At 52.5% G+C, this 44,580-nt stretch carries 32 protein-coding genes, 13 tRNA genes and 2 riboswitches; of the genes, 37 read left to right on the forward strand and 8 right to left on the reverse strand.

The window, feature by feature from the left end; genetic code table 11:
- Nucleotides 1-983: IS21 family transposase (gene istA / locus BLU70_RS12315; RefSeq protein WP_244885206.1), on the reverse strand; the 983-nt coding region annotated here is incomplete at its 3' end.
- Nucleotides 984-1,443: 460 nt separating this feature from the next.
- Nucleotides 1,444-1,553: riboswitch (guanidine-I (ykkC/yxkD leader) on the forward strand.
- A gap of 110 nt (nt 1,554-1,663) precedes the next feature.
- On the opposite strand from istA, the gene BLU70_RS12320 reads away from it, so the two are divergent.
- The 5 genes from BLU70_RS12320 to atzF all read left to right on the forward strand — a co-directional run bounded on the left by BLU70_RS12320 (nt 1,664) and on the right by atzF (nt 9,916).
- A complete protein-coding gene (locus BLU70_RS12320) occupies nt 1,664-3,070 on the forward strand; it encodes an amino acid permease (protein WP_074693654.1) in 1,407 nt (468 codons plus the stop codon).
- Between the two features lie 23 nt (nt 3,071-3,093).
- On the forward strand, nt 3,094-3,813 hold the full coding sequence (locus tag BLU70_RS12325; RefSeq protein WP_074693655.1) for an urea amidolyase associated protein UAAP1: 720 nt from the start codon (nt 3,094-3,096) through the stop codon (nt 3,811-3,813).
- Nucleotides 3,814-3,832: 19 nt separating this feature from the next.
- Nucleotides 3,833-4,480, forward strand: coding sequence for a DUF1989 domain-containing protein (locus tag BLU70_RS12330; protein WP_040290950.1), 648 nt, complete (start codon nt 3,833-3,835; stop codon nt 4,478-4,480).
- A gap of 67 nt (nt 4,481-4,547) precedes the next feature.
- Entirely contained in the window at nt 4,548-8,171 is a 3,624-nt protein-coding gene (gene uca / locus BLU70_RS12335; RefSeq protein WP_074693656.1) for an urea carboxylase, read from the forward strand.
- Nucleotides 8,168-9,916: an allophanate hydrolase gene (gene atzF / locus BLU70_RS12340; protein WP_074693657.1), complete on the forward strand. Its 1,749-nt coding sequence runs from the start codon at nt 8,168-8,170 to the stop codon at nt 9,914-9,916. Before uca ends, atzF begins: the two co-directional genes overlap by 4 nt.
- Nucleotides 9,917-10,056: 140 nt before the next feature.
- Here the strand turns inward: atzF and BLU70_RS12345 are convergent.
- Together BLU70_RS12345 and BLU70_RS12350 are read right to left on the reverse strand one after the other, a co-directional pair.
- A tRNA-Ser gene (locus BLU70_RS12345) sits at nt 10,057-10,146 on the reverse strand.
- A gap of 44 nt (nt 10,147-10,190) precedes the next feature.
- Nucleotides 10,191-10,265: transfer RNA gene (locus BLU70_RS12350), tRNA-Gly, on the reverse strand.
- Nucleotides 10,266-10,626: 361 nt separating this feature from the next.
- Between BLU70_RS12350 and BLU70_RS12355 the strand changes: the two genes are divergently transcribed.
- The 14 genes from BLU70_RS12355 (at nt 10,627) to BLU70_RS12425 (ending at nt 18,330) form a co-directional block, all read left to right on the forward strand.
- A complete protein-coding gene (locus tag BLU70_RS12355; protein ID WP_074693658.1) occupies nt 10,627-11,763 on the forward strand; it encodes a zinc-dependent alcohol dehydrogenase in 1,137 nt (378 codons plus the stop codon).
- 141 nt (nt 11,764-11,904) lie between these two features.
- Nucleotides 11,905-11,981: transfer RNA gene (locus BLU70_RS12360), tRNA-Arg, on the forward strand.
- 6 nt (nt 11,982-11,987) lie between these two features.
- A tRNA-Leu gene (locus BLU70_RS12365) sits at nt 11,988-12,070 on the forward strand.
- Between the two features lie 33 nt (nt 12,071-12,103).
- Nucleotides 12,104-12,179, forward strand: a tRNA-Ala gene (locus tag BLU70_RS12370).
- A 3-nt stretch (nt 12,180-12,182) separates the two neighbouring features.
- A tRNA-Asn gene (locus BLU70_RS12375) sits at nt 12,183-12,257 on the forward strand.
- A gap of 7 nt (nt 12,258-12,264) precedes the next feature.
- A tRNA-Glu gene (locus BLU70_RS12380) sits at nt 12,265-12,339 on the forward strand.
- A tRNA-Val gene (locus BLU70_RS12385) sits at nt 12,340-12,414 on the forward strand.
- 15 nt (nt 12,415-12,429) lie between these two features.
- A tRNA-Ile gene (locus BLU70_RS12390) sits at nt 12,430-12,506 on the forward strand.
- A 382-nt stretch (nt 12,507-12,888) separates the two neighbouring features.
- Nucleotides 12,889-13,290 (forward strand): beta-galactosidase small subunit-related protein, encoded by a 402-nt coding sequence (locus BLU70_RS15000; protein WP_083341295.1) that lies wholly within the window; start codon nt 12,889-12,891, stop codon nt 13,288-13,290.
- Between the two features lie 214 nt (nt 13,291-13,504).
- A complete protein-coding gene (locus tag BLU70_RS12405; RefSeq protein ID WP_040290955.1) occupies nt 13,505-14,071 on the forward strand; it encodes an anthranilate synthase component II in 567 nt (188 codons plus the stop codon).
- Between the two features lie 38 nt (nt 14,072-14,109).
- Nucleotides 14,110-15,660: an anthranilate synthase component I family protein gene (locus BLU70_RS12410; RefSeq protein WP_074693660.1), complete on the forward strand. Its 1,551-nt coding sequence runs from the start codon at nt 14,110-14,112 to the stop codon at nt 15,658-15,660.
- 47 nt (nt 15,661-15,707) lie between these two features.
- Nucleotides 15,708-15,783: transfer RNA gene (locus BLU70_RS12415), tRNA-Arg, on the forward strand.
- 167 nt (nt 15,784-15,950) lie between these two features.
- Nucleotides 15,951-16,526 carry a thioredoxin family protein gene (locus BLU70_RS12420; protein ID WP_074693661.1) on the forward strand — a complete coding sequence of 192 codons (576 nt, stop codon included), beginning with the start codon at nt 15,951-15,953 and terminating at the stop codon, nt 16,524-16,526.
- A 364-nt stretch (nt 16,527-16,890) separates the two neighbouring features.
- Nucleotides 16,891-18,330 (forward strand): NADP-dependent isocitrate dehydrogenase, encoded by a 1,440-nt coding sequence (locus BLU70_RS12425; protein WP_006448307.1) that lies wholly within the window; start codon nt 16,891-16,893, stop codon nt 18,328-18,330.
- A 78-nt stretch (nt 18,331-18,408) separates the two neighbouring features.
- Here BLU70_RS12425 and BLU70_RS12430 read toward each other — a convergent pair whose 3' ends face one another.
- Together BLU70_RS12430 and BLU70_RS12435 are read right to left on the reverse strand one after the other, a co-directional pair.
- Nucleotides 18,409-19,656, reverse strand: coding sequence for a YeeE/YedE family protein (locus BLU70_RS12430; protein WP_244885209.1), 1,248 nt, complete (start codon nt 19,654-19,656; stop codon nt 18,409-18,411).
- A gap of 289 nt (nt 19,657-19,945) precedes the next feature.
- Nucleotides 19,946-20,176 (reverse strand): hypothetical protein, encoded by a 231-nt coding sequence (locus tag BLU70_RS12435; protein ID WP_006448309.1) that lies wholly within the window; start codon nt 20,174-20,176, stop codon nt 19,946-19,948.
- Nucleotides 20,177-20,350: 174 nt separating this feature from the next.
- Here BLU70_RS12435 and argC point away from each other — a divergent pair, with 174 nt between their 5' ends.
- Genes argC through BLU70_RS12450 form a run of 3 tightly spaced genes read left to right on the forward strand, consistent with a single transcriptional unit; the run spans nt 20,351 to nt 23,372 of the window.
- Nucleotides 20,351-21,391, forward strand: a complete 1,041-nt coding sequence (gene argC, locus BLU70_RS12440; RefSeq protein ID WP_074693662.1) for an N-acetyl-gamma-glutamyl-phosphate reductase — start codon at nt 20,351-20,353, stop codon at nt 21,389-21,391.
- Nucleotides 21,392-21,400: 9 nt separating this feature from the next.
- On the forward strand, nt 21,401-22,192 hold the full coding sequence (gene argB / locus BLU70_RS12445; protein WP_074693663.1) for an acetylglutamate kinase: 792 nt from the start codon (nt 21,401-21,403) through the stop codon (nt 22,190-22,192).
- 4 nt (nt 22,193-22,196) lie between these two features.
- Nucleotides 22,197-23,372 (forward strand): aspartate aminotransferase family protein, encoded by a 1,176-nt coding sequence (locus tag BLU70_RS12450; RefSeq protein ID WP_083341297.1) that lies wholly within the window; start codon nt 22,197-22,199, stop codon nt 23,370-23,372.
- Between the two features lie 130 nt (nt 23,373-23,502).
- On the opposite strand, the gene BLU70_RS12455 is transcribed toward BLU70_RS12450, so the two are convergent.
- Nucleotides 23,503-23,991: an N-acetyltransferase gene (locus tag BLU70_RS12455; RefSeq protein WP_006448313.1), complete on the reverse strand. Its 489-nt coding sequence runs from the start codon at nt 23,989-23,991 to the stop codon at nt 23,503-23,505.
- Between the two features lie 186 nt (nt 23,992-24,177).
- On the opposite strand from BLU70_RS12455, the gene BLU70_RS12460 reads away from it, so the two are divergent.
- The 15 genes from BLU70_RS12460 (at nt 24,178) to BLU70_RS12530 (ending at nt 43,093) form a co-directional block, all read left to right on the forward strand.
- Nucleotides 24,178-28,659, forward strand: a complete 4,482-nt coding sequence (locus tag BLU70_RS12460) for a glutamate synthase-related protein (RefSeq protein WP_237716525.1) — start codon at nt 24,178-24,180, stop codon at nt 28,657-28,659.
- 187 nt (nt 28,660-28,846) lie between these two features.
- A complete protein-coding gene (gene argF / locus BLU70_RS12465; protein WP_040290959.1) occupies nt 28,847-29,914 on the forward strand; it encodes an ornithine carbamoyltransferase in 1,068 nt (355 codons plus the stop codon).
- The gene (locus BLU70_RS12470; protein WP_006448317.1) at nt 29,914-31,179 is read left to right on the forward strand and encodes an argininosuccinate synthase; all 1,266 of its coding nucleotides are present in this window, start codon (nt 29,914-29,916) and stop codon (nt 31,177-31,179) included. Before argF ends, BLU70_RS12470 begins: the two co-directional genes overlap by 1 nt.
- Nucleotides 31,176-32,552, forward strand: a complete 1,377-nt coding sequence (gene argH / locus BLU70_RS12475; RefSeq protein WP_074693664.1) for an argininosuccinate lyase — start codon at nt 31,176-31,178, stop codon at nt 32,550-32,552. Before BLU70_RS12470 ends, argH begins: the two co-directional genes overlap by 4 nt.
- A gap of 126 nt (nt 32,553-32,678) precedes the next feature.
- Complete coding sequence (locus BLU70_RS12480; RefSeq protein ID WP_006448319.1) at nt 32,679-33,917, forward strand: aspartate kinase; 1,239 nt, start codon at nt 32,679-32,681, stop codon at nt 33,915-33,917.
- A gap of 383 nt (nt 33,918-34,300) precedes the next feature.
- Nucleotides 34,301-35,536 (forward strand): endo-1,4-beta-xylanase, encoded by a 1,236-nt coding sequence (locus BLU70_RS12485; protein WP_074693665.1) that lies wholly within the window; start codon nt 34,301-34,303, stop codon nt 35,534-35,536.
- A gap of 264 nt (nt 35,537-35,800) precedes the next feature.
- Nucleotides 35,801-37,471, forward strand: coding sequence for an ABC transporter substrate-binding protein (locus tag BLU70_RS12490; protein WP_074693666.1), 1,671 nt, complete (start codon nt 35,801-35,803; stop codon nt 37,469-37,471).
- Between the two features lie 154 nt (nt 37,472-37,625).
- Nucleotides 37,626-37,708: riboswitch (ZMP/ZTP riboswitch) on the forward strand.
- Nucleotides 37,709-37,773: 65 nt separating this feature from the next.
- Nucleotides 37,774-39,363 (forward strand): phosphoglycerate dehydrogenase, encoded by a 1,590-nt coding sequence (gene serA / locus BLU70_RS12495; protein WP_006446799.1) that lies wholly within the window; start codon nt 37,774-37,776, stop codon nt 39,361-39,363.
- A 66-nt stretch (nt 39,364-39,429) separates the two neighbouring features.
- Entirely contained in the window at nt 39,430-40,509 is a 1,080-nt protein-coding gene (gene serC / locus BLU70_RS12500) for a 3-phosphoserine/phosphohydroxythreonine transaminase (protein ID WP_074693667.1), read from the forward strand.
- A gap of 12 nt (nt 40,510-40,521) precedes the next feature.
- Nucleotides 40,522-41,628 (forward strand): HAD family hydrolase, encoded by a 1,107-nt coding sequence (locus BLU70_RS12505; RefSeq protein ID WP_074693668.1) that lies wholly within the window; start codon nt 40,522-40,524, stop codon nt 41,626-41,628.
- A 65-nt stretch (nt 41,629-41,693) separates the two neighbouring features.
- Nucleotides 41,694-41,786, forward strand: a tRNA-Ser gene (locus BLU70_RS12510).
- Nucleotides 41,787-41,840: 54 nt separating this feature from the next.
- Nucleotides 41,841-41,917: transfer RNA gene (locus BLU70_RS12515), tRNA-Met, on the forward strand.
- Between the two features lie 16 nt (nt 41,918-41,933).
- A tRNA-Thr gene (locus BLU70_RS12520) sits at nt 41,934-42,008 on the forward strand.
- Between the two features lie 278 nt (nt 42,009-42,286).
- Entirely contained in the window at nt 42,287-42,724 is a 438-nt protein-coding gene (locus BLU70_RS12525; RefSeq protein ID WP_074693669.1) for an OsmC family protein, read from the forward strand.
- Nucleotides 42,725-42,847: 123 nt separating this feature from the next.
- Nucleotides 42,848-43,093, forward strand: a complete 246-nt coding sequence (locus BLU70_RS12530; protein ID WP_074693670.1) for a hypothetical protein — start codon at nt 42,848-42,850, stop codon at nt 43,091-43,093.
- A gap of 329 nt (nt 43,094-43,422) precedes the next feature.
- Here the strand turns inward: BLU70_RS12530 and BLU70_RS12535 are convergent, their stop codons facing one another.
- Both BLU70_RS12535 and BLU70_RS12545 read right to left on the reverse strand, forming a co-directional pair.
- Nucleotides 43,423-43,710, reverse strand: coding sequence for a HesB/YadR/YfhF family protein (locus BLU70_RS12535; protein WP_074693671.1), 288 nt, complete (start codon nt 43,708-43,710; stop codon nt 43,423-43,425).
- A 604-nt stretch (nt 43,711-44,314) separates the two neighbouring features.
- Nucleotides 44,315-44,580: ATP-binding protein (locus BLU70_RS12545; RefSeq protein WP_176780906.1), on the reverse strand; the 266-nt coding region annotated here is incomplete at its 5' end.

Genomic DNA, 44,580 nt, shown 5'->3' on the forward strand with positions numbered 1-44,580 from the left:
TGCTTGCCGTCAACCTGGAACTTGCCATATCCATCGGTCTTAAGACGGGCATATCGACACACTGGGAACGATGCTGTGGGCAGGTACAGCAGCGCCCGACGGTCGTCGGAAAATAGACGCTCAATCGAGGTCCCCTTTTTGTAGTGCTCCCGCTGCCAGTCTTTCTCACAACGCTCCAGCAGCTGCTCATTAAACACGCGTACGTCTACTACCGTCTGAATGGGAACGAAAAGGTTGCGCCGGAAGTAGCCGACCTTGTTCTCCACGTTCCCTTTCTCGTGGCCTGCGGCCGGATTGCAAAATGTCACCTGGAACCCGTAATGCGCCTTGAAGCGCAAGAAGAATTCCGCCATTCTGACGTGTTCGCTGACGCGTCGTCCTACTCCGCTGGCGTTATCAAACACAATTCGCCGTGGAACCCCACCAATCCGGTGGAATATGTCCTTAAGCCCCTGGGCCACACATTCGGCTGTCTCACCGCCAAACAACTGCGTGTACCCGGCGTTGCTGTATGGGAAGGTGACGCACAGGTACTTGTACGACCGCTTCTCGCCGTTGACATCGTAGAAGTCCGCCTCTCCGAAATCCGCCTGGGCCTCTCCTGGATGCCAGACCAGTTCCTGAGTCCCTTCCTCGTACTGATCTTCGCGCAACGACTTCACGTATCGCTGCACCAGGGGGTAAGATGCGTCATAGCCCGGGCATTCCTCCATGAGACGCGTATGAATGCGCTTGGCAGTGTGACGCTGTTTATACCGATTCTTGCGGTCCTCCTCAAGCCATTCCCGAATGAGCGGCTTGAACGGATCCAACTTGGATGGCTTGTCCACGCTGTGCGATGGCCTCCTCTCCCCGAATGTTTCCATAGCCATGTACTTACTGACGGTCTTACGGTCAATCCCCAATCGTTCCGCAATCGCCACCGGGCCGAGCCCCCTGGTTTGCAGATCCTTGATCATCTCAACTCGCTCCATCTTCAACATCTCCCCGGCCCCCTCTCGTCCCAAGTAACAGGGTAGAGAGAGGTTCTCCACAAATCCATCCCCCGACGATAATCATGGGGAATTTCACACGATTTTTCCGGGGAAGTGACGTTGACGATTCGGGGTATTTATCAGGAGGCAATGCAAAGCCACAGCAAAAACTCCTCATAAATTGCTGGCCATGCACCAGTTAGACAGTCAAGGATTAGTTGAAAAATCATCGAGTCTCCCCCGTTCTCTTGTTCCGCAATTGCCTTGACTGAGTGTGTGGAAAGCGTCAATGGTTCATACCCCAACGAAGCCCAATGTATACCGCTCAGTTGAGCCGCCACAGCACTGTTTATCTAAATAACAAAAGATAACTTAAACACTAATTTTTATATGTAATATTTATTAACGAATTTGTCGAGAGTTTCTGAAAATGGATTGCAATCCTGTATTAATCGTGGTATGAATAATGACATAAGGTCTCTAGGGTTCCGCCAGTACAAAACAGTGACTGGGACTGGTCCAAGAGAGGCCACACCTCCGTATATGGGGGTGACACGGAGGGATAAAAGCCCGGGAGATCCATGGGTCTTAGGGTTTTTGTCCCTTTTGTTGTATCGCTCGGTTGTTGAGTGTGTTAAGAAACATAACGTATTGGGAGGAGGGGAATTGTGAATCGATCAATCTCTTCTATGGAGGATGCGCGTCTTGACCATTTGGGATACCGACAAGAACTGAGTCGCAAGTTGCGAACCCGGGATGTTCTCGGACTGGCGATTGCCAATGTGTCGCCGACCATGGCTGTACTGTTGCTGACTTCTGGGGTTTTCTCCATTGGTGGTACATTCGCCATTGGTGCCGATGCCATACTGGCGATTGTCGTCGTATTGATCTCAATGTGTCTTGGTGAACTAGGATCTCTATTTCCTGTTGCAGGGGGGATGTACTCGCTCATTCGCTTTGTTCTTCCTGAACCACTGGCGTTTATTGCCCTCTTCAACTATCTCATTCAGGGTGTCATTTTACCCGCCAGCATTGCTCTAGGCATTGGACAATTTGTTGAAAATCTCTTCCCGAGGATTCAAGTATCAGATGCATATATCGCCATAATTGCCGTGGCGATTGCTGTTGCGATCGCGTTAGTCCGTGTCGAAATGGGCGCCTTCGTGACCATGGCCATGGTCGCGGTGGAATTGCTGGTTCTTGGTACAGTGACCATCGCTGCCTTACTGCACCCACATCAGGCTTTGTTCCAAGTAACTTTCCATCCGATTGCTTTAGTCGGGCAGCATTTGGTTCCCGTGACGATAGGCATGATGGCTGCCAGCTTGGCTCCGGCATTCAATATCATCAACGGCTACGATGCCACACTTGGATTTTCGGAAGAGTTGATGGGTGGTCCGCGCACACTTGCCAGAACGGTCAGAATTGCGGCAATGACTGCTGCCATCGCTATTGTTGTTCCGCTCACGTCGGCGGTGATTTCAACGCCCGATCTCGTGGTATTCTTTCGTTCGCCTAGCCCCGTAATTGAATCGGTGCAGGCTTCTCTCGGTTCGAATTTCCGGATTGTTCTGGACATTGGTGTGTGCATAGCACTCTTTAATTCCATGCTTGTGTATTTCATGTACTTTGGGCGCGTGTTTTACACAACCGGAAGAGACCAACTCTGGTGGGCAAGCGCCAATCGTGTTGTTAGTCACATTAACCGCTTTCGTTCTCCTGGCTGGTGCGTGGTGTTTCTCGCACTGCCAACTGCTGCGCTTTTATTCCTCAGTCAGTTAAATTGGCTGATCATTTTCTCAGGTACTGTCACGACCGTCGTGTATTTCTTCATCGGTCTTGCTGCCATTTGGAGTCGCCGTAAGTTTGCCAACGAAGCACCTCCTTATCGAATGCCCATGTGGCCTCTGGCCCCTGGAATTGTGGTGTTGTTCACAGCGTTCGCAATCGCTACGCAAGAGATCCAGTATCTAGTAGGTGAACTTGTACTTGCCGGTATGGCGATCGTGTTCTTTACAGCTTCTAGGTGGTGGTGGCGAAAAGAACCTCGGGAGCTCGCGCAATCTTCCGTAGAGAAACAACGACTTGAAGGCTAATCACGAAAGGAGACTGGACTCGCATGATATGTGACCTGCCTTTATCCACAACTTTAACGAAAGGTGGAAAATGGTCGGCGAGGGTTTCGAAGGGGAAAGTTTTGCGATTAACGGCGTTGGAACCTGGTGCAAATGTTGCCCTTTGGTTGTATCGGGCTGATCACCCAGCCGAGCGACTCAACATACCGGATACGTTGAAAGCACAGCACACGGCGCGCTTGACGCGACACCACGTACTAATGAGCGACGAGGGACGCGCGTTGGCGACGATTACGGAAGACTCGCTGGGTTGGCATGATCCTCTCGGAGGCATTACAACGAGAGAACAAATTGATATGCAGTATGGCACAACTTGTTTTCAAGTACATCGAAACGAATGGTTCAAGTCGGGATACGAGAATGCTCTGATTGAATTCATGCGCAATGGTCTTGACGCGAGAGACTTGGTTCCACCCGTGAATGTTTTTAGCAAGGTGTGGTGTGACGACGCTGGTGGAATGCACTTTGATGTCGAGCACTGTGTGCAAGGCGCACAGTTCGCGATTCGCACAGAAATGGACGTCATCGTTATCCTTTCCAACACGCCGCATCCACTCGATCCGCGCACGAAATATCCGTCGGTGCCTGTACGGCTTGATGTCGAAGCAAGTGCCTCGCTCGGTATGTTTGACTCTAGCATCGTGTGTCCAGAGTCTATGCGAGCGCTCGAAAATACGTTGTCACTTGCAGCTTTATATCGATAAATGGAGAGGGGTTCCAGTGATGTCATTGATGTTGGTTGAGAGTGGACGTGATTTGTCCAGTGCAGAATACCGCCACATCCTACCATCCGGGGAAGGGCTCATGCTTACGCTTGAAGCTGGTGCTGTTCTTCGCATTGTCGACCTCGAGGGCAATCAAGCTGTAGATACGCTGTTTTATGATGCGCATTGTCCGTTTGATCATTACAGTGTAACGCAGACTGTTATACGCCAAAGAAACATCTATCTGACAACCGGATCGGTTCTCTATACGGAGTCAGGCAGACCTCTTGCACGGATCGTTGCCGACACCTGTGGACGTCACGATACGTTGGGTGGAGCCTGCTCCGCACAAAGCAATACCGTTCGTTATGGCCATGACAAGGTGCATATGCACAATTGCCGTGACACATTCATGCTTCAGATTGCCCAGTTCGATGCTCGGTTATCTAAAAGGGACTTGGCTCCGAATGTGAACTTCTTTATGAACGTTCCAGTAACCCCCCAGGGAGGTTTGGAGTTCGCGGACGGTATCTCTGCAGCGCAGCGCTACGTCGAGATTGAAGGCATTCGGCGCATGCTTGTGCTTCTAAGTAATTGTCCTCAGTTGAATAACCCGTGTAATGCGTATCATCCCACACCTGTGGAAATTGCAGTTTGGCAAACCTGAAGTTGTAATACGCGAGTCTGAACATGTCACCATTTTGTTGTTAGCATACAGAAAGGAGCGATCAATTTTGTTTCAGAAAGTTCTGATAGCTAATCGCGGCGCTATTGCTGTTCGCATTGCTCGAACCCTGCGGCGCATGGGGATTCAGTCGGTCGCTGTTTATACGACGGCCGACGAGAGCAGCTTGCACGTTGATTTCGCTGATGAAGCCGTTTGGATTGGCGAGGGCGCAGTACAAGAATCGTATGTTGATATGGAAAAAATCATTGCTGCGGCGCGTCAAACCGGAGCTGATGCCATACATCCGGGATATGGATTTTTAAGTGAGAATGCTTGCTTCGCGCGCGCGTGTGAGCAGGCGGGTATTCGCTTTATCGGTCCAGACCCAGAGCAGATTGAACGGTTTGGCTACAAACATGTCGCGCGAAACATTGCGCTTCAAGCAGGCGTGCCTCTGTTGCCCGGTACGGATCTCATTGCAAGTGCGGAGGAAGCTGTTGATGCGGCACAAGCCATCGGCTTCCCGGTGATGTTGAAAAGTACGGCGGGGGGAGGTGGAATCGGTATGCGGGTCTGTGCCAACGAGACTGAATTGCGCGAGGCGTTTTCCGCGGTGCAACGCTTGTCCGCGCAGCACTTTCGCTACGAGGGTGTCTTTATGGAGAAATACATCCCTCAAGCCCGTCACATTGAGGTACAGTTGTTTGGAAATCGGTCAGGAGAGATCGTAACCATCGGTGAACGCGACTGCACATTGCAGCGGCGCAATCAAAAAGTGCTTGAAGAATGCCCTGCAGCTTGTCTTCGTCCGGAGGTTCGCGAAGCCCTGCACCAAGCTGCGAAGAATCTGGCTTCCATGGTTGGGTATAGAAGTGCTGGGACGGTCGAGTTCCTCTATGATCCCGAGTCGGAATCATTCTATTTCCTCGAAGTGAACACGCGTCTTCAGGTCGAACACGGAGTTACGGAAGAAGTCTATGGTATTGATTTGGTGGAATGGATGGTGCGCGAAGCTTGTGATGAACTATTTGGTCTCGCTGAACAGATATCGGCGCCGTCTGGGCACAGTATTCAGGTCCGTCTGTATGCGGAAGATCCAGGAGACGGATTTCGCCCGAGTGCCGGTCGAATCGATCATGTGGTTTGGCCGGAAGCAACACGCATCGAAACATGGGTGGAAGCAGGTACCATCGTAAGTTCGTTTTACGATCCGCTACTTGCAAAACTGATTGTACATTCTGAAAACCGTGAGATGGCGTGCGATCGATTGATAGCGGCAGTGAAGCACACACGTATTTATGGAATTTCGCACAATCTGCGCTATCTCGAGTCACTTGTTACGTCTCAGTCATTTCAAAGTAACCATGTGTATACCAAGTGGCTTGCTGAATTTCAGCCACCGGAAAGCACACTATTTGTGATTGATGGAGGACTTCATACGACGCTTCAGGATTGGCCGGGGCGCCTGGGACATTGGGATGTTGGTGTTCCACCGAGTGGCCCCATGGATGAATTGTCGTTTCGAATTGGCAATCTGCTTCTTGGGAATGACGAAGGCGCGTGCGGACTTGAATTCACCATGCGTGGAGGGGTGTATCAATTTCGCGACGATACCTGGTTTTGTCTCACCGGAGCCGATATGAGTGCCGAATTGAATGGTCAACTGGTGGAGCGATATCGGCCTTTGTTGGCGAGGGCTGGTCAAGTTTTGCGGCTTTCTGATGCCAGAACCGGCATGCGTGCCTACCTGCTTGTGGGTGGAGGATTCGATGTTCCGAAAACCCTTGGGAGCGGATCGACATTTGCCCTTGGCGGGTTCGGGGGTCATGGCGGAAGAGCACTATTAAGTGGCGATGTCCTCGCGATCAACAGGGGCAATGGGTCGGCTATGGACAATATTTCGGATGCCTTCACAAAAGCACCGGAATTTACCCATGACTGGGTAATAGGCGTCATTCCGGGACCGCACGCGACTTCAGAGTTTTTACCAGCATCTTATTTGGAGCAGTTAACGCACACATCGTGGCAGGTGCATTTTAACAGTTCGCGTACAGGGGTACGACTGATGGGGCCTGCCCCGAAATGGGTTCGCGACGATGGCGGTGAAGCAGGTTTGCATCCTTCCAATATTCACGATAACCCGTATGCCATCGGTGCGCTCAATTTGACCGGAGATCTGCCCATCTTGTTGGGGCAAGATGGCCCTAGTCTGGGCGGTTTCGTGTGCCCAGTCACCACGGCAGCTTGTGAACGCTGGAAGATCGGCCAACTTCGTCCTGGCGATACCGTGAGGTTTAAAATCATCAGTTTAGAACAGGCACGAGCTTTGGATGTCAAACAGCGTGCGCTGCTCAATGATCGCCAGACAATGCATGCAAGCTATATCATGCCTTTGCCGGAGATGCCGTTTGCAAACTATGAGGAAGCAGCAACGTCGTCAATTCTCAAACACGAGCATATCGATCACGCTTTTCCTATCACAGTACGCACTGCCGGTGACGAATATATTTTGGTCGAGATTGGTGCTCTCGAACTGGATTTGCGCTACCGCTTTCAGGTCCATTTGTTAATGGATGCTATCCGTTCATCCGGGCGCATTCCGTACATCGATCTGACGCCCGGTGTGCGGTCACTTCAAATCCATCTCGATAGATCACAAATGACTGTCGAAGAGGCTTGTCGCATCGTTCTAGAAATTGACCGTCAACTCCCTGACTTATCCACTGTTCGTGTACCTTCACGCATTGTGCGCATGCCATTATCGTTTGACGATCCGTCCGTGCAACAGGCTGTGGACCGCTATCAGCAAAACGTGCGCGAGGATGCTCCATGGTGCCCGAGTAATATCGAATTTATTCGACGCATTAATGGATTGGAGTCTATCAAGAACGTGTGGGATATCGTGTTCTCGGCCAAATACCTTGTATTAGGGCTTGGCGACGTATATCTGGGTGCGCCGGCAGCGACGCCTATTGATCCCCGGCATCGACTCGTGACGACCAAATATAATCCGGCACGTACGTGGACGCCTGAAAACGCGGTTGGCATTGGCGGATCCTATATGTGTATCTACGGTATGGAGAGTCCGGGAGGCTATCAGCTCTTCGGACGCACCGTGCAAATTTGGAATACATTTCGCACCACGCGGAGCTTTGCACCAGGAAAACCATGGTTGTTGCGCTTTTTTGACCAAGTGGAGTTTTATCCTGTATCTGCTCAGGAGTTGGCAAACATGCGCAAGGAATTCTTGCGCGGTAAGTTCGAACTGGAAATCGTGGAAACGACATTTGATTTGGGCGCATATCTTGCCTTTCTGGACGAGATTCACGAAGATGCGACCGTCTTTAAACAGCGCCAGCAAGTTGCGTTTAATGCAGAGCGTGAGCGTTGGCGCCAACTCGGTTTGGCAGAATACGTTTCAGAGTCACATGTGGAAGTTACGGATGGATTGGGCGAGGACGATGGGGTGACAGTGGTTCGATCGAACTTGCCCGGAAGTGTGTGGAAAGTGCATGTGCGACCAGGGCAGCAGGTACAGCCTGGGGATACCTTGGTGGTCATTGAAAGTATGAAGATGGAATTCCCCATTACAGCCACCTGCCAGGGAATTATCAAGACCGTGCATGTTCGACCTGGACAGGAATTGCCAGCTGGCGGTGCAATTGTTGGTGTTGAGGAGGTGCCGGCATGAATGCTTGGACAATTCCAAATTTGCTACGGATGTACCGCAGCGGGAGACTCAGCCCACGCGAGGTGTGTAAGGAAATTGTTGAAGAAAGTCAGCGCCTACGCGATTGGAACATTTGGATCCAGCTTCCGAGTATGACGACGATTGAACCGTATCTTGAGCAATTAAATCGAGATGAGATGAATTCGAAACCTTTATGGGGTGTGCCGTTTGCGGTTAAGGACAATATTGATATTGCAGACATGCCAACGACTGCTGCCTGTCCCAACTTTGCCTATACGGCGGAACAGCATGCACGGGTGGTTGCACTTCTCGTGGAAAATGGAGCTATACCTATTGGGAAGACAAATCTTGACCAATTTGCAACCGGATTGGTTGGCATAAGAAGTCCGTATGGTGAAACTCATAATGCGTGGCAGTCGGCTCTTATCAGCGGCGGATCGTCCAGCGGCTCGGCTGTAGCGGTCGGGATGGGACTCGTGCCCTTTGCGCTGGGAACCGATACAGCAGGGTCAGGCCGGGTGCCTGCAGCACTGAACGGCGTCGTCGGTTACAAGCCACCTATTGGAGCTTGGTCCACGTCAGGGGTGGTTCCAGCATGCAAATCTTTGGACTGTGTCAGTGTGTTCACACGATCGCTATATGACGCTCAGTTGATTGACCGTTTACTGTGTGAACAACCTTTGGGTTTCACGCAGGTTCGACCCACAGTAGTTTTGGTGCCTCGTGAACCTTTGGATTGGTTTGGCCCGTACGCTTCCGCCTTTCAACAAGCCTGGGAACGAACCGTTGACGCGGTTGCTGCACAGGGTTTCGTCGTTCGCGAGATCGATCTCGCCCCGTTTGATGAGGCCACGAATATGCCGTATGACGGACCTTGGATAGCCGAACGTTGGGCGAGCATTGGTAATTTTGTCACACGTCATCCCGATGGCATCTGGCCGGTGACAAAGGAGATTCTAAGCTCCGGTCAGAAAGCACTGGCGAGTGAGGTGTTTCGTGCCATTCATCGTCTGGAAGAATTGCGTCGTTGGGTTCGTGACGTCGTAAACGAGAGCGCCATCTTGATGATGCCTACGGTTGGAGGAACGTATTCTCGCGATGTGGTGCGGGAAGATCCCATCGCAAAAAATCGCGAATTGGGTCGGTATACGCATCATTGCAACTTGCTCGATCTCGCTGCCATTGCGGTACCAGCCGGTCAGGTAGAAGATGGGATTCCTTTTGGCGTGACGCTGTTTGTTCCTGGTGAACGCGCCGAAGTATTGGTCCAAACAGCATCATCCATGTTGTCCATCAATATGAACGACGATTGTTGCTACGGCCGTGAGGATAAGGTTGCCGTGGCTGTGTGTGGTCAACACATGCGTGGTTTGGCACTGAACTATCAATTGGAGGATTTACAAGCCAAATATTGCGGAAGCGTATATACTGCTCCCCGCTATCGGTTGTATGCGCTAAATACGGAACCTGTACGCCCTGGATTAGTCAGGCAGGAAACGGATGGAGTACCTATCGAGATGGAACTTTGGGAAATGAGTGTCGCAGGTCTAGGTGCGTTAACGGCCAGCGTTCGATATCCACTTGCTATGGGAAGTATTGAACTGGCTGATGGACGCTTGGTGACAGGGTTCACTTGCGTTTCAGGCCAGATACCGGATGCCATCGACATCAGTTATTGCGGAGGTTTTCGCCGTTGGTTGGAGTTAAAAGGGAATACGTCCGCGAAGGACAATATCGAGGTCTAAGAGACCCATGATGTTGGCATGTTTTCTTTGATCTCGGGCGTAGCAAGCTGGCGGTAGAAGAATGATAGTAGTATTTGCCGATGGACAGAAAATCGGGTTACGAGGGAAGTCCTCGGAACCCGCTTCACACTTAGAATTTTTGGCGGAGAGGGTGGGATTCGAACCCACGGTGCCCTTGCAGACACGGCGGTTTTCAAGACCGCTGCCTTAAACCACTCGACCACCTCTCCAGGTGAAACAAGATGGGGTTGCAGACAACCCCATCCCAACTCTCTGGAGCGGAAGACGGGATTCGAACCCGCGACCCTCGCCTTGGCAAGGCGATGCTCTACCCCTGAGCCACTTCCGCATGTCATGAACAACAAACTGCACTAATTAAATTACAAGGTCCTTCGACGTTTGTCAAGAAATTTTTTTGCGAACGTGTTTATAGAAAAATGTAACCCATGTGTATAAAGGCACGAGCAACGGTCCATCATATAAGCACAGGAGGTTGATGTACCGCAGTAACGATCCAAGTGTTCGTTCCGTGTGGTCGTGTCAACAGCCTGACTACAGGAGGTTGATGTACCGCAGTAACGAATCTTAAGTGTTCGTTGATGTGGTGGTGTCAACAGCCTTAGCAAAAGGACGGCGTTACCGCCGTCCTTTTGTCTTATGTAGCATCATTCTATGGGTAAGCTACGTCTGCGACGAATGGAGGGATACGCGTGAAAGCGGTGACGTACCAAGGCATGCGAAATGTAGAAGTAAAGGACGTTCCGGAACCTGAAATCGAACATCCCGAGGATATTATTGTAAAAATCACTTCGACGGCTATTTGTGGTTCTGATCTCCACCTCATACACAACATGATGGCCAATATGCAACCGGATTTCATCATCGGACACGAACCCATGGGTATTGTGGAGGAAGTGGGGCAACACGTAACCAAGGTAAAAAGGGGAGACCGGGTTGTAATCCCTTTTAATATCGCATGCGGACGTTGCTACTATTGTCAGCATGGACTGGAAAGTCAGTGTGACGAATCAAATCAGAATGGCGAAGCAGGGGCCTACTTCGGGTATTCAGGAACGTTTGGTGGCTATCCTGGCGCACAGGCTGAGTATTTACGCGTGCCATTCGCAAACTTTACACCTTTTGTGGTCCCGGAATCGTGCGATCTCGAGGATGAGCAGTTGCTTTTCCTTTCCGATATTTTACCGACTGCCTATTGGGGAGTTGATAACGCCGGCGTGAAAAACGGTGACACCGTGGTTGTGCTCGGGTGTGGACCCGTCGGATTGTTAGCCCAGAAGTTTGCCTGGATGAAAGGAGCAAACCGCGTGATCGCAGTCGATTATATTGGTTACAGGCTCGAACACGCGAAGCGAACCAATCATGTTGAGACGCTTGATTTTACACAGGAGCAGAATTTTGGCGAATATATTCGCGAAATCAGCGGCGGTGGGGCGGACGTCGTGATCGACTGTGTCGGCATGGACGGCAAGAAGACCATTGTGGAACAGGTTGAGAGTCTCTTGAAACTGCAAGGGGGTACACTGGGCCCCATCCAAGAAGCTGCACAGGCCGTTCGTAAAGGTGGTACCGTGCAGTTGGTTGGTGTGTATGCCACGCGCTACAACCAGTTTCCGTTAGGGGACTTTTTCGCGCGAAACATTACCTTGAAAATGGGGCAGGCTCCGGTTATACACTACATGCCTGCGCTATTCGAGATGATCGTCGATGGGCGAGTTGATCCGACGGACATCATTACGCACCGCCTCCCGCTTGCGCAGGCAAAGCGCGGATACGAAGTGTTTGATACTAAGGAGGATAACTGTATCAAAGTCGTTTTAAAACCCTGAGTTTGCGCCAGACGAAGCTTTGGGACGGCACTTATGTCCGCCCATTGAATACGATCCGCCGCCATTTTCAAGTTTTTCGCGAGAAGGGCTTGCACTCTTTCGCAAATCATGATAAGTTATTCAACGTCGATTTTGTTCTGCGTGCCCGTAGCTCAGCCGGATAGAGCGTTTGACTACGAATCAAAAGGTCGGGAGTTCGAATCTCTCCGGGCACGCCATAAAATCCCGGAGTGGCGGAATTGGCAGACGCACACGACTCAAAATCGTGCGGGAAACCGTGCCGGTTCGAGTCCGGCCTCCGGGACCATCGATGTTACATAATCATGGTGTCACGATTTGCGGGGCTATAGCTCAGTTGGGAGAGCGCTAGAATCGCACTCTAGAGGCCAGCGGTTCGAATCCGCTTAGCTCCACCATGATCCTCGATAGCTCAGCGGTAGAGCATCCGGCTGTTAACCGGAGGGTCGTAGGTTCGAATCCTACTCGGGGAGCCAAGGCACCGGCCCCATGGTCAAGTGGTTAAGACACCGCCCTTTCACGGCGGTAACGCGGGTTCGAATCCCGCTGGGGTCACCAGGGCGGTTAGCTCAGGGGGAGAGCACTCGCTTCACACGCGAGGGGTCGGCAGTTCGATCCTGCCACCGCCCACCAGATGTCTAGATCTATGGGCTCATAGCTCAGTCGGCTAGAGCGCACGACTGATAATCGTGAGGTCGGTGGTTCGAGTCCACCTGGGCCCACCATATGGTGAAAAACCGCAATCGATATGGGTTGCGGCTTTTTTATGCATATGATTATAATTGCCAAAACGATTATTGCCATGGATGTTATATAGATGTGGAGGGGTCGTATGGCGACGCGAGTTGAAACGCTGTGGGCAGTTTGCCTGTATCATCTCATCGCTGAGCAACCCGTTCTATCATGAAATGCTTATGGGAATTGAGGAGGAGACCGTACACGTGGCTATACATTTTCTTTATACAATATGACTCGAGAGAAAGAGGGATACATGCGGCTCATTTTAGTGGGCTTTTATGAAATCCGATCCGCTGACCTACCACCTCGAGCGTTTCGCCACTAAGGGATGAAAGGGTCATATGTTAACCGGCCGAGCATCACTCAGACATTGGTGACGTATATCCACAGGAAAATGGCAATCGTTCTGATGTGGTTTGGGTATCTTTGACGGATATGCGTGGTGAAGGGTTGTTCGTAGGCTCGTCTTCAGTATTTAATTTCAACGCTCAAGTATATTCTGTGGAGCAACTTGAACAGGCGCGGCATACTTACGAACTTGAACCAGAGCCTTGCATCACTTTGCACGTCGACCTTGAGCATTATGGACTTGGAACTGCGAACTGCGGTCCAGGTGCATTACCCCAACATCAACTTAGGACTAAAGAATTTAGATTTGCGATAACAATGCTGCCGTTTGCCAAGGACATGTTTACACCAAGTTCTTTGGCACACACTGTTCTATCGCTTCCTACAACGGACTCAATGCAGGCCAGCACGACAGGTGTTTAAAGTAATCTTCGGCGATCGCTGGATAACCAGCGATCGCGCGTGTCCCGCACGCACAAGACCCGCCTTTACGAAGCGGGTTTTTTGTTGTTACCATCCCATATCCCAAACAATTACCCGCTTGACGGAATGAACGCCTCGGGGTACGGTAACGTTATCGGGATGAGCCGAGTTGAGTGGGCAGACGTTGTCTGCTCGGATGAGAGGAGTCGAGTACATGCTGTTGATGATCGACAACTTCGATTCATTCACTTACAATTTAGTGCAATATTGCACTGAATTAGGTGCTGATGTAGTTGTTCGCCGCAATGATGTGCCTTTGGACGAGTTGAAAGCCCTTCAGCCCTCTGCCGTCATTGTATCCCCCGGTCCATGCTCACCAAACGAAGCCGGTGTCTCCGTGCAGGCCATACAGCACTTTGCTGGGCGTATTCCACTACTGGGTGTCTGCCTGGGCCATCAGTCACTCGCGGTTGCTTTTGGCGGAAAAGTTGTACGCGCCAGTGCGCCGATGCATGGGAAAACCTCAATGATTGCCCATTCCGGAACGGATCCATTGTTCTTCGACGTTCCTTCTCCATTTCGTGCAACGCGTTACCATTCGCTAGTCGTCGATCGCGCTACCTTGCCTTCCAGCTTTTCTGTCACGGCTGAAGTTGATGATGTGATCATGGCTATGCGCCATATACCCACGGGTGCTGTCGGTGTGCAGTTTCACCCCGAGAGCATTTTGACAGACGAGGGAAGGCTGATGATTGCAAATTTCTTGCGGGAAGTTGCATGAGATGAATCATTGCGAGATCGAGCAAAGGAGCGATTGGTGTGAAGTACGTGGAGTATTCGCCATCTGAGGCGGTGGATCCGTTTTACCTATACATGCGATTCCGTGAGCAATTGGGCAGTGGCCAGGCTTTTTTGCTGGAAGCCGGACGCGAAGATATGGAACGAGCTTATCAGATGAGTCTTGTCGGCGTTTGTCCAATCGTCGAAGCTCAGGTGAGGGATCACGTCGTTTCGGTGTTTGCCGTACCGGAATTGGCAGCGGATTTGTTTTCGAATATCAGGTGCCACGGGGAAGTGGTTCCGCAAGCTCCTGTCTCGTGGGCGAGCGAGATCGTGGGCGATGTTTTGCATATCAAAGTAGCGGATCCGTTCGCTGTATTGGAACAGATGCGTCAGCTATTGCGCAACTTGTGCACAGCCGGCGGGGAACAACCGTTTAGTGCGGGCTTTTTGGGATACGTGGGGTATGATGCCATTCGTTATCTTGAGCGACTGCCACAGACGACCGAGGATGACCGTGAATTGCCGGAAATCCGCCTGCAATGGCATGCTGGGATCGTTCAGTTTGTCGATGGTAGTTTGCGTTTTTATCGGCAGGATGATGCAGAGCGGTTACGGAATCACAGTGGCATCAAGCGGGCTCTTGACCGTGTGCAAGCCGAGTTGGAAGACGTTGTATCGCGTCGTCTTGGTGCCCCGAAGAGTCTTACCGAGTTGGCATTGCAGTCGAAGCACGTGTCGAAAGTTACCTACGATATCCCGGAGGAATGGTTCTGTAAGAACGTGCGAACGGCGAAGGACTATATTCGGGCTGGCGACATCTTTCAGGTCGTACTTTCCACACGGATTCGTATCGAGGGTGGGTTGCATCCATTTGTCGCCTATAATCGTTTGCGACGGCTCAATCCCTCACCGTACATGTTTGTGGCGGAATATGCTGGCATGATGCTTTATGGCGCAAGTCCGGAAGTGCAATTCCGGTGTATTGGGGGCTTGGCCGAGATGAAGCCCATCGCGGGTACAACCCGGGGGCGCGGCCAATCCGCTGATGAGGATGCGCGCTTGGTTGCCGAGCTGAAAGCTGATGCAAAAGAGAGTGCTGAACATGTTATGTTGGTTGACCTTTGTCGAAACGATTTGGGGCGGATCGCGAAGAGTGGGACGGTTCGTGTACCCGACTTCATGGTGGTCGAGCGTTACTCGCACCTTTATCACCTGGTGTCGCGCGTGGAGGCCGAACTACGCGATGATATAAGTGTATTTCACGCCCTGTTAACCACGTATCCCAACGGCACGTTGTCTGGCGCACCAAAGATTCGCGCTATGGAGATTATTGACGAACTTGAACCTGTGCGCCGAGGGCCGTACGGCGGCTTTGTCGGTATGGTTGATGCATGGGCTAATGCCAACACGGCCATCGTTATCCGTTCTGTGGTCGTAGTCGGGGAAGTGCAGTACGTGCAGGCTGGGGCAGGGATTGTCCTCGACTCAGTGCCGGAGCGCGAGTGGCAGGAATGTCACCACAAAGCTGGCGCCATCCTCGACGTACTCACGGGAGATTACGAGCCGGAGACGCTGATTGCGAAATGATACTTGCACCTTTGGACGGCCTTATGATAATATATAGGTCGTCGCTTGCGTCCGTAGCTTAGTGGATAGAGCGCTGGCCTCCGGAGCCAGAGGTCGGGGGTTCGAATCCCTCCGGACGCGCCATACTTGATTCAGGAAAACCCTGACTGAGCAGAGGGCTTCTCGGCATTGTCGAGAGGCTCTTTGTTTTATCACATGGTTCCAAATAACACACGAGATTGGAACACATATCACAGATGTTGGTGCTCGGCTGCGCGATTCTGTACAATTTGCTTGGGAGGTCGGGATGCATGAGTGTCAATATGGCCGGCTACATTGGGAAGGGTCTGTCGCCGCAAGATTTCATTACCGGTATGACCCGCAACCAGGATGCATTTACGAGTTGGTATCATCAGTTTACGTGGCCATCGGTGGAAAGTAGACAGTTTTTTGGCGGTTTGTCTGAGACAGCGACCGGTTTACATTGCATCATCATAGGCGCGGATTGGTGCGGTGATGTTGTTCGGAACGTGCCAGTAGTCCTTCGCCTCATGGAGGAGGCCGCCATTCCGGTTGAAATTCTAGTGTTGGAGGAACATCTCGAACTCGTTGACACTCATTTTTTGACGATGGGCGGGCGTTCTATTCCGATTGTGCTATTTGTGCGGGAAAACGGCGAGATCGTAGGAAAGTGGGGGCCGCGACCCAGCTATATACAAGAAGTCATGGTGGATTTCAAAAACAAACATCCGGATCGATCGGCGCCAGATTATCAGGACAGCCTTACACGTGCACGAAGCGAGATGATGCGACGGTATGGTGAGGGAACTGAGTATCAATCGCTGATTGTCTCCGAGGTGCAGGCGTTACTCAACCGTATAAAGTAAATAAGTCCGGCTTGTTATCCGGGTTGGCAACTATGATATACTTTCTTTCGATTGGCAACCTAAGGATGACGGGGCATTTAGCTATCTAACATGGCTTGCTAAGAGGATCATAAAGCTTGGTAGACCGTGCCTGGTTTATCCGTTCATGCGCTTTGTCTTGCTTAAAAGCTGTTTATGTATGTGCGGAACCTGGTTGCACTTGCTACCGGAGAGAATCTTTTGCTGACGCAACCGGAACATGATCTGCGTGTATTGCAGGGCATGATAAAGGATGCGTCGTACAGGTGTGCCAACCCACAGTTTGGTCTCGATATTAAGGCGTGAAGGCAGAAATTTAGGTTTGAGCTAAAAAGGAGTTTTGAGAATGGCGAAAACACCGATCACAGTCGCGTATGGAGATGGTATTGGTCCTGAGATCATGAGTGCGACGCTGCGCGTGTTGGAGGCAGCTGGCGCGGAGTTGGATATAGAAACAGTCGAGATCGGAGAAAAAGTGTACAAGCGTGGTGTGGACACGGGGATGGATCCCGGTGCTTGGGATAGCCTTCGCCGCACGAGGGTATTTCTGAAGGCCCCCATCACGACGCCGCAAGGTGGCGGGTACAAAAGCCTGAACGTCACCATGCGAAAGGCTTTGAACCTGTACGCGAATGTCCGACCGACGATTGCGTACAGTCCGTTTGTTGAAACTAAGCATCCAACGATGGACTTAGTGATCATTCGCGAAAACGAAGAAGACTTATATGCGGGCATTGAGCATCGCCAAACGAACCAGGTTTATCAGTGCCTCAAGTTGATTACGCAACCAGGTTCGGAGCGTGTCATCCGCTATGCATTTGATTACGCGCGCGCAAATGGCCGCAAAAAGGTCACGTGCTTCGTCAAGGATAACATTATGAAGCTGACAGACGGGCTGTTTCACAAGGTGTTTGACCAAATTGCGGCCGAATACCCGGACTTGCAGCATGAAACGCTGATTGTCGACATTGGCGCAGCTCGCCTTGCCAACACTCCAGAGCGGTTTGATGTCGTCGTCATGCCCAACCTGTATGGCGATATTTTGTCTGATGTGACGGCCGAAATTTCAGGATCGGTTGGCTTGGCACCGTCTGCAAACATCGGCGACGGTTTTGCCATGTTTGAAGCCATCCACGGCTCTGCGCCCGACATTGCTGGCCAGAACGTCGCGAACCCATCTGGGCTGTTACTGGCGTCCGTGATGATGTTGGTTCACATTGGTCAGGCTTCAGTGGCCGAGCGCGTACACCAGGCCTGGTTGCGAACGATAGAGGACGGCGTGCATACCCGTGATATCTTCCGAGAAGGCGTCAGCAGCCAGCAGGTTGGCACAACGGAGTTTGCTGACGCTGTCATCGCGCGGCTTGGCCAACAGCCAAAGGTATTAAAGCCAGTTTCTTACCGCGAAGATGCGGCCATTGCCCATCGTGCGTGGCATCCAGCACCTAAGGCGAACAAGCAATTGGTTGGTGTCGATGTCTTTTTGGACTGGCAACCAGGCAGCCCGAACGATCTCGGCGAGCAACTAAGCGCCGTCCACGTGGGCGATCTCCGGCTTGAAGTGATGACCAACCGTGGTATCAAAGTGTGGCCAAATGGCCTTCCTGAGACATTTTGTACAGATCACTGGCGGTGTCGGTTCCGCAAGCACGATGGGGCAAGCGTCGAACGGAGCGAAGTCGTCGAGTTGCAAAGGCGGATCGTCGAAGCGGGATTTGATGTGATTAAGACGGAGAATCTGTACACCTTTGATGGAGTACCTGGGTTTTCCGCCGTGCACGGCTGATACGGATCTGAGTGCGTAGAGTAAGCCAAAAAGGCTGTCCCCGAAGTCGCGCTTTGGGACAGCCTTTTTGTATGATGATTATTCCTTGCTTAAACCGATGTAAGGTCGGATGACGATCCCGACAGCACTGCCGATGAGAGCCCCGAGGAACCACTCCCAGCCATGTAAGCTAAATGATGCGATACCAGAGAAAAAGGCACCAATGTTGCAGCCAAACGCGATGCGTGCACCATAGCCCATGCATACGCCGCCGATCAAAACACCAATCGCCATCTTAAGTGGAATTGCATGAAAGTAGCGACGCGGAAACTTGCCAGCAAGACCAGCTGCTAAGAGCGAGCCGATCACGATGCCAACGTCCATCACGGTCGTGACGTCGTGTGACAACGGAGCGTTGAGCGCGGCTGCGTTCGCTGGGGTGGTCCAGTAGCCCCAGTGTGTGACTGGAATGCCAATTGGCTGTGCAAGTTTTGCACCCCACAGTGCAAAAGCAGAGGTGACACCCCATGGTTTGCCAGATAATAACAAGATGGCGACATTGCCGAAGGCTAGCAATACGCTTCCGGCGATCCATGACCATGGTCCGCGCCATACTTTCGAGAAGGAAAAACCGCCAGCCACCTTCGTAAACGATTCAACCTGACCACGGCGTGCCTTTTCGACGAACCACGTAACCACAAAGACAACCGCCATGAGAAGAAGGTTAAACGCAAATCCACCGACGATTCCAAACGTATGAAGGAAAGATACCGGTTGAAAGTGAGGCGTTGCCATCCACCACGTAAAATTGATGGTGCCCAACACAGATCCAATGACGAAACCTGCGATGGCCAGGATGCCGCGAAAATCACCGCCACCGGTGTGATATAGGGAGCCGGATGCGCAGCCATCGCCCAGTTGCATGCCGATGCCAAAGAGAAAAGATCCGATTAGAACCGACAGTCCAACGGGTGAAACGTAGCCTGTAATTGTGTGTCCCAGTGCATGACCTTGAATCAAAAGTGGCAGGAATAAGAGATTGGTGATAAGAAACATCACCATTTGCGCACGAAGACCTACGCCTCGACCATGCACGAGAAATCTTCGGAAAGAACTGGTGAACCCATAGTGGGCGTGATATAGACCAAGGCCGAGCACGCCGGAAATCAAATATATGAAGGCTTGTGAGATTGTAACAACTTGGCCGAGGTAAAGAGCTCCCGCGATAAGCAGCAGTAAACTCGCGAGAACAACACTGACCTGGATTCTTGGCGCGCCGTTGATTTCTTTCTCTGCGGCGTAGCCAAAGGCGTCTAACTGAAGAATGTTTGACTCTGTTTTCGCCACATGCGTCAACCTCCTGACTAAAAGATAAATAACAACATGGTTATTATAGTGTTTTCCGATGTGATTACAATGTGATCTTCATCAAATCGTCCCCAACCTCGGACTTGTTGAAGCCGTTTGGGATTGTGTTTGGCTAAGGAACCAATCGCTTAGGCAGCAATCATGAAGTTGCTCGTCCAGCGCTCGCCTCGACACAAAATGGCCGCCGGACGATGGCGTATGTCATCGCAGGCGGCTGTCCAGAAACATTTTTATGGTTTTAACTATATATGTTCATAACAAGTCAACATTACAAACTGCTGCTCTCTGCGTCACCATCATGCGGACTGCTGTAACCGTCATATGTGCCATAGCCTTCATACATGTAGCCAGTCTGCGTGATGGTGTCGTACTCTGTGTAGGCTACGGTGCCTACCGGAGCCCCTACGGCATATCCGTATGCCGGGCACAACAGGAAAAAGAGTACAAAGATAATCAAAAACACGACTGCCCATCTCGTATATCCACCGAATACACCCATCAGGAATCCCTCCTCCGAAGTTAGTGCATGAAATGTTAGGACAAATGCCCGCCGATACGGGCATCCGCACAGATATTCTGATTGGTGGGCGCCTATCCCGGCTGATTTCCAACTTCTCTTTCCATTCTTCCTAAGCTATAATGAATATAAATACAGAATGGAGGATGTTTATACATGGAGCAACAGCGCGTACGCGTCGGCATCGTCGGCCCGACAGGTTACGCGGGCATGGAACTCGTCCGGTTGCTTGCGCAACATCCCTACATGGACATCACCTATCTTGCGGGTTCCGGCGCCCACACAGGCCCCATCGGCGACGCATTGCCACACTTGCGGCGACTGTCCAAACTGCCGCCTGTTTCGGCATTCTCAGCTAACGCTTGCGCGGAGTCGTGCGATCTCGCTTTCGTCGCGCTACCTTCTGGTGAATCTGGATCGATTGCCGTTGAACTTGCCCAGAGGGGCGTGCGGGCCATTGACCTGTCCGGCGATTTACGCTTGCCAGGCGACGTGTATCGAACATGGTACCAACGTGAACCGGTGGCCGATGACGTGTTGGCACGTGCTGTCTATGGTTTGCCGGAGTTGAATCGCGCAGACGTGAGCGCTGCCAGTTTGGTTGCCAACCCAGGGTGCTATGCGACGGCTGCCATATTGGCCCTGAGGCCACTTGTTGACTGGGTGAAGAGCAAACGCGTTGGCCCCGTTGTTATCGACGCCAAATCTGGTGCCACAGGCGCGGGACGTGCGGCGAAGCAAAACCTGCAGTTAGGAGAATTGGCAAACGACTTTTACCCATACCGGGTTGGGGCGCATCAACACACACCCGAAATCGAGCAGGGACTCGACGGTGTCTTTCAAATTCTTTTGACAACGCAGTTGCTACCGATACCACGTGGCATCTTTGTGTCGGCATATGTCTCGCTCGATCCCGATTTAGCGGCGGATATTCATGCACGGTATGCGTCATTTTACGAGTCGGCTCCTTTTGTCGACGTCCTTCCACCCGGTCATGTGCCGCACATCAAATCGGTCGCCGGTACGAACGATTGTCAAGTGTCTGTCGCCTGGAACGAACGTACCGGCATCTTGCAAGTCTTCTCGGCCATAGACAATCTAGGTAAGGGAGCGGCTGGCCAAGCGCTGCAAAATGCCAATCTGATGTGTGGCTTCGACGAGACGACGGGACTAACTGAGACCTCGTTGTGGACATGAGGTGATTACATGAACGTCGTTGTGAAACTGGGCGGATCGCTTGATGGACAAGGAACAGAAGCTTTAGCCGCCGCGTTGCATGGGGCGTTGGTCCGGGGATGGAATCCCATTCTCGTTCATGGCGGAGGCCCTGCCATCACGCGGCGGCTTACGGCATACGGCATACAGTTACCTTTCATTCGCGGTCTTCGTGCGACTACGGTCGAAGCTATCGATCACGTCGTCGCCGCTTTACAGATTTGTAACAGCGAACTGGCAGATGCACTTTCGGGTGAAGGCATACCCGTCTCGCCTCTGACCGACGGGTGGACTGTACAGGCCCGGGACATCGGTGCCGAGCGCACTGGGGACGTGGCGGGCATCGATTCGTCGCGTGTGAGAGAGGCTTGTCGGCATGGTTTTGTGCCGCTTTTAACTCCGTTCGGGCGCGATTCCGAGGGGGCGTTTTACAACCTGAACGCGGATGCGGTGGCTGCCCATGTCGCACAAACCATGAATGCCGCGCGGCTCGTGTTCCTTACTGATGTTGCCGGCGTATACCGCAACTACGAAACCGGCGAGTTGCTCATGGACACGACAGCGGCTGAGCTTGAGAATTTGTTGCTGGCGGGATCGTTTACGGCAGGCATGATTCCAAAAGTCAATGCCATGTTGTATGCCGCGCGGCAGGGCGTGGGCGAGGTATGGGTCGTCGATGGGCACGACAAAGAGAGCGTCTCGGCAGCTGTGCTCGACGACGCCGCAAATTGCCCGAGACGTACCGGTACGAGACTGCTGGCGACCGTTATCCAAAAGGAGTGACGATATGGAGCGGGAAGTGACGACGATGGAATTGGCAGACGACGTCCTTTTTCCGAACTATGGAAAGCGCGATCTCGCTTTTGTACGAGGCGACGGCGCATTTTTATACGATCGCGATGGTCGGCGCTTTCTGGACTTCACAGCTGGCATTGCGGTCTGTAATCTCGGACACGCGCATCCAGGACTTGCGAGCGTGATCGCGGAGCAGGCGAAGACGCTTCTGCATACCTCCAATTTGTTTCTGATAGAGGGGCAGGTTTCGCTTGCCGAGAAGTTGGCGCGGCTCGCTTCCACAGCGACGTCGTATCGTGCGATGTTTGTCAATAGCGGAACCGAAGCGAATGAGGGTGCGCTTAAGTTGGCGCGCAGATATCAGTTCGTCTCTGGACAACCGCAGAAAACGCGTGTCATAGGTCTGCCCAACGGTTTTCACGGTCGTACGATGGGGGCCCTGTCGGTCACGGCGAATGCGAAGTATCGGGAAGGTATGACTCCTTTGGTTCCAGGATTTGAGACTGCGACCTCGTACGAAGGCGTGATCGAAAGCATCGATGACACAGTGGCTGCGTGTATCGTCGAGGTTGTGCAGGGGGAGGCTGGAGTGCAGCCGGTCGCTATGGACTTTCTGCAGCGCCTTGCCCTGCGCCTACGGGAGGTAGGGGGGCTTCTGATCGTCGATGAAGTGCAAACGGGTGTAGGCCGAACGGGAACATTTTTTGGATACGAACAGTTCGGCATTGAACCGGACATCATCACCATGGCAAAAGGGCTTGGCAATGGCATTCCCACCGGAGCCATTCTCGCAAAGTCGGAGATCGCTTCCGCGTTCACGCCCGGTATGCATGGTTCGACATTCGGCGGCAACCCGTTTGCAATGGCCGTGGCGAATTACGTGGTCGACACGGTATCCGATCCGGCATTTTTAGCCCACGTTCGCCGCATGGGGGCAGAGATTCAACGTATTTTGCAAAATTCTTATGACAATGTCACGGGGCTTGGCTTGATGTGGGGCTTCGACGTGCCTGATGCACAAGCATGGCGGCAAGTAGCGATCGATAGCGGCTTACTGGTGACGGTTTGCGGGCCGAAACGGATTCGGATTGTGCCACCGCTCGTGATCGATGATGCACACCTGACGTTGTTTGAAGATGTGATTTCCAGTATCGCCAGGGTGGTTTGACACGATACAATGAGGCATGGCCAGCTGGCCATGCCTGTATGCACTTTCGTGCTTTTCATGCATTTGTTATACTATCGTTAACTCTTTCCCTGTGTCGTCAGTTGTAGTTAAGCTTGGCAGACGCTGTCTATCAGGCTTCCCGCGCCGGCCGCAGCACTTGATGGTGACTGGTATAGTAAACCATCGCCACTTCGTCGCAATGGTAGAATTTATTGCAGTAAATGCAGTCTTTCCACACTTTATGCGGCAAACTTTCTTTCCGCACGATATGGAAATCGAGCTTCTCGAAAAAGCCCGTTTGGTAAGTGAGCGACAGTACCTGTGCGATGCCCAAATGTTCCGCTTCCTGCAATAGTGCGGTAACCATCTGGCGTCCGACGCCGCGACCGTGCGCTTCCGGTGCGACGGCGAGCGAGCGGATTTCAGCGAGATCCGTCCACAGCACATGTAAGCCTGCAACACCGATAACTTTGCCGTCTTCGACGGCGACGGTGAAACACTGCAAATGTTCACACAGTGATTTTATGGTTCTTGGCAGCATAAGGCCGATATCTGCGAACTGCTGGATGAGTTGTTGCATCTCTTCTACATCCGTCGAGGTCGCTTTCCGGATCTCCATTTCCGGACCCTCCTCTCACATTGCATTTATTTTATAACACGGGATAGCATGATTATTCAAGAAACCGTATAATGTTTCACAACAGTTTTTTAAAAATTCCACGACGGCGCATTGACGAACAGAAAGAGATAGTGTCAAAATATTATGCTAAAAGGAGTGGCGCAAGTGGATTTCGACAAATTGTCCATGGACATTCGACGCGAACATGATGCCTGTGGCATTTTCTCGCAGATTGAGAAATCGGGACAACCTTCATACGAAACGGTTCGCAATGGACTTGACGCCCTTCGCGCCATGCGTCACCGCGCAGGTTACGTACAGGGTGAGGGGGATGGCTGCGGTCTACTGCTCGACATTCCGCGTGCGCTGTGGGCTTCGCGGCTGGAAGGTGCAGGGTTGAACCCACGTCTCGCTTACGAGGATGATTTCTTTGTCGGTCACTTTATGGTTGACGAAGCAACTGGCTCTGTAGAGGCAGTATTAGCCGAATTGGCCGCTCAGAACCTCGAAGTGCTAGTGCAAATCGAAGACGGTACAGACGAGACCGCACTGGGACCTATGGCGAAGGCTGTATGTCCGCGGTTTGTGCAGATTGCTGGGCGTTCAGGTACGCCCGATGACGCCCGTTTGCATGATGCATTCGCGGTTATCGATGAGCTACCTGGCACACACGTCGCATCTTTGTCGCATTCGCAGGTTGTATACAAAGTTATCGGTAACGACGAAACACTGTTCAAATTCTATCAAGACTTGCAAAACCCGCTTTTTCGTTCGGTGTTTGTGCTTGCACACACGCGTTACTCGACAAATACGACGACGTCGTTCCCGCGTGTGCAGCCATTCTCAAGCATTGGGCATAACGGTGAAATCAACACCATTTTACGCTTTTACACGGAGTCGAAGATGATCAACGTTCCCTTGCGGCCGGAGTTCAGCGACTCGCAGATGGTGGACCGGACGCTGTTGTCGCTCGTCTCGACTCGCGATTGGTCGTTGTTTGAAGCGGCGGAGCTCATCTTTCCGCCAATTGTGAATGAAATCAAACATATGTCAGACGAATTGTCGGACTTATATATGTATTTTCGGTCGCTTTGGGGGCCTTTTGCGCAAGGACCTGCCGGCGTCATCATGCGGCACGGCAATGCGGCTGTCTATAGCGTAGACGCGTTGGGACTGCGTCCTATGTGGTTGATTGAGACGGAGCGTGCATACTTTTTCGCCTCGGAGCAAGGTATCGTCCCACAATCGACTTGGGTCGCTGAGCCCAAGCCGCTCGCACCAGGCGAGAAAGTGGGCGTCAAGTGGACGGAAACCGGAGCAAAGTTGTATTCGTACGACGAGTTACAACAGGAAGTGCTGGCGGCTGCCAAGCGGCGTTTTGACTTCCGCGGTGAGCATCGCAATCTTCATTTTGCGGTTCCCTACGGCGTGAAGTCGGATGTGGCACATCCGAAGCGGGACGACCGTCCGCTCGACATTCGCATGTTAGCGTTCGGCTTCCGCGATGACGACATCAAGCTCATTGAGCAAGAGTTGCAAACCGGGGCAGAACCCATTAAATCCCTCGGTTTTGACAGCCCACTGGCGGCACTGTCGGAAGAGGCGACATTATTGTCCGACTTCCTACACGAAACGGTCGCGGTCGTCACCAACCCTGCTATCGATCGCGAACGCGAAATTGAACACTTTAGCACACGAGCCGTGCTTGGGAGACGTCCGTCGTTTGACGGCTTGTATCGGGAAGCGCCGAGAGTCGAGGTCCAGGCGCCCATTCTGCTTGAAGAGTTGCCGCAGGCCTATGGTGTCGAATATCAAGAGATTCAAAACCTGGCACACCGGTTCGGGACGGTATGCTACGAAGACGCTTTGGCCATGTTGCACACGAGTCCGAACGGCACTGTTGAAATTTTGATTCACCGCGAAGAAGGCGAGTCTGTATCGGCTGCGCTGGCCCGTTTTGAACTCGAGGCGTTAGAGGCCGTTCAGGCAGGTGCCAATGCGATTGTGCTCGACGACCGCCTCCAGTTTAAACGCGGACAACATATTGATCCTTTCCTCGTCACGGCAGCGGTCAATCGCGCGCTGTTACGGCCGGCGGCGAAGGAAAAGGGCGAGCACTTGCGGCGGCGTTGTAGCTTAATCCTGCGCAGCGGCGGCCTGCGCAACTTACATGACATCATGGTTGCGCTTGGACTCGGTGCAGACGCGGTTGTGCCGTATCTCATGTGGGAACTCGCCGCTTCTAAGGGCGATTTGCAAGCTGTAGAAAATTTGTATAAGGCGTTGACCAAAGGTGTTGAGAAAGTGATCTCGACGCTTGGCATCCATGAAGTACGTGGCTATGAACGGTTGTTTGGTGCCATTGGGCTGTCGGATCAAGTCAGCCAATATCTTGCCATTCCGAATTTCTGTGGGTCAGACAATGCCGGCCTGACGTTCGCGCGCATGGAAGCTTTGTCGGAACTGCGTCAAACCTGGTATGCGGCGGCGGATCGCAAGAGCGTTCGGCCAAACAAGCTGTTCCAACTGTATCCGCGCATCTGGAAATCTGCCGGGTCGGTTGCGGATGGCACGGTCCCTTACGAAGACTTTGTGGCGAAATTGGCCCAGTTTGAAGGGGATAATCCGTTGTCGATCCGCCATCTGCTAGGTTTCCGCGAGGATTTAGCACAGGTGGACGGCGAGGTCGATACGACGGTCGATGGCCATGCGTACCCAATTGTCATCAGCTCGATGTCGTTTGGATCGCAAAATGAAACGGCCTATCGAGCATACGCCGAAGCGGCCTACCGGATGAACATCGTCTGCCTGAACGGCGAGGGCGGTGAAATTAAAGACCTGCTTGACAAGTATCCGCGCAATCGCGGGCGCCAGATTGCGTCTGGGCGCTTTGGTGTCAATGCAGATCTCTGCAACGGTGCCTATGTTTTGGAGATCAAGATTGGCCAAGGAGCAAAGCCTGGAGAAGGCGGGCACTTGCCGGGATCCAAGGTCACGGTGCAGGTTGCGAATGCACGCAATGCAACACCAGGCGTCGATCTCATTTCGCCGTCGAACAACCACGATATCTACTCGATTGAGGATTTGGCTCAGGTCATTTACGAATTGAAGGAGATCAACCCACATGCGAAAGTTTCGGTCAAGGTGCCGGTAGTTCCAAATATCGGTACCATCGCGGTGGGCATCGCGAAGGCGGGGGCGGATGTCATCACGCTCTCCGGTTTCGACGGTGGCACGGGTGCCGCGAGATCGCACGCGATTCGGCACGTCGGCTTGCCGATGGAAATCGGCGTAAAGTTGGCGCATGAGGCTTTATGTGAAGCTGGATTGCGAGATGTCGTCGAAATTTGGGCAGACGGCGGCATCAAGTCAGGGCACGATGTGATGAAGGCCATTTTGCTCGGAGCTAACCGCGTCGGTTTTGGCACGATGGCCATGGTCGCCATTGGATGTACCGCTTGTCGCGCTTGTCACAAAGACACGTGCCACGTTGGCATTGCGACGCAGATGCACGATCTCGAAGAAGCGCACGCGAAGGGACTGAAGGCTTTTGAGCCGCGCGACTTCGATTCGGCAGTTGCGCAGTTGGTCACGTTCTTTACGGCCGTCGGCGAACACGTTGGCGAATTGACCCGCAAGCTCGGGGCAAGTCGGACGCAGGATCTCGTTGGGCGCAGTGACTTGCTCGTCCAGCTTCATCGCGACGCTCGCCTCGATACCTCCTGGTTGTTGCGCGTAAGCGAGGAGCATCTCGGAAAGGGCTGTGTCGTCAAGGCGCGTACCTTTGAAGAGGCGTATGGCGATGTGATACAGGATGTCGCGGCGATTGGGGCGGCGACCGGCACCGATGGTATTGTCGCGACTGTTGGTGCACAGGTAAAGGCGATTCGCGCGGTACCGCGCGCCTTGGGTACACGGGTGAGCGGAGAGAGCGTTCGGGCTGGCCAAGGCGGTGACGTCGGGCCGATTGTGCACGAAGGTGTCGCTGGCGCGGGATTTGCGGCCTACCATACGACTGGCATGACATCCGTCGCGCTCGGTGGAGCGCAGGACGGCGTGGCCAAAACAGCCTTCGGCGGCAAAGTCGTTGTCTTAAAAGGGCTGTGTGCCGATGGTGTTTGGCGCGGCGGTTCCGTCGGAAAAGGTTTGGCATACGGGGCTGCAAGCGGACTGTTTATCGTTCAGGGCAATGCGGATGCTCGCGCGGGAATCCGTTTGTCTGGGGCCGACATTGTGATTGGTGGCGAGCTTACGGAACCGGTACGGGACCATCACTCGCACATTGGCAACCGGGCGAACATCAAGGGTTTCGCCTTTGAATACATGACAGGTGGCCGTGCGGTGGTCCTCGGAGATCCAGGCCCATGGATCTGTTCTGGCATGACGGGGGGACGTGTGTACCTCCGGCACGATCCGGCAATGGGACTGACCGAAACGGCTCTGCGTCGGCGGATTGCGAAGGGAGCCAAGGTTGCCTTGCGCGTGCTTGATGCCGAAGGCAAGAATGACATCGTTGAATTGCTTGGCGCCTATCAGTTGGAGTTGCGGCGCTACGGCCAGCAAGAAACGGCTCGCAGTTTACAGCGCTTCATTGATAATCCAGCGTTGCACTTCTTGATGATTGAACCTGCTCATGAAATTACGGATCAGGACATCGCGACAGAATAACTTGCGCTGGTCCTTGTCCATAAAAGGCCACCCGGCTGGGTGGCCTTTTATAATGAGCGAATTGTAAATCTAAGCGTACAAGCGATTGATATATATACATTCGTGTGTATAATAATACAGAGACGCAATTTCGCTAGAACATGAGAGAGATGCGACAACGATATGGAGTGGGAAGGAGTTTTCGGCTGTGGCAGTGTGGGATATGAATGGCGCTGTAGGGCGCGGATCGTCTGCAGTTGTGCCCTTGGGCTCTAATTATCTGTCGGTCCGGCTGCAAAACGCATTATGGGCGTCACACCGGGTGATGGCCGGCAGAGATTTGCTCCATTTCAGCGATATTGGCGGTGAAGATCTTCGCAACTTGGTTCACCTTGCCGGACTCCTTAAAGAAGCGCAGAAAACGCATTTTACGCACACCCTGCTAGCTGGGAAGACACTCGGTATGATTTTCGATAAATCCTCGACTCGTACGCGGGTCTCGTTTGAAGTAGGTATGCTGCAACTGGGAGGGCATGCGTTGTTTTTGCCGGGAAGCCAATTGCAAACGGGGCGCGGCGAGCCGATTTCGGACACGGCGCAGGTCATGTCGCGCTATGTTGACGGCGTCATGATTCGTACTTATCGGCAAGCGGATGTCGAGGAATTTGCGGACTGTGCGACTGTGCCGGTCATCAATGGGCTCACGGACGAATTTCATCCGTGTCAGTTGCTGGCTGATGCGCTCACGATTCTGGAACATAAGGGGCGCCTTGAAGGAGTCACGGTCGCCTACGTCGGCGATGGCAACAACTTGGCAAACTCTTGGTTGCAACTCGCTCCAAAGCTCGGCATGAATATTCGCGTAGCGACGCCAGCGGGGTACGGGCCGTTGCAGGCGGTTGTTGAAGAAGCCAAGTTCCACGCGGTACAAAGCGGCACACAAGTATTGGTCACCACCGACCCAGAGCGGGCAGTTGCCGACGCAGATGTCATCTACACTGATACCTGGGTGTCGATGGGCGATGAGGCAGAAGCTGAAGAACGTTTAGAGCGGTTTGCAGGTTATCAAGTCAATGCAGATTTGTGTGCCTGTGCCAAAGCGGATTATGTCTTTATGCACTGCTTACCTGCCCATCGCGGAGAAGAAGTAGCACCGGAGATAATTGACGGCTCTCATTCCATCATTTTTGACCAGGCAGAAAACAGATTACATGCGCAAAAAGCCGTGCTAGCCGCGACCATGGCGGATGCAGGCGCGTTCGGGGAGGACTTGTAATGGCTGAAACACTCGTACTTGCATATTCCGGTGGTCTCGATACATCCGTATCCATTCCATGGATTCGCGATCACTATGGTTATGATGTCATCGCCATGTGCGTCGATGTTGGCGAGGGCAAAGATTTAGACGCGACACAGGCGAAAGCCATCCAAGTAGGAGCAGTGAAGTCGTATCGCATTGACGCCAAAGAGCGATTTGCAAAGGAATTTATCGCGCCAGCCTTAAAGGCGAATGCCCTTTACGAAGGCAAATATCCACTTGCATCTGCGTTATCACGCCCTCTCATCGCACAACTGCTGGTCGAGGTGGCGGCGCGCGAAGGAGCGGTTGCCGTCGCGCATGGTTGTACGGGAAAGGGCAACGACCAGGTCCGCTTCGAAGTATCTATCAACGCCCTCAACCCGCAATTAAAGGTCGTGGCGCCTGTGCGGGAATGGGGATTCACGCGGGACGACGAAATTCGTTACGCGGCACAGCACAATGTGCCGATTCCCGTCAATCTCGACAATCCCTTTAGCATTGATGCCAATCTGTGGGGTCGCGCGATTGAGTGTGGCGTCCTCGAAGATCCATGGCAGGCTGCGCCAGAGGGTGCGTTTGAGTGGACAGTCGCACCCGAGCAAGCACCGAATGAACCCGAGGAAATTGTGATTTCGTTTGCCGAAGGTGTGCCAATCGCGCTTAACGGTCAGCAGCTGCCGCTTGCCGAACTCATCCAGCAACTCAATCAAATCTGTGGAAAGCACGGCGTTGGCCGGATCGATCACGTGGAAAATCGATTGGTTGGCATCAAATCGCGTGAGGTTTACGAGTCTCCTGCGGGGCGCGTTCTCATCATGGCTCACCAAGAGCTGGAGCATCTAACCCTCACACGCGAGGTATTGCAGTATAAGATGGGGCTGGAACTTGAGTACAGCAAGCTCATCTATAACGGCCTTTGGTTCTCGCCACTCAAACAGGCTTTCGATGCCTTTATCGACGCGACGCAAAAGCATGTGACAGGGGACGTGCGCGTCAAATTGTATAAGGGTCAGGCTCAGGCGACGGGAAGACAGTCTCCATATTCACTCTATCGGCACGATCTCGCCACTTATGAAACTGGGGACAAATTTGACCACATGGCCGCTGTCGGTTTCATTTCGCTGTTCGGCCTGCCGACATCGGTGTACGCAGCGCTGCATCAGGCGGATGGCCCGTCCGTCGAGCTTGTCGATAGCTCCGTCTCGGTCCTCAGTAAAGATGAGGTGGAGACGACGGCATGAAGTTGTGGGGCGGTCGCTTCAGCGAAGATACCAATCAACTGGTTCTGCAATATACATCGTCTATCGGGTTTGATGTCAGGCTATTGCCATACGACATCCGGGGATCTATCGCTCACGCGCGCATGCTGGCCACCTCCGGCATCATCACGCCGGAGGAGAGTCGGAGTATCATAGACGGTCTGGAAGGCATTTTGCGGGATTACGAGGCGGGACAGATCGAGTTCCGCCTCGACGATGAGGACGTGCATATGAACGTCGAGCGCATCCTCACTGAGCGCATCGGCCAAGTGGCAGGCAAGCTCCACACGGCGCGTAGCCGTAACGATCAGGTTGCGCTGGACATGCATTTGTGGGCCCGTGATGCGGTCAAGGCGTTGATTGACGGCGTGCGCAAGTTACAGCAGGCGCTTGTGGAGGCTGCGGAAGCGCATCTCGATGTCATCGTGCCAGGTTTCACGCATTTGCAACGTGCGCAACCCATCTTGTTGGCACATCATTTCCTGGCGTACGTATGGATGCTGCTGCGCGACGAACGCCGCTTGCGTGGGGTTCTCGACGAGATCGATCAAATGCCACTTGGAGCAGCTGCACTCGCCGGAACGACATTTCCCATTTCGCGAGAGGCGGTCGCAGAGGAACTTGGCTTCTCCCGACTTTATGAAAACTCTCTGGACGCCGTATCCGATCGCGATTATTTACTCGGGCTCCTGTTTGCCTGTGCGACCATGATGACGCATCTGTCTCGCTTGTGCGAGGAACTCGTATTGTGGTCAAGCGAAGAGTTTGGTTGGATTGAGTTATCTGACGCCTACGCGACCGGTTCGAGCATTATGCCGCAAAAGAAAAACCCGGATGTTCCGGAATTGGTGCGTGGTAAAACGGGGCGCGTGTACGGGCACCTTATTGCGCTGTTCACGGTTCTGAAAGGCTTGCCCCTGGCATATAATAAGGATTTGCAAGAGGACAAAGAGGGCGTCTTTGACGCGGTTGACACGGTGCTCCCCGCATTGGAGTTGTTAGCCGGCTCGATTCAGACGATGCGGATCAAGCGAGATCGACTCGCTCGCGCGTTCGTCTCTGATTTTTCTAACGCGACCGATCTCGCCGACTACTTAGTGCGTCTCGGTTTGCCATTCCGCGAAGCGCATGCCGTGGTCGGTCAACTCGTGAGCGACGCCATTGGCAAGGGTACGAATTTGGCTGGGTTGGCACTTACGGACATGCAGGCGCGCTGTCCCCTGATCCAGGAAGATGTGTATGATGTGTTGCCAGAACGCGCCGTGATCGAGGCGAGAGCATCGCGCGGAGGCACGGCTCCTTCAGCGGTACGACTACAGTTGGCACTGATTAAAGAGCAGTGTGGCTTGTCTTGATGGGAGAATCGGCGACGGATCGAAAGGTTCCATCTTTCGACACGTTCGCCGATCTTTCACGTATGCACAGCTGTGCGGTATGATAGATAAAATCGTTGTGTAGCTTGAAATAGGGAGTGGAGAAACGTGCTGGTCGTACAGAAATATGGCGGCACATCGGTCGGGTCCACGGAACGGATTCGCGCCGTTGCGGATAGAATTGCGTCTACCGCGAGCGCGGGACATGCTGTGGTCGTCGTGGTGTCGGCGATGGGGCACAGCACCGATGCATTGGTCGACTTGGCGGCCGAGTTGGCCGACAGCCCAGATCTGCGTGAAATGGATCAATTGCTTGCCACAGGCGAGCAAGTGTCGGCAGCTTTGGTCGCCATGCGATTGTTGACGATGGGCATTCAGGCCAAGTCGCTCACAGGATGGCAAGCAGGGATTACGACGGAACCGGTACATGGCAACGCGCGTGTCTCGCAGATCGATACAAGGGCCTTGCAAAACTTGATTGCGAACGGAATTGTGCCCATTGTGACTGGATTTCAGGGAATCGCCGACGGTGAGGTGACGACGCTTGGCCGCGGTGGATCGGATACGTCGGCAGTGGCCTTAGCTGCGGCCCTCGGTGCGGACGTTTGTGAGATTTATACGGATGTCGATGGCGTTTACACGACGGACCCGCGCGTCGTACCCAATGCGAAGAAGTTGGATGACATTTCATATGATGAAATGCTAGAGTTGGCCAACCTCGGTGCCCAGGTTTTGCATCCACGCGCGGTAGAAAACGCCAAACATTTTGCGGTGCAGTTGGTCGTGCGCTCTAGTTTCACGGAAGGGGACGGAACGAACGTCGTGGCGATGACAGAGAATCGGATGGAAGGCCGGCGCGTAGTGACCGGCATTGCGTTTGAACGGCATGTTGCAAGGTTGGCAGTTGTTGGGGTGCCGCTTGAGGAGCACGCATTGGCGGCGATTTTCTCGTCTTTGGCGGAAAATGGCGTGAATGTCGACGTGATCGTCCAGAGCGTCGTCGACGAAGTTGCGGTTGATGTGTCTTTTACGGTGAATGAGTCCGATCTTGGTCGCGCCGTAGAAGTTGTTTCGTCATTGCAGCCAAGCTTGCGGTTTCGCAAAATTGAACGAGAGGCCCCGCTTGCCAAAGTGTCCATCGTCGGTGCGGGCATGATTAGCAATCCGGGCGTGGCCGCGCAGATGTTTGTTGCGCTTCGCGACGCACAGGTGCCGATTCACATGGTGAGCACATCGGAGATCAAGGTTTCGTGTGTCATCCCTGCAGATTTAGTCGAAAAGGCAGTACAGGCGTTGCACAAGACCTTTGTCGAAGCAGATATGGTGACGCCGTTGACCAATCTATAACGCAAAACCAAAAGCGGTTTCGCAACCACATCAGCCATCTTTGGAACTTGTCGGGGATGGCTGATGTTTTTTTCATGAGCGCTTGTGTTGACTCGATATCATCCGGGTGGAGAGGGTTATCGCTCGTGCTGTGGGATGGTCAAATGACCGAGCGAATGGAGCCTGTTCGTTCAGTTCAATAAACAATTGATTAAGACTATTTTTTTACGATTGGTCATATAGAGTCGACGTGCTTGAATACTTATCATAGACATAACATAAGTTGGTCCGACGAACAAATACATGTGCAGCTTGTTTGGAAAGTAAACGATTACAAGGTTGCCAAGGGGAATGGAACGAAACCGCGTACCTGAATCGAGAGCAGGAATTGGGGGAATGGTTCCATGCAGCAAGTAAATGATCGCCTTGCACATCGTATAGGAAAGTGTGTCATTCGACTCGTCGATGGATCTGGGGTTGCTGTCGCGGATCAAGAGGTGCGGATTCGGCAGATCAATCACAGTTTTTTGTTTGGTGCCGGGATATTTGATGTTGTTCCTTTTGTCAATCAAAGCGTTCCGCAAGAGAAGCTTACGTTTTTAGAAGAGGAAATCAGTAGATTTTTAGAGGTATTCAATTTTGCCACGCTACCGTTTTATTGGGGACGCTTTGAGCCGGAACAAGGTAAGCCGCAGACAGAGGCGTTAAGCCGGGCAGCCGAATGGCTACAGCAAAAAGGCGTGATCGTCAAAGGACATCCTCTTTGTTGGCATACGGTTACGGCACCATGGCTTTTGGACATGAGTAACGAACAAATCTTGCGTGCCCAACTCTCCAGAATTGAGAGAGAGGTTTCAAATTTCGAAGGCGTCATCGACATGTGGGACGTGATCAATGAAGTTGTGATTATGCCGATCTTTGATAAGTATGACAATGGGATCACCCGGATTTGTAAGGAACTTGGACGCATTGAACTGATTAAACAGGTCTTTGCAGTGGCCAAGGCGGCTAATCCCGGCGCCACATTACTATTAAATGATTTTAATACGACGACGAATTACGAGATTTTGATTGATGGGTGCCTCCATGCAGGGGTTCCGATTGACGCGATTGGAATCCAGTCACATCAACACCAAGGTTATTGGGGGCGAGAGAAGGTCGAAGAAGTTTTGGAGCGGTTTTCTCACTTCGGGGTTCCTATTCATTTCACAGAGAACACGTTGACATCCGGCCATTTGATGCCGCCTGAAATTGAAGATCTGAATGATTATCAGATTGCGGAATGGCCGTCGACACCCGAGTACGAGGAACGTCAGGCGCGAGAAGTTGAAGAAATGTATACGATTTTATTTGAACATCCGCAAGTGCAAGCCATTACGTCTTGGTCGTTTAGTGACCACGGGGCTTGGCTAGGAGCGCCAGCAGGATTGATCCGAAAGGACAATGGTCCAAAACCGTCCTATGACGTGCTTAAGCGCTTGATTACAAAGGACTGGCACACAGAATGCGTGATGAAGACGGACGGAAATGGAGTGGCGCTTGTCGAAGGGTTTCTCGGAGACTATGAACTCGTTTGTCAAGACAAGGTGTCCCGCTTCCGTTTGACAGGCAATGATGGTCAGCTCGACTTGGTTATGTAAATCGCATGTCGTCGCCTATTGGGGAAACAGCATAGGTTTTGCAAGCCGACTTGACTATCTATCTTGCATTTAAGGGAAAGCGTATACATGGGACTTGGTTCATGGGATGCGCTTTGAGGAGGTGAGCCACATCAAGCTGTTGAGCGGTCGCTTTCTTGTACCGCTGAACGCTTCCTGTCATAAAGTTCCCGCTTCTCGCTCATCGTTGGATAGCCGCGAGAGACGGAGCGCTTCATCGGTTTCAATGATTTGGGAGGGATTGTGATGACGCTTACCTGGAAGAAAGGTGTTTCTGCAATTCTTACACTTGGGTGTATCGGCGCACTTGCTGGTTGTTCGTCACAACAGACGGCAGCAGCTTCGGTGGCACCGGTGAAGGCTGCATCGACAACCGTGAGCCAAGGGCAACCATTGACGATTGTACCAACTCCATCGGGAACGTTTGCGGACAATTTTAATCCGTTTGCGGTCACCAGTGACTATGGTACCTTTGGATTCATCTATGAAACGCTGTTCTACTATGATACCCAGACCGGGAAGATGTGGAGTGTACTGGGGGATTCCTACAAATGGAGCAACGGAAATAAGACCCTAACCGTCTCGCTCAACCCGAAGGCCAAATGGACAGATGGACAGGCATTTACGTCACAGGATGTAGTTTTCACCTTTGACTTATTGAAGAAGTACTCTTCTGCAGACACCAACGGCGTGTGGACGCAGCTTGCAAGTGTTGCTGCGAAGGGTAGAGATACCGTGGTCTTCACATTTAAACACCCTAATATTCCGTTTGGTCTCGAATATGTCTTAGGGACGTACATTGTGCCGGAACACATTTGGTCCAAGATTACCGATCCGACGAAAGTAACGGTCACGAAGCCGATTGGCACGGGTCCCTACGTTCTCGATACATTTTCTCCACAAGACTACAAGCTGAAGGCGAACGCCAATTACTACCGAGGTAAACCACCAGTTCCTGAGCTCAATTTCCCATCTTTCAACTCTAATGAAAGTGCGAACCTGGCTATGATTCAAGGCCAAATCGATTGGACCGCCGTGTTCATGCCCGGTATCCAGCAGGCCTACGCCGCAAAAAGTCCGAACAACCATTACTGGTTCCCGCTTGGCGTCACCCTCAATTTGTCAGTTGATTTGAAAAACCCCCTTTTGAGCCAGACCGTCGTTCGGCAAGCCATGAGTATGGCTATCAATCGTAATGTTCTTGCAACCAAAGGCGAATATGGCTATGACAAGCCGGCGGAGCCTGATGCCGTTCCCTATAACATGAGCTCTTGGCAAGATCCAAACTTGCCGGCACAGGACAAATCGTTTACGTATAATCCCGCTGGAGCTGTCGCCTTGTTGAAGAAGGCTGGCTATAAGAAGAACGCTCAAGGCATTTTTGTATCTCCGAGTGGGAAACCGCTCAGCTTTACCCTTATTGTTGTATCCGGGTGGTCCGACGAAGACACGGACGCTGCGCTCATCGCAAACCAGTTAAAGCAGGTCGGTATCCAGGTCAACGTGCACGAGGTCACGGACAGTGCCTACCAAACGCAACTTTCGTCCCATCAATTCCAATTGGCCATCAATGCAGCTTATGGTGGTCCAAATCCATATTATGTGTACCAGGAAAATTATGATCCGCATGGAGACGCCGATTGGATGCAGTTTGACAACCCGGGCGTAAATCAGGCTTTGGAAGATTTCGCTCAGACGACCAACACGGATCGTCAGAAACAGGACATCTATAAGGTGGAGAAAATCGTCGCCGAACAATTGCCGACCATTCCACTGATGTATGGCGCAACATGGTATGAATACAACACAAGTAAGTACACGAATTGGCCATCAGCCAGTAACGCGTATATCTCTCCATCAATCTGGAATTATGAGGGTGCTGCGATCACGGTCATGCACCTGCACCCAGTACATTGAGCCATTTATGGTATAAGCAGGCCCAAGACGCGGCCTGCTTTTTCATCCAGCGTGCCCATGTTGGATCCGATCGGTCCACAGTAGTCTGTATTGTGCGAAAGTGAGCGCATGTGTTATTCTTGTTTCATCGTTGTATTGAGAGTACAGATAGACACGGACGTCGCATGACTGGCGGATTGTGGGACTGACCACAGGGGAGTGCGATGTATACAGTTGCCGGCCGCCTGGGCACTTTTGACGCGTTCTGCGTAAAAGTCTCAGCGGCCGTTGCTGTACATGCCGGAGTGGTAAGGAGAATTCGAATGACGACGAAAATTCTTGTAACAGATGACATTTCAAGCGCTGGTATTGATGTGTTGTCGACCTTGCCTGATGCCACTGTCGATGTCCAGACGGGACTTTCTCCATCTGAGTTGCTCGTTGCGATTGCAGACGCGGACGCACTCGTCGTCCGTTCGCAGACGACTGTCACAGAGCAGGTGATTGCTGCTGCGAAGCGGCTGAAGGTAATTGGCAGAGCTGGTGTCGGTGTCGACAATATCGATCTCGAGGCTGCCACGCGCCGCGGCATTCTCGTCATCAATGCGCCGGACGGCAACACAATTGCCGCCGCCGAACACACCTTCGCCATGATGATCAGCCTTGCACGGCACATTCCGGCGGCCAACCGGGACTTGCTCGCGGGCAACTGGAATCGCAAGAAGTGGGTTGGCGTTGAACTTCGCGGAAAGACTCTCGCCATTCTTGGAATGGGTCGCATTGGCACGGAAGTGGCAAAGCGCGCGAAGGTCTTTGGTATGACGGTGCTAGGATACGATCCGTTTTTGACAGAAGATCGGGCACAGAGCCTCGGGGTACAAAAATCAGATCTCGATTCCGCCATTCGAGCAGCCGATTTTATCACAGTCCACACACCGCTAACAAAAGAGACGCACCACATGATCGACGCAGGGAAGATCGCGATGATGAAAGAAGGGGTGCGGATTATCAACTGTGCCCGGGGCGGCATCATCGATGAGCGTGCTTTAGCGGATGCTTTGCGGCTCGGTAAGGTAGCAGGTGCGGCCATCGACGTGTTTGAGAGTGAACCGCTCGCTTTAGATCATCCGTTGCGTCAATGTGAGAATGTCATCCTAACGCCACATCTTGGCGCCTCGACCGTTGAGGCACAGGAAAACGTAGCTATTCAAGTGGCGGAGGAAATTGTCCAGGTTCTTCGCGATGACACTTTCGAACATGCGGTCAATCTTCCGAGTCTAAGCCCGCGCCAGAAAGAGCGCTTGGCGCCATATTTGGCCCTTGCGGAGCAACTCGGATTGTTTGCCGCGCAGCTTGCACAAGGAGCGCCATCGCAGATGACAGTCACTTACGCAGGCGATGCGGCTGATCCAGATGGGGGATATTTGACGCGCACGGTACTTAAGGGCTTTTTCGGATTCCAATACAGCGGTGAAGTGAACTACGTCAACGCTTTGCGCTACGCTGAGGATGCCGGCTTGCGCGTGCAGGAAGTACGTGAGTCGCGTGGGCGTGTGTATACGAATGAGATCTCCATTTCATTTGCCACCGACGCAGGTAGCCACCGTGTCTCGGGCACCCTGTACAGCGAATCTGGGCCGCGCATTGTCGAGCTTGACGGCTATCCCATCGACATGCCAATTGAGGGTATCTTGGTCTACACGCGGCATGAAGATAAGCCTGGTATGATCGGGCGCATTGGGACTTTGCTCGGCGATGCACAAATCAATATTGCCGGTATGCAGGTGGGGCGCCGAGAAACAGGCGGTGAGGCGGTTATGTTGCTCACGGTGGACAAGAGCGTGCCAAACAACGTGATCGACGAAATTGCTTCCCATGATGGAATCCGCATGGTGCGTGCGATTGAACTGTAAGTCCAATGGCGGTCGATAGACCGGTCGTATCGTGTGGTAAGAACGACAGATAGAGGAGTGGAGTTCGTGAAACGAGCGGACAACTTTAACGCAGGGCCAGCGGCCTTACCGTTGCCGGTACTCGAGCGCATTCAAGATGAGCTCCCCAATTACGGTGGAACGGGCATGAGCGTCATGGAATTCAGCCATCGTAGTGCGGAGTATGAAGCAATTCACAACGATGCCCAAACACGTCTGCGCCGACTTCTTGGCATCCCTGATGGCTATCAGGTGTTGTTTTTACAAGGCGGCGCGAGCTTGCAATTCGCAATGTTGCCGATGAATTTCCTAAAACCGGGTGAGAAGGCACTATACGTGTTGACTGGATCGTGGTCGCAGAAGGCGGCAGATGAAGCCGGTCGCTACGGCGAGTTGCTGATTGACGATTGGGCCAAACAGGGGGGGTATCGGGACATTCCTGCCTCCATCGCAGGAGATGACCCGTCCTTGCGGTATGTTCATATTACGTCGAACAATACCATTTACGGGACGCAGTGGCGAGCGTTGCCGAAGACGACGGCGCCTCTTGTTGCGGACATGTCGAGTGACATCTTGTCGCGGCCTGTCCAGGTTGAAGATTTTGCGCTGATTTACGCAGGTGCTCAGAAAAACATCGGACCGTCCGGCGTTACCGTCGTGATCGTTCGTGATGATTTTCTAGAAACAGCAAACAGCGATGTTCCGACCGTTCTGAAATACAGCACTCATGCGCAAGCGAATTCGCTTTATAACACGCCGCCGACCTTCGCGATTTACGTCATGGCGTGCGTTTTGCAGTGGGTGGAAGAGACCGGTGGGTTGGCCGGTATCGTCGAACGCAACCAGAAAAAGGCGGCTGCTGTGTATGACGTGATCGATACACATCCAAATCTGTACCTCGGACATGCGGAAAAGCGCGCTCGTTCTGAAATGAACGTCACGTTCCGTCTCCCAAGCGACGAGTTGACGAAGTCGTTCTTGGCGGAAGCTACAGAGCGCGGTTTTGTAGGCGTCAAGGGTTACCGCACCGTGGGCGGTGTGCGCGTCTCGCTCTACAATGCGGTACCTGTTGAAGCCGCTCTGCGGTTCGCTGAGTTTATGCAAGATTTTGCGCGCCGCAATGGCTGATGGAGGTTTTGGATGTATACGACGGTTTTGTTCGATATCGATGGCGTCATGTTAAGCGAGGAACGGTATTTTGATGCTTCTGCACTCACGGTGCACGAATTGTTGACCAGTCCATCATTCCTTGGCTTGCGTTCGATCTCGCCGGCGTTTTCTCAGGCGCCGGATGACAGCGTGATCGGCCAGATTCGCAAGGATGTCTTTCAGCGCGATCAGGTACTCGAGCGCCTCAAAAACGTTGGTGTGAACGCAAACTGGGACATGGTTTATTTTGTCTTCGTCGCTGAATTGGACGCACTCCTGCGACAGAGTGTCAATGATCGCGAGTTTGGCATGCGCATAGCGAGCGCGTTGACTGGCGGATGGACTGTCGAAGCGTTGCAGGCAATCGGCGACGCTGCACGGGCAAATGGAATTGAGCATATGGTCCGTTGGGACGCATATGACACTTTGTATGCTGGGTGCCACTCGCGGGCTGAGCTCATGGATGCGGCGGCCAAAGCTCTTTCCCAGCACTGTTCCAGTGGCGACCCGCACGACCTCTGGAACATCGGACAAGCCACTTTTCAGGAGTGGTACTTGGGGGATGGCTACACGGGCAAAACGACAGGTAAACAAGGTTTTCTCACGAGCGAGTACGCCATCGTCCCCCCGGACGCATTTTCGGAATTGCTTGCTGAATTGAAGCAGAAGGGTGTCGCGATGGGCGTTGCCACAGGACGGCCGCGTATCGAAACTCATGTACCACTCACACACTTCGGGTGGCTGCAGCATTTCGATGTCGCGCACGTTACCACCGCTTCTGATGTCGTTGAAGCGGAGGAGCAATGTCCTTCGGCGCGGCCACTGTCGAAACCTCATCCATTCTCTTATCTGCGTTCGTTGACGGGCGATCACGATGTGGAAAGCTTGCTGGCTTGCGAATTGCCTTTATTCGATATTAAAGACAAGGTACTCATTGTAGGCGATTCGATTGCGGATGGACTTGCCGCACAACGCCTTGGTGCTTCGTTTGCAGCGGTCTTGACAGGGCTTGAAGGAGAAGGGGCACGTCCGAAGTTTGAGCGGCTGGGTGCGGATTATATCTTCCAAAACGTGTTGGGTATTAAGTCGTTGTTTTAAGTCTTGCGAATCCTAAAGATCCGTGTTAATATATCAACTGTCGCGCGATACGCGAGGACAGTTGTGGAGAGATGTCCGAGTTGGCCGAAGGAGCACGATTGGAAATCGTGTAGGCGGGTAAAACCGTCTCGTGGGTTCGAATCCCACTCTCTCCGCCAAAGTTTATGGTTCGGCCAGTGTCTTCACTGGCCGAACCACTCTGTGTAGAGGATGGCGGCGTAGCTCAGTTGGTCAGAGCACACGGTTCATACCCGTGGTGTCGGGGGTTCAAATCCCTCCGCCGCTACCAAACCCAAATAGATGATGCCACCTTGGCTCAGGGGTAGAGCGGCTCACTCGTAATGAGCAGGTCGTCGGTTCGAATCCGACAGGTGGCTCCAGAATAAGGATGTCGCTTTTGGGCGGTTGACCGATGGGTCAGCTGCCCATTTGCATTTTGCAGGAGAAATGAGATCAAAAATATTATGGATAATCCATCTTTGCCTTTATGAATCTTGATTTCTCGAGGCATTCTTGGTTGGCAGGTGGCAGTCCCACGGAAGTGGCTAGTTTTCTTTCGCGCTCGATAGATGTTTCAGACGGTATGCTTGTGCGGCAGCGCACACTTTGATTTGGGCGAAACGAATATACTACGTCTGAACAGGAGGCGTAAACGACGATGGCAGACTTACAATTTTCTACACATTTAAAATGGCGTGGTACGGGAAGAGACGGTGAAGGAGTAGTAACCCTGGCCGAAGATGGTGTTGTCTATTCTGCCCCGGCATCAATGGGGGGAAAGGGCGTTGGAACAAGCCCAGAGGAGCTCCTCATCGCAGCCGTTGCAAGCTGCTATAGTGGAACGCTGTTTCGTCTGTTGAAAAAGGCTGGCCTACCAGTCGAACAGCTAGAAATTACGGCCAAAGGGGAAGTAACCGATTATCCCACGCAGGCCAAGTTTTCGCGATTGCGTGTCTCGCCTGTGATTCTTGGTGCGGATCGGTCTAGATTCGAAGAGTACGCACGCGTCGCGACGCAAGCACGAGATCATTGCTTCATTGGAAAGGCGATTGCGGGGAATGTTTCGTACGACGTCGGGAAAGTGGATGTCAAGTAAAGGCTTCCCGTGGACTTTCGGAGGTCAGTGGTTGTAGCGATGCTTTTACCGTGTTTTTTCGACTGCGATTCATAGACAGGTGGTAGGGCGTTGCTGAATCGAGTAAGGAAGAGGAGATATAGCTTGAAAGTTCGGGAGCATTTTCTACTCGGCACAGAGCACGCGACAGTCTCTGTGACCGCAAAAGCGGATTGCAATCGACAAACGCTGTTTCACCGCGCAATCGAAATGATTTTGGCTAGATATCAAGAAGAGTTTGGTTTGGCAGCCCATCGCGTTTTGGTAGAGTCACTTCAATCCTCAGCGCGCCAGGAGATCAACTGGAGACTTCGTCCGGAAGATTCATGCTGGAACCGTATGAACGAGTGAGGGTGAAGTACCCGTGCTAGGGGTGTCCGAACGGAAGGTGTTCACATCGAAGATTGGCGAGATGATGGGGGAAGCCATGATCTCGCCAACGCTTATTCAGCCATTTGTGGTAGATTAATCAGTGTGAATGTTCAGATATGAATCGCATGAATCACAAGTCCCGACTCACAAAACGCTGGTAAAGTTCGGACTTTCGTTCCAACCCAGCATTCCTAACCGGGAAACTCTTGAACTGCAGACTGAATTACAAAGTTATACATTCAATTGTGTGGCAAATGCAACGCTTCCGAAAAGGCGTCACGAAGGTTAAATAAGGGCGCCGAAACGCTCTATTCAATGCGATAATCGACACCATCCTCATCGTTCAGGTAGTCGACGTATAAATCTCGTCCGTCAAAATACCAAGCATCGTCGTCGCGCACAAAATATAATCTGCCGTTATGCTGCTCAATTGCCACGACGTTCTCTGGCCGTTCAACTGACAAGCCGAGGGAGAAGCCAGGTTGAATGGTTGAATGTCCACCATATCGAACTTTAAAGCGTACTCCGTCTCCTTCCTTGACGTTCAATACAGATTCCATCCATTTCGCCGCTTGCGGATCGATCACGATTTTCATCCACATCGCCTCCCTTAAAACTTCTTTCATTATAGGTGATCTTGTCCGACTTTACGTGAATAGTTCGGACTTGTGGTTTTAGGTTACGCAAACTAGTTCATTCGGCTGTGTTCCGCGGAAAAATGATTAGTCTTTGTGGGCATGTCTGAATGATATGTTTGTGTCTGCTGGTTTTGCGCGGACATCCTGAAAATAAGGGCGTGAAGGGAACCTAAACAAGCGCCTTAGGGGGCGAGAAGCATGGTGAAACTGTTGCGTGAAAACGTGTTTGTCAGAGGGATTCTCACTGCCCTACGAATTTGGATTGGTGTTGAATGGATCCATGCATCGCTTACGAAAATTGGCTCTTCAGTCTGGACGGGGAGTCAGGCTGGAATTGCGGTGGAAGGATTTCTTAGGAGTGCCGTTGCTCAAAGTACTGGGACACATCCGAACGTTCAAGCGTGGTACGCCTCATTTATCAAGCAGTTTGCTTTGCCGCATGCAAGGTTGTTTTCATACGCTGTAAGTTTTGGGGAACTGTTAGTTGGCATCGCCTGTATTTTGTCAAGCAAAAATCCCCGAAAAAATCGTGTGTTTTTCCCCATCCATGCGACGGGGATTTTTAACGCTGTTTCATCAACGCATGCTTCATGCGATAGCTTTCTCCCTCGAACACCAGTAGGTGTCCATGGTGCGCCAGGCGGTCAATCATGGCTGCGGCCATCTGGTCATCTGTGAATACGGAACCCCACTTTGAAAATTCGAGGTTCGTTGTAATCACTAGGCTACGGCTTTCGTAACTGTCCGCAACCACGCGGAACAGCAACTGCGATCCCTCACGATCCACCGGTACGTAGCCCCATTCGTCCAGGATCAACAAGTCAGCAC

The sequence above is a fragment of the Alicyclobacillus hesperidum genome (assembly GCF_900107035.1).
In the GTDB taxonomy this organism is placed as follows: domain Bacteria; phylum Bacillota; class Bacilli; order Alicyclobacillales; family Alicyclobacillaceae; genus Alicyclobacillus; species Alicyclobacillus hesperidum.

What these genes read in the sequence shown, in the direction of transcription:
- BLU70_RS12320 (WP_074693654.1), top strand. Translation starts at nt 1,664, where the DNA reads ATGGAGGATGCGCGTCTTGACCATTTGGGATACCGACAAGAACTGAGT.
- BLU70_RS12325 (WP_074693655.1), top strand. Translation starts at nt 3,094, where the DNA reads ATGATATGTGACCTGCCTTTATCCACAACTTTAACGAAAGGTGGAAAA.
- BLU70_RS12330 (WP_040290950.1), top strand. Translation starts at nt 3,833, where the DNA reads ATGTCATTGATGTTGGTTGAGAGTGGACGTGATTTGTCCAGTGCAGAA.
- atzF (WP_074693657.1), top strand. Translation starts at nt 8,168, where the DNA reads ATGAATGCTTGGACAATTCCAAATTTGCTACGGATGTACCGCAGCGGG.
- BLU70_RS12405 (WP_040290955.1), top strand. Translation starts at nt 13,505, where the DNA reads ATGCTGTTGATGATCGACAACTTCGATTCATTCACTTACAATTTAGTG.
- BLU70_RS12420 (WP_074693661.1), top strand. Translation starts at nt 15,951, where the DNA reads ATGAGTGTCAATATGGCCGGCTACATTGGGAAGGGTCTGTCGCCGCAA.
- BLU70_RS12425 (WP_006448307.1), top strand. Translation starts at nt 16,891, where the DNA reads ATGGCGAAAACACCGATCACAGTCGCGTATGGAGATGGTATTGGTCCT.
- BLU70_RS12435 (WP_006448309.1), bottom strand. Translation starts at nt 20,176, where the DNA reads ATGGGTGTATTCGGTGGATATACGAGATGGGCAGTCGTGTTTTTGATT.
- argC (WP_074693662.1), top strand. Translation starts at nt 20,351, where the DNA reads ATGGAGCAACAGCGCGTACGCGTCGGCATCGTCGGCCCGACAGGTTAC.
- argB (WP_074693663.1), top strand. Translation starts at nt 21,401, where the DNA reads ATGAACGTCGTTGTGAAACTGGGCGGATCGCTTGATGGACAAGGAACA.
- BLU70_RS12450 (WP_083341297.1), top strand. Translation starts at nt 22,197, where the DNA reads ATGGAGCGGGAAGTGACGACGATGGAATTGGCAGACGACGTCCTTTTT.
- BLU70_RS12455 (WP_006448313.1), bottom strand. Translation starts at nt 23,991, where the DNA reads ATGGAGATCCGGAAAGCGACCTCGACGGATGTAGAAGAGATGCAACAA.
- BLU70_RS12460 (WP_237716525.1), top strand. Translation starts at nt 24,178, where the DNA reads ATGGACATTCGACGCGAACATGATGCCTGTGGCATTTTCTCGCAGATT.
- BLU70_RS12470 (WP_006448317.1), top strand. Translation starts at nt 29,914, where the DNA reads ATGGCTGAAACACTCGTACTTGCATATTCCGGTGGTCTCGATACATCC.
- argH (WP_074693664.1), top strand. Translation starts at nt 31,176, where the DNA reads ATGAAGTTGTGGGGCGGTCGCTTCAGCGAAGATACCAATCAACTGGTT.
- BLU70_RS12485 (WP_074693665.1), top strand. Translation starts at nt 34,301, where the DNA reads ATGCAGCAAGTAAATGATCGCCTTGCACATCGTATAGGAAAGTGTGTC.
- BLU70_RS12490 (WP_074693666.1), top strand. Translation starts at nt 35,801, where the DNA reads ATGACGCTTACCTGGAAGAAAGGTGTTTCTGCAATTCTTACACTTGGG.
- serA (WP_006446799.1), top strand. Translation starts at nt 37,774, where the DNA reads ATGACGACGAAAATTCTTGTAACAGATGACATTTCAAGCGCTGGTATT.
- BLU70_RS12505 (WP_074693668.1), top strand. Translation starts at nt 40,522, where the DNA reads ATGTATACGACGGTTTTGTTCGATATCGATGGCGTCATGTTAAGCGAG.
- BLU70_RS12525 (WP_074693669.1), top strand. Translation starts at nt 42,287, where the DNA reads ATGGCAGACTTACAATTTTCTACACATTTAAAATGGCGTGGTACGGGA.
- BLU70_RS12535 (WP_074693671.1), bottom strand. Translation starts at nt 43,710, where the DNA reads ATGAAAATCGTGATCGATCCGCAAGCGGCGAAATGGATGGAATCTGTA.